Source organism: Candidatus Kuenenia sp. (assembly GCF_039794105.1).
In the GTDB taxonomy this organism is placed as follows: Bacteria; Planctomycetota; Brocadiia; order Brocadiales; family Brocadiaceae; genus Kuenenia.
Window position 1 is genome coordinate 57672 of sequence record NZ_JBDIWA010000008.1, and the last position, 57671, is coordinate 115342.

The following is a 57671-nucleotide window of genomic DNA, read 5'->3' on the forward strand; positions in this document are numbered from 1 at the left end:
ATTCGTTCAACAGTGCGTAGTTGTCGCATTTACAGCATTTTACGCCTTTATGCTTCAATGCAGGCAAATGCGACAACTACCAGAGAAAAGCAAGCCTCCCGAGTGGGAGCATTCCCGATTTTTTGTAACCGTTCATGGGGGGCAGGACGACACAACCCTGACAGGGTTCAGAACCCTGTCAGGGTTAACACAACGGCAACATTTCATTAAAATATGACGGAAGTCACAAAAAATCAGGAATGTACTCCTCCTGAGTATATTATCTTGCCTGGAATTATTTATTTACCTTTACCTTCAAGGTCTTCTTTAAAGTTTCTGAATAAAAACGGACCCTGGCTGTCCCTTTTTTATTCAATGCATTGATGGTAAATATTGCCTCGCCCTGTGAATCCGTCCTTACCTTTTTTGGCGAAACTGTTATCCGTTTTTGACCTGACTTGTTTATTTTAACGCGGATCGATTCTTCATTTACAAGGCAACCATCTTTTCCCGTTACTATTACCGTAACGTCACCGCTCTCATTCTTTTCAAGTTTCAATCTGTGCGGTGATATCTCAATATCTTCTCCTGTGCAAGCGTAAGGAGTCGGAGGAATTGACGGTGTTGCAATAATCGATGGATATGGCGTTGGTGCGGCAACGTCTATCACGGAAACTGTAGCGGTTACCAGCTTTACAGCCCCTGTAGTGTTAATGTCATCAAGGTACAATGCCATTAACGTATCTCCCACACCACCCTGAATGCTGTTAAATTCCAGTGTACCGCCGCTTCTTGCCACCAGAACCGAACCGGTAAATATGCCAGTATCCTTTCCGGTTTCATCCATCCGTACCTTCGTGGTGTTAAACCGGGAGGTTTGAACAAAAACACTGTCATTAAAGGTTTCTGCTTCTACGTGGTTGATATTTTGTTCGGCGTCTGCCAGTATTATACCGATAAATGTGTCAGGGAGGCATTTGTCATTATTAAATGCAAGCTTTGCGTCAAAACTACTGAACGTTAGTTCCTCTGAAACTTCCGTATCCAGCGGCGCCGTGTCAGTATATGTAACGGTTGCCGTGCCACCCTGTACGGTTTTTATAACTCCAATATTAGTCCTCTCGCCCAAACCTGCGCCGACCGTGGTAGTGGTTCCCGTTCTGATTGTCGCAAGGAACGTGCCGCTGTCTGCACCCTCTTCTTTCAAATCAAGCAGCAGGTCGTCCCCTGAGTAATAGTTAACGCCAAATATCTTAATAGCGGTAGTAAGGACGTCTTCTGATGCTGCGTCGGCATTTCTGTCGGAATCAGCTACAGTAACAACTACAGTATCACCCGAAAGATACGCCCTCTCTTTGCTCAGGGATAAACTGCCGGTAGAGCCTTGTATTGGAGTGGGGGAAGGTAAAGGAGATGGTGTCGGAGACGGAAAAGGCTTTGGCGTTGCCGAAGTTACCGAAGGACTAGGTACAGGAGTAGGCGTTGGGGTAATTGTTCCTGTAAAAGTTGGCTTTGGGACTATCGTAGGCAATGGCGAAGGGGAGGGAGTAGGTATTTGCACAGGCGCTGATTCTGTGGTAAAGCTCCAGCTATAGCTTGAACTTAATGTGGTTCCCGCCCAGTTTGCAGCCTGGGCGCCGGTTGTGATTGTTGCCGTATAAGTGGCGTCATAGTCAAGGTTTTCTGATGGGGTGAATGTTGCGGTACTTCCATTCGTAGATACAACCCCGCTGACATTGCCGCCGCCTCCGCTAATGGAAAAGGTATCCGCAGTGAGTGTTGAACCGTTCATTGTGAGGCTAAAAGTGGCAGTGACCGTTGTTGTGACAGTAATACCGCTTGCCCCGTTGGACGGACTTACGGAGGTTACCGAAAGAGTTACTACGGGTAGTGGTTCTTCGCTTGGAGGAGTAACTGGCGGTTCTTCTGATACCACGGCGACCTTGACAATAAAGGCGTTGCTAAAATCATCTACTGACCAGCCGGTGGTTGTTCCTGCTATAGGAAAGGTTGATGAGTAAGTCTCTCCTGTGATATGAGCATCACCGGAAGCGTCCACGGCGATTCCATAGCCATAATCATTATCAACGCCCCCGATGTAAGTGGAATAGGCAAGCGATCCTCCCGAAGGTTCTAACTTAGATATAAAGGCAGAACAACTTTCTGCTGCATGAGGGGCGACGGTAGTCGTTCCCACAACAGGAAATTCGCTGGAGAACGTATAACCTGTTATATAAGCAGAGCCGGAACCGTCTAAGGCGATTGCATGTCCCTGATCTTCACCACTTCCGCCAAGATAGGTTGAGTAGATAAACTCTACAGGCGTTCCTGTGCCGATCTTTATTATAAAAGCGTCATAAGAGCCACCGCCGTAAGGAGTATTAGTGCCCACAATGGGAAAGTTTTCCGACTCGGTATATCCTGTTATATATGCATATCCGTCGCTATCCACGGCGATTCCTCTCGCAAAATCAGCACTAGCTCCTCCAATATAAGTGGAATATTCAAGGGTGTCTCCTGATGCATTTAGCTTTGCGGCAAAGGCATCGCTCGCTTCTCCTTCTATGCCTGCCGTCGTTCCCACAACGGGAAAATCACTGGACAAAGTTTCTCCTGCTATATATGCAGAACCGTAACCATCTACTGCAATTGCATATCCCTGATCGTCACTGCTTCCTCCAAGGTATGTGGAGTAGACAAGCTCTACAGGCGTCTCTGCACTCAATTTTGTAACAAAGGCGTCGTAATTCTCTACGCCATTTTTTTCTGTATCAGTTCCCAGAACTGGAAAATTAGCGGAATCGGTATACCCTGTTATATAAGCATATCCATCGCCGTTCACAGCGATTCCATGTGCAGTATCCCAGTTGCCCGCTCCCCCTATATAGGTGGAGTATTCGAGGGTGTCGCCTGATGCACCAAGCTTTACTACAAATGCATCACGTGTTCCGCGCAGTGTTGACGCTATTAAAGGCCAATCGCCAATGTCTGTTTCCGTTTCCACTACTGGAAAATCACTCGATTCCGTATATCCGGTAATATAAGCAGAGCCGGATCCGTCCACCGCGATTCCATAACTATAATCATCATCATTTCCCCCTATATAGGTGGAGTAGATAAGCCCTAAGCCCAATGGTGAATCTGTGCCGAGTTTTGTGACAAAGGCGTCATAGGTTTCAGCGGGGCCATGGAAGGGTGTATCTGTCCCTACTACGGGAAAATCATCAGAGGCAGTATAGCCTGTTATGTATGCAGCCCCTGAACTATCCACCGCAATTCCTCGTCCCACATCGTCCATATTAGCACCTCCAATGTATGTGGAGTATTCGAGAATAGGATCGATGATGAGAGAATGGGATGTATCGTAGGAGGCAACTTTGATGCTATAACAGTATGTAAGATGTGCAATTTCAGATTTATGATCGCCTGACTGGTTTAAAGTATTTGAGCCGGATTGTTGAGAATCTTTCTGCGCATCGTTGTCTGCAGGATAAACTGCAAGGCAAAATTTGTCCGCGCCGCCTTGCGTCTGCTTTGATGTTTCAACCTCGAAGCGTCCTTCTATTTCCGTCCGTTTCCCATTGATCTCCTGATACACATAAGGCCGTTTTTGAATGATTTTGACTTCCGTATTTAAGACGTTTGAACTGTCTTCTGCCCCTTTTTTTACGATAATCTCCATATCTCCGTTTTCATTTACCCGCAGGTCTTCTATACCCGCATACGCAAATCTTGCCTGCGTGGGGTCTGCGCCTGGTTTTACTATAATGTCGTATTCAAGTTGGCGGTTATTGCCGTAAAATTTTATGTCGATGCCGTCATATATCTCCTTGTAAACAACAGCGCTGTAAGTGGGGACATTGGTTATCCAGTTCGTCTTCTTATTGCCGGTTAAATAGTTTACCTTTCCCATCGACAAACCATCAGCGAAGATTTCCGGATGTTTATTAGCGCCGATAGGTATGAGGCTGATGAATGCGGATCGGGTGGTGCTGGTAAACGCTGTTTGCCCGTGTTCCCCTGTGGCATAAGAATTGGAGATTTCTGACTTGTCCTGGGTTTTTCGTTGAGAGGCTGAGGATTCTTTGTTTAAACCATTTGATCCTGTGAGCGATAGATACACGCCCTCTTCCGAAAAGAGCATGGTATGCCCGATGCCCTTTTCATAGAATTTTACCCGTTTATCCATTTGTCCGTTGTTTTGTACGAAGTAGAGGGGCAATTTCCCATAAGACATCCGAACAGGGCTATGCGTTTCCGCATCAAGCGGCGGTGTATTTAATCCTTTATATTCTGCAAAGTCTCCATGCTGCAAATCCGCCGCATATTTGGAGAATTTCATTGTTTGCTTGCTTTTCGGCCTTGATGAATCCTTTCCTGCCGTATGCAAGGCTTTTCCGTTAATAGTAAATATCGGACTGCTATATTCCTCATTCCCAAAACCACAACCCCGGCATAACTGAGAAGTTTCCTCCAGGCAAAAGCCGGTTACTGTATATCCCAATACTATCGTAAGGAAAGTAATCAATGCGCAAAATAAACGTAACATGCTCACGAATAATCTCCTTTTCACAAACATGCATTAAAAAAATGAAAATTCCTATACTATTAAATTAATTCTTCTATTATGTGACATGTCCTAAAGTGTTACATACCTGTATGTTGTATGTTTGAAAATTGGACAGCATTTTTGGGAAAAATCATTTGCATTGTTGTCTCGGCCATCCGGAAGGCGGCAATGTGCCAGTGTATTTTTTAAAATACTGTGTAATTTTTTCATGAGATTCATAACCAGGTTCTTTTATATCTTCTGTCCGTGTCATTACAAGATAGTTATTTTTAAATTCTATTGATGTTGACCATGTAGTAGTGTTGCCGTCTTCCGCATCTGTTCCCTCCCAAAAAGAACCGATAAGTCTGCTGCCGGAGATTTTATAAGCAATGGTATCGTCCACTTCGTAGCATGTTTTATCATGGGTGTACCATTTTACGGTATTACCATTAAACTGGAAAATTTCTTCATCAATTACATTGGTTTCTTTCCACTCTTCCCGTTCTCCATCATCGATGTCATACCCTTCGACAATTTCTTTTTCCAACAACCATGTCCCGGACAACCCTGCTAATTCAGAAGAAGATGATTTGTTTTTTTCTTTACATCCGAATCCAAATAACAGGGTAAAAATAAATACTACAGCAATTCCCCGATACTTTTTCATATTAGCCCCTTTCCCTGAATAGTACTTGTTAAGATTTATAAAAAACATATTACTTGGTTTAGTGTTAGTATGATTTCGCCAGGTATCTGATCAAATCTGTGCTGGTAATTATACCGATAAGGCTACGGTCGTCATCAATTACGGGGAGTGAATGAAATAGCCCATTACTCAGAATATGCGCAGCTTTTCTCATCGAGTCCCTGATATTAATAGTAACTAAGTTTTTCTGCATAACCTGCTCTATGGTATATTGTTGGTCAATTAATTCATCAATTGATTTAGTACTCGTTTCTGCGGATGCGATGTTGAGTTTTAACATATCGGTAGCGCTGATAAGACCCACAAGTTTTCGATCATTTACCACAGGGATATGATGAATTGGGTTTTCTGCCATCATTTTACGTACAGTACTCAGTTTTTGATCTATGGATACGGTGAGTACATTTGCCGTCATGACATGAGAAATCGGGTCAAGATTTTTCATCGTAATTATTTATAAAGATTCACAAATTAATAACTGAGGTCGAAATGATTTGTAGGGGAAAAATGCCTTTTTCTGATAACTAACCAGTACTCGCCAGAACCAAACAAAGATTACAGCAAAGCACACAGATTAAAAAATTCATTATAAGTTTATGATTATCAATTGACAATTAACCATTGTAAGAAGGCAATTGCTATGTATCTATCTTATATAAAAAATCCGGTAAGGCAAACAAATCATTTCGTGAAAATGATTGAAACCGGCATCATTGAGCCATTTGGCTCCTAAATGTAGATATAAGGTGTTTATTTTTTAAACAATCGAAGTTAAAATACTTTCCATCCACTTCCCAACACCTGTTCCATCGATACAGGACGTTGCGATTATATTTAATTCCGGGTTAATTGCCAATGCGTTTCGCTTTGCCTTTTCCATATTGAAATTGGTATACGCAAGAAGGTCTACCTTGTTTATCAGAAGGTGCCGGGCTACTCTGAAGAGTGCCGGATATTTAAGCGGTTTATCGTCGCCCTCCGTTACACTCATTACCACCTTTGAGAAGTTCTGCGATTTTTTCAACAATAGAGGTCTTTCCGGAACCGGGCGAACTCATCAGATTGATGGTAAATATGCCCCTCTCTTTTAATACCTTTCGGTTACTATTTGCAATGGCGCCATTTTTTGTAAGTATTTTTTTATTGATAAGGACGTCGTGCATCTAATCAACCTCCATGCTGACTACATCAAGTTCCATGCCTGACAGGTAATCTACGGCTTCTCCTCCGCACACAGCGCACCTGGAGCCGAGATACATATTTAGCTTGAACTCTTTTTTACAGTTAATACATTGCCCCATAACGGGAACTTCTTCAATTTCAAGGATTACGCCCTCCATATCTGTTCCTTCAGTGCAAACCTCAAAACAGAATCTAAGGGCTTCTGGCTCAACGGCGGCCATTTCTCCAACCCGTATCTTTATACCTTTCAAACGCCTTGCCCCGCTTCGCGCCATTTCTTCCCTGACGATTCTGATTATGCTTGTGACTATCGACATCTCATGCATTTGTTTTGATCTCTGCTAAAAAAACAGATCTCTCTCCCCGTTTCTTATCCTTGCAAGCTTATCCTCTGTCTGTTTTTTTATAGAAGCGTTCTCTATTGCTTCCAGTGTCTTATTTATTATCTCCAGCCCTAAAAGTCTGCTTTCCGGAGAGGCGTTATCTTCCATATATTCCATCAGTGTAAGTATGCTATTAGGCCCGCAGAATTCCTGGATATCTCCCGGCCTTGCAAGTTCCATAAACACCGCGCCTGTCCTGCCCCTGCGGTAACAGGCGGTGCAAAAACTGGGCATGAAGCCCTGCTTCATGACGTTCACGGTTATTTCTTCCAGACTCCTCTTGTCCGACAGCTCAAACTGTCCAGCCCCTTTTGGCCTTCCCTTCCCCAATCCGCCCGGGGTAGTGCTTGAGGCGGCGCTGGCCTGTGTAATCCCGATGCGGAATGCCGCCTCCCTGATCGCAGGGCTTTCCCTTGTGGTTATTATCATGCCTGTGTAAGGTACGGCGATCCGAAGGATTGCTATGAGCCTCAGAAAGTCGCTGTCACTTACAGGGGAAGGGGGTCTCAAATTAACCGAATGGGCGGGCCTGAGCCTTGGAATGGATATGGTGTGAGGGCCAGTTCCGAACGTTTCAAAAAGGTAAGCGGCATGGGATATCAGCCCCAGCACCTCATACCGCCAGTCATAGAGACCAAAGAGTACGCCCATCCCTACGTCATCTATACCGCCCTCAAAGGCTTTGTCCAGGGCATACAACTGTCTCCGGTAATCACTTTTGGGACCATTGTGGATTTTTTCGTAGGTAAGCCTGTGGTAACTCTCCTGGAATAGCTGGTATGTTCCAATGCCTTTGTCCTTGAGCCTTCTGTAGTTTTCAGCCGTTGTTGCGGCGATGTTTACATTGACCCTTCTTATTTCGCCCTTTTCATTCCTTACAGAATAGATGGCGTCTATTGCCTCAAGGATATAATCGATCGGATTATTTCCGATATCCTCTCCTGCCTCAAGAAGGACTCTCTTATGTCCCATTTCTATGAGGCAGCCCGTCTGTTCTCTGACCTCATCCATGGTAAGTTTTTTTCTCGGCGCAGGGTTAGCTGCATGAAAGCCGCAGTATAGGCAATCATTTACACAGTAATTGCTGATATAGAGGGGGGCGAAGAACACTAGCCTGCTGCCGTATACGGCATTTTTTATGTAACGGGCCGTGTCAAATATCTCATTGGACAATTCCTGATCGATGACGTTTATCAACATCGCCGCCTCTTCAGGCGTAAGCCCTTTCAGCTCCCTGCCCTTTTTGAGAAGGTCTGCCAGCATCGCCGGCGACGGTGAGGGGGTATTAGTGAGCAAGGATTGAAATCTATCTTCGTCTATAAATGTTTTTTGCATGATTCATAATCTCAAAACAATAACCAATTTTTCAAGTCTCTTTCTTCATTTATCAATTAATTCCTACTGGTTTTAACTTTTATTTTCCACCTAAATTATTGGTATTTATTCCTTAAGCAACAAGTTTTTCTATATATCCCTCTCTTTTACTCCATACCATTGGTTCGATTCCATAAGCCTTGAGGGCGTTTGCCAATCATCTGTGACAAATCAGCTCTGTCATTTTGCCTATTTAACTTTTTAGATGACACAGCTAAGATGTTATTTATCAATGATTTTCGTTCTTATCTGTAACAAATAGCTTTATAATTACAATCCTTGTTTTAATCTCCAAAAAGCCTTTTTATAACCTTTTACTATTCCTGGATTACCTATCAATTCTATCTTTCCTCCTTCTTTTAATTCCCTCAGGTACCTGTTGATTGTAGATCTTGGAATATCTCTCAGTGCCTCTACAAAATCTTCGATGTAACCTTTTTTGTAATTCTTTAAGTGTTCTATAATCAATAATTTATTTGCCTCTTTATCCAGCCCTTTTTTGCGGGTATATTCGCCTTTTTTGCCAACGTACTCATAGTATCGTTTAGATAAAATAAACTTTGTTCCACGCCCTCTTCCAACACTTCCGCAATAATCACCTCAATGCGCCTTTCCGCCTCTTGGTACTTGCCCGACATCCTTTTCGGCTGCCCTTCCTCACAAATCCAGTATTCCCTCGGCTCCTCAAAAGGATTGTTCAGTATCGGATTGTCAACAGCTAATGACATGTTTTATCTGCCTCCGCGTTCATTCCCCCGCCTCCCTCCTCTTCTCCTCAATAAACTTTTGCATTTCCTCTTTCTTCGGCAGTTCGAGCTGATACTTGGACACGAAAAGGCCGTTATCCATACCTGCGAGGGCGTATTCCACAAGTGCGTGGTCTTTTTGAGTGCAAAGCAAAATGCCGACCGGCGGGTTGTCCCCGGCAGTCATCATGTTCTTCTTATACCAGCTCACATAGGTATTGAGTTGGCCGATGTTTTCGTGGCTGAATTCTTCCAGCTTAAGTTCCACAAGGACATGACATTTCAGAATTCTATGGTAAAAAACCATATCAACAAAATTATGGGTATCACCGATCAGAATGCGCTTTTGTCGGGACTCAAAACAGAAACCATGCCCTAGTTCCAGCAGGAACTCCTGAATCTTGTCCAGCAGTTGATCTTCCATTGCGGATTCGCTCATAACCTCTTTAGACTTCAGACCAAGGAACTCAAAAATATAGGGATCGCGGATATTCAGCTTAGGTTCTGACATTTCGGCTGCGGAATGCGCAAGTTCGGTAAGTCTTGCTTTATCCTTGGACAGCCCGGAGCGCTCATAGTAAAGGCTGTTGATCTGACGCTTGAGTTCCCGCACCGACCAGTTGCCTCGGATGCACTCAATTTCATAGAAAGCACGTTTTGTGTCATTGTCTATAGCAACCAGATTCTCGATATGCGTATAGGAAAGCCGTTGCAGAAGCATCTGTGGTTCAATACCGGAAAGTGCGGTCGCAGACCGCACTTTCCTCTCAATATCGGTTATTGCATCCGGGACAAGGTCGTGTAATTGTGCGGTCACTGACCGCACAATCTGAGGATAAATTTGATAGAAACGCAGATATTGATAAAGTTGTCGTTTGCCGCAAGCGCTTATATTGAGTTTTTCCTGTTCATCCGCCAGGCTTGCTAAAAGCTTATCGCCATATCCGGCCCTGTCTGCACCATGCATCTCAAATTCGGCAATGTATAGACCGATTATCCAGTTTCTTATTGTCAGACCTGATATTGACTGCTTTACAGGCTTGTGCCGACAGATAATCATGCACCTGCTGTATGGATGAGACAAGCCGGTCAAAGGTCATTTTATCTTTTCTATTCCTCATATCTTAACGCCGTATTTTTTATTGTCATTCATTTTCTACCCCAATTGCCTTGCCCTTATCATCAACGCCGATTATCAATCTTCCGCCGTCGGCGTTTGCAAATGCGAAGATTACCGTGAGATATTCATCCCGTTGGTTGGATTTGAACTCTATATTTTGCGATTCAACCGATTTTAAAGCCATAGTTCCTTTTACATTCCTTGCCTCATAATTTTGCCTTAATGTCAGAGCCGTGAGTTCAGATTTTACCCCTCTCCCCACACCTCTGCAATAATCCTCTCAATCACTTTTCGCCTCTTGCCTTAAAAGCCTCACGCCCTTTAATGCCATTTCTCTTTGTCAAGATTGGCAATGATTTTTTTATTAGAAACTTTTCTATCAATGCTTGACAATATAATTTCTGCAATTAAATCACTTAACGCGGAACCAACAGGTATACCATTCGTCCTCCCATCATTGGCATATTGAATTAAGCGGTCTATTTTGTTTCCTGTCAATAAACATTCATTATCTTTAAATGCCTCTTCCCGTCCATGAATTGCCCAACCTATACTGTGTGTATATACTGAATTATAAAAGTTTGTTATGTCGGCGCGAATAATCAAGCCTCTGCTACCATGTCTTTTTCTGCCATTTCTACCCATTCGTAAATCATTCTTCCAGAACGTAACCGGCTTAGTTTCCCACTCTCTTTGGCATTTACTGGAATTGGAAAGCTATATGAAAATATTTTTAAATCTGTATGAAAAAGATGGTCAATGATAGTATCCCAATCACTAATTATGCAATAAACAATATCGTGATAATTAAATGGGTGTTGAATACCGAATACTCTCGAAGTCAATAGCGTTTTGGGATATGAAATGTTAACTAAATTTCGTCTGGCTGGATCTCTTAAACATCTAATATAAGGCTTGTTTTTTAATTTAAAATTTGACACGCTAAATGAAGGGGGAAGCACATATTGCTCTGGATAATAACCGTCGTTCAACAACCAATGGGCAACATCGTCCTTTTCTAATGCCCTGGCAAGTTTTGCTGTAGCTTTGAAATGTTTTTCTGGTAAAGTCATTTTTTTCTTACTCTCCCCACACCTCCTCAATAATCTTTTCAACCCGCCTTTCCGCCTCCAGACAAAAGAGGCACATACCTCTCTGTAGGAGCAAGACGCCCAAAATATTAATAATACTCCTTAATATACTCATACGCCTTATTGAAAAGTTCTTCATCTTTAATCTTATATTTCACCCAAAGAATTTTTCTCAATTCTCTTTTCACTTCTTTTTCTCCGGTGGTTGAATTTTGCCAACCGTCAAAGCGGACTATTCGGACTATTTCATCAATGTCTGTAACAATTCGCTCCACAATAGCAGGCGTTTTGTCGGTTTTCATTTCAAGGAATAATTCTGTCAAAGCGGCTTTTGCATTTTTTTGCTCATCTTTGGCTTCGGTGTCTTTTTCTGCCTGCAAAGTTTCTTTTGCTATCTGGCAAAGTTCCTTGATGAACTCAATGGAGTTGATTAAACCTTTCTCCGCTTTATCCCTGATTTCTTCCAATCGTTCACTTAGTTCTTTGAATTTTAGAATGCCTTTGTGTTTTGCAAGCCGGCTTATTAAAATCTTGACCAGTTTCTGTGCCTGCTTCGGGTCTTTCTTATTTATCAAGTCGTCAATCACATCTGCATTCAGAATCATTTCTTCCATGTCGGTGGTGATTCCTGAAACTATAATGTGGTCGTGAATAAGTTTTGTTGTTTGTGCTCCTAATGCATGCCACAATAATCTTCCGTTGTCGCTTGAAGTTGGTTTCACCGACGTATAAACCTGCGAAAGCCATTTGTAATCATTCTGAAACTGATTCAACACTTCATCGGGTGAAAGCGCTTCCCAAAGTTTTGACAAGCTGCTGAAATCCACTGCAAAAGCATCTCTTTTTTCATTCGTGTTGATACAATCCTGTGCCGCTTGTAATCCTTCAAAACCGGAAACGCTTCTGTCAATGTTGAAGAAGTGAGACAAACATTTCTGAACTACTTCAGGAAGTTTATCTCTTAACTCCTGCAAGTTGGTGATGACTGCTTTTATTGTTTCCTCATCAAATGCCAGTGCTTTTGCCGTGTCGTCAAACACTCCGAAATAGTCAACTATTCTTCCAAAAGTTTTATTCGGAAACAAACGGTTGGTCCTGCAAATCGCCTGCAATAGTGTGTGGTCTTTTAGCGACTTGTCCAGATACATCGTTTGCAATATCGCAGAATCAAAACCTGTAAGAAGTTTTGCAGTGACGATTAAAAATTTCAACGGCGAATCCGGGTCGTTGAATTTCTCAACCACTTTTTCCTGTTTGTCTTTGTCCATTCCCCAACGTTGCCTGAATTCAAAATCGTCACTGGCAGAAGTGCTTATAACCACTTCACTGGCTTCTACCGGAAACCATTTATCCAATTCCTCTTTGTATTGAATGCAGGCAAAACGGTCGGGGGTAACAATCATGGCTTTTAACCCCTCCGGCTCAACATGCCGTGTGAAATGTTCGGCAATGTCTTTCACAATTGCTTTCACTCTTTCAGGAGATTTTAAAAACACATTCATGTTGGTTGCCTTTTGGCTCAATGTGTTTCTGTCTTCTTCGCTTAAATCGCTTGTGAGTTCTTTGAAAGCAATGTCTAAGTCCTCTTTGCGGATGTGATAATTAGGCAATCGTGGTTCAAAATGCAAAGGCAGCGTTGCATTATCTCTGATGCTTTCCTGAAAAGTGTAGCGGCTCATGTAACCTGCTGAGTCCTGGTCTGCGCCGAACGCCCAGAAAGTATTTTTATCGGCTTTATTGATGGGTGTTCCGGTCAGTCCGAAAAGAAAGGCGTTTGGCAATGCTACTCTCATTTTTCTGCCCAGATCACCTTCCTGTGTCCGGTGTGCTTCATCGACCATCACAATGATGTTGTCCCTCTTGTTCATGTCCGGGTAAGCATCCTGGAATTTGTGAATCATGGTAATAATGATTTTCCGTGAATCTTTTTCCAGCAAGTCGTGAAGTTCCTTAATGCTGTCGGTGGTAATCATGTTCGGAACTTCAGTAGAATTGAAAGTGGCTGTTATTTGAGTGTCCAAATCAATTCTGTCCACAACAATCAATACGGTGGGGTTTCCCAAATCCTGCTGCTTGCGTAGCTTTTGTGCTGCAAACAACATTAATAAAGATTTTCCCGAACCCTGAAAATGCCAGATCAAGCCTTTCTTTATTTTTCCTTCCTTTACACGCTGCACGATGACATTTGAACCTTCATATTGCTGATAACGGGAAACCACCTTTACTTTTTTCTTTTGATTGTTGGTTGCGTAAACGGTGTAATACTGCAAAATATCAAGGAGGGTAGAGGGTTTCAGAAGGTGCATTAATTGCATTGACACATCCTTTAATCCTGCGAACTGTTCCGGTCCATCTTTTGTATCTTCCAACCGCCAGGGTGTCCAGCATTCCAGAGGAGTGCGGACTGCCCCGATAAACAGTTCTTTTCCTTCAGTTGCAAACGAAAACACATTCGGCACAAAAAATTGTGGAATAGAGTTTTCGTAAGTTATATGAATATCATAAGCACCGTCTAACCAGCTCACGGCAGGACGAACAGGTGTTTTTGCTTCTCCTACAACTAAAGGAATACCATTTACAAAGCATACGATGTCAGGAATTTTTGTTTCTCTTGCACGAACAGGTAATTGATTGGTGAGAATGTATGTGTTGTTCTTTAAATTTTCAAAGTCAATGAGGCGAATGGGGGTGTGGTGATCGCCTTTTCCGAATGGCAAAGTAATTTCGCCTCTCAGCCATTTGCCAAATTCTTCGTTGGCGCGAACCAAACCAACATTGTTCACCGCAATGAGAATTGCACGGAGTTTATGAATCACTTCTTCGGCTCTTTCCGGTTGTGCAGCAATTTCGGGATTCAAACGGCACAATGCTTCGGTTAATTCTTTTTCCAGTAAAATATCATCACAGCTTCTTTGAAGCAATTCGCTTTGAACATATTTCCATTTTACCGTGTCGTACTCAACAGGGTTCTCTGCAACAATGCCGGATTGAACAGCGTTCAGGTTAACACCTGTGAGGCGGTGTATAATGAAATATTCAACGCTGTTTAGTTCGTTAAAGGACATAGTCACCCTTTTTTCTTTTTAACGTCTTTCAACAGTTTCTTTTCATCACCTTCCAGTTTACGCTGTAACTTTTTAACATCATCGGCAGGTGGCAAGGTTTCCGGTTTTACGCCGCGTTCAATCAACATTTTACGGACGGCTCTGTTGTTTTCGACATGTTCGCCTGATATCCGAATTTCGCCGGTTAAATCTTTTTCGATTACGTTATGGCTCGTGAGTTCGGTTGCAAAATCTTTGGCTTTTATTGTCAGTGTTGGCAAAAAATCCGCCAAAGGCCTGCTGTTTGGCACATTAAGTTTTAGCTTCATTTCATTGGTAGAATATCCGCCAAATAAAGCTTTGTCACCTTTGGAGCGGATGACGGCAAAGCCTTTGTCATCCACACCACGCTCATAGATAATGCCGGATAATTTCTTTTCTGATTTGGATAATTTATCGCGTGCCGTAATGCGATCCACATCCAGCAGCCGTTGTTCGATAACTTCCTGTTTACGGGTTTGAACAGCAAAATATGTCTGTGCAAAAGATATTTCATTCTTGGATGAGTCGCCATTTTGTGCAATCAGGTAACACGCATATCGCGTGAGAGCCATATCATCAACTTCTCTTTGCCCTCCCTTGCCAATCTCTATCATTTTGTTAACGTCAACAAAATGATCCGTTACAACAATACCAGTGTTTTCACATGCAGTCTTTGCTTTATCCACTACCTTTAAAAAATTCCGCCATTCGGTATAACCTAGAATCTCCTGCAACTCGCGCGCACTCCAGCATTCAATTCCTTCGTAAAGATAGCAAGTTTTCTCAAACTTTTGAAACAACGCACCAATGAGTTCTTTTTTCATATCAACCTACCAGTATTTCGTTCAGCAATTTCTTTTTTAAATTCTTCAGTGTCAGTTTTTGGGCTTTGATTTGATCTAATGTTATTTGGAGTTGTTGAAACACTTCCACAATTTTTTCCTGTGTTTTTAAATTGGGAATAGCAACTTCAAATGTTGATACATCTTTCCATTTTGTTCTTGGAGAGAGAGAACCAGCCGAAGTGCTGACCGCATGTTGAATAAATGCTTCTGCTGATGCGTAAAATGGAAGCAATTCAGAGAGCATCACTTTTTCTTTTGCCCTCAATACCAGAATATCACCCGAACAGATTCCGTCAAAGTCTGCAATAGCAACTTTTTTCAAATATGCCCTGCGTTTGCCGAACAATACATCGCCTTTTGTAAATCTCTTGGTGAAAGTTGTTCCGTCTGCAATATTGCCCCAAGTTGAAATTTTGAGATTTTCCTGCCCAATATTTTCCAAGCCGACAAAACGACTAACATAATTTTTATGTTTATCATGTTGCTCAATGCAGTCAGCAATTTGTCCAAAAGTTGTTGCATTACAATTTTTATTGTTCAACAAATTTCCGAACGATGGTTGATTGCTTGCCAAACCATTGCTCAAAGTTTTTTGCAAAGCTTTTAAATTCTTCTCCTGCTGTTCGGCTTGTTCAATGGCGGTTTCTATACTTCGAAATAATTCGGCAATTTGAGCTTGTTCTGAAAGAGGGGGAAGGGGGAATTTGTAAGCAGAAACATATTGCCATTTAGTTCTTGGCATTGTAGTTCCGATTGAAGTATCAATTGCATTTTGGAAAAAACTGCTTGTTGATAAAACAAATGGCAATAATTCTTGCCTCAATTTTTCTTCGTCCTTTGTTCTTAAAACTAAAATATCGCCTGAACACAAACCATCAAATGGAGCAATTGAAACTTTCTTAAGATATGCTCTGATTTTTCCAAAGAGTACATCCCCTTTTCTAAAAATTTTATTGAAAGTTACTCCATCATCTATATTCCCGTAATTATTTACTTTTAAGTTTTCTGATTCAATGTGTTCAAAACCAATATAATTTTCTAAACCTTTTTCATGAGGGTTCTGCGTTGTAATTTTAAGTTCATTTACAACTTCACCGAGGGAAACCAGCTTCCAATTATTATTTCTCATTTTATTCCTAATGTTTGTAACTTCTCGAAAAGATTTTCAATTGTTTGATTCAAAAGCTTTTGATTCTCCTTCACTGATGAAACCAAAATTTCAATATCATGTTCGTGGTTATTCAAATTATATGATTTCACATAAAGAGGAATGGTAAGGTTTCCACTGTTGCTTAACACATCTTCCTTGCACATTACCTTCGCAAAGCCGTTAACGTCTTTTAACTTTTTATAAACATCGTGAATTTTTTTTATATTCTGCGATTCAAGCCAAGCATTGCTTCTTTCTATTCTCACTTCATTCACGGCATTGATAAAAACTATTTTTCCTTTCCTCTCTTTCGGTTTCTTCATCCGGCAAACCAGCAGACAGCTTTCCATGCTGCTGTTGTAAAACAGATTTTTGCCTAAGCCTATTACGGCGTCTACCAAATCGGCTTCAATCATTTTTTTACGCAACTCACTTTCTGCATCACGAAATAAAACTCCGTGTGGCCAAAGCACCACGCATCTGCCTGTGTCGGGTTTCAAACTTTTAATTATGTGCTGCTGAAAGGCGTAATCTGCGCAACCCTGGGGTGGTGTTCCCCAAATGTTTCTGCCCCATTGGTCATTCATCCACTTTTGTTGGTTCCAGCGCTTTACGCTGTAAGGCGGATTTGCCATAATTACATCAAATTTACGCAATTCATCATTTTCTAATAGCTGTGGATTGTCTAGGGTATCGCCCTGCACGATCTGAAACTCGTCAACATTGTGCATGAACATATTCATCCGTGCAATGGCAGAGGTAATCAGGTTCAGCTCCTGTCCGTAAAGTTTCAGTGTCCGGTATTCTTTCTTCTGCTCTTTGAGATGCAAAGCGCTGTTGAGCAGGATGCCCCCGCTTCCGCAGGTCGGGTCATACACGCTTTCGCCAGGTTGCGGGTAGGTAATCATGGTCATGAGTTTTACAACGGTGCGGTTGGTGTAAAACTCGGCCGCGGTGTGTCCACTGTCGTCAGCAAATTTTTTAATGAGATATTCGTATCCCTCGCCCATAATGTCGTGGGGCACATTTTTCACGCTTAAATCCATTTTTGAAAAATGCTCAATCAGGTCTAAGAGTTTCTCATCGCTCAGGCGTTTTTTGTTTGTCCATTGCGCGTCGCCAAAAATGTCGTGCAGTTGTTCAAAATTTGTTTTTTCAATTTTTCGTAAAGCATTCTGCAAATGCTTACCTATATCAACTGTCTTGCTTCTAATGTCTTTCCAGTGACACCCATCCGGAATGTCAAACCAGTGTTGCTCACGGAATTTGGCATAATCCATATCACCGCCACTTTCTTCCATAGCATTTCTAAATTCCTCATCCCAAACATCAGAGATGCGTTTGAAAAACAGTAATGGAAAAATGTATTGCTTAAAATCAGCCGCATCAATCATTCCTCTCAGAATGTTGGCTGCCCCCCAGAGATAGTCTTCAAGTTGTTTTTTAGTCATGTTATAAAATCGTATCAACAGTCAAGTCTGATCGTTTGTTGTCTCTATTCTTTTGTCAATCTTTTCAGAACCTTTCAATCTGTATCAGCCGCTTCGTTGGTCCGAGCATGGTTGCTTATCGAATAACCTTGTGCTGATTTTTGCCATTCAATTAGCGCGTCAATAAACTTCTTTGCTGATTTTGACCTTCTTGCATGTTTATCTGAATGCATCAAATCCTTTCAGATAATCGTCATAATCTATGGGGGATTCAACTCCGAATTCTGACAATACATCTATTGTCTCGCTTACCGAAAGTTCAAGCTTTTCTGCCAGACTGCTTAATGACAGCTTGCCCCCCCTGTAAAGCTTTATCATCAGGAATTCCCATCCGTAATCTATCAATTCCCTCGCAACTGTGGATTTATCCTTATGTTCCATTTCAGACAATTCGTTGATTCGCTTTATTTCCCCTGTCTTTCAGTCTTAAGCTTATTACCGACATTATTTGACTCCTTTCAGCCTTTTCGTAGCATCATCTATTATTCTTTTACTGTATCGTCCGAATACAGATAGTTTCTCAAGTTTCACGATTGCCATTTCTTTATCAATTTTCTTTTTTTCTGCAATATTTACTAAAAAGTGTATTGCTGTTGTATATTGAATGTTCAGTATCTTACACGCTTTTATAGTCAGCAAGTCATCCACTGCGAGCGATAATTGTCTCTTTAATGCAACCGCAAGAGATTCAGCCTCGCCGACGTGGATTCTGAAATCTCTGCACAACGTGCCAACGGCTTCCTTTTCTCCATCTCCATTCATTTGTCAATCTCTCAATAATCTTCAATCCGTTTATGTAGGCTGGTGGTTCTCGACACGATATTGTTATTTAAACGCCTCCGCCATCTTTTTCTCAAGCATCTTGTAGCTCAGTGCTTCTTTATAGAGTCCGTATTTTTCCCAAATCTCTTCTTTCCCGTGATACTTATTTGGATATATCCTGTAGTCGCCCCTGTATTTTTCAGGCGTTAGATTGAACATTAAGGAATTTGCGCCGGAAGAAAGGCCGAGCTTCCTCCCCTCTTCGCTTTCAATTGTTTCAAGGGCGGTAGTTACAGGTATCTTTGCCTTTGGCATCAGCAATCTTGAAACGGCGGTTACCTTGAGTGTCATCGTTGCGCTGCCGGGAGGATGCAAAGCCATAGGAGTGGCGTCTGAAGGTATGAACGGACCTGCGGTCACCATGTTTGCGCCAATGGATTTAATAGTTATTATATCATCCGCTATATGCTCAACCGTCTGTCCCGGCAGTCCGATGAGAAACCCTGTGGCAATAAAGTAACCCATCTTCTTCATTTCCATGAGTAGCGCAATCCTTTTTTCGTATGACTGCCCGGGATGGATTGAGTTATAGAGCGCCTTGTTGGAGGTTTCAAAACGGAAGAGAACGCCGTTTGCCCCGGCATCTTTCATTTTTCTGTAACCTTCTGGCGTTCGTTCCCCAACGCTCATAAAGATAAAAACCTTACACTTCTCCTTTATTTTTCTGATGATTCCGGACAGTATATCGTCGGTATAGGATAAGTCGTCGCCTGACTGGAGAACTATAAGTTTATATCCGCGGCGGTTTACGGCGTCATACACGGAGCTTATTATCTCATCCGGCGTCATCCTGTAACGCCGGACGTCTTTTGAGTCCCTTCTGAGTCCGCAGTAAAGGCAGTTCCTGACACAATAATTTGAAAACTCTACTATGCCGTGTATGCAGAAAAAATCCCTCAGCCTTGCCTGTCTTATGGTATTTGCCTCTGAAAACAGGGCGGTCATCTCCGCATCCTCGCTGGCGCTGAGAAGCCTTATTATTTCTTCGCGCTTGAGTTCTCTGGTGTGGCATGCCTTGAGTATTTCCAGAAATGCACCATCGAGCATGGCAATATCAATATGACTCTTTGGTTCAAGGAGTTCCAGTATTTCCCTTGCATCGTCTTCGCTTATTTTTTCCACTGCCGTATCAGAGGCGTAAAGAACCCAGTCACCGGCATGGACGTCAGTAAGCAATGCGATTATCGATCTTTCGCCTTTTGAATCACGAATAGTAATTCTTCTTGCAGGCAAATTATCTGGTGAATCTTCAACGAATAGTACTTTTGCAGGAATGGTAAGGCACATAACAATACCTCTTTTTTTGCAACATTTTAGATTTTTGAAAAAGTAGGGGCGAAGCATTTGCCCGTTTGGGTATGGACGCATTCATAACAATTTATAGCAAATGCTTCGCCCCTACACGCTACACTATGCGGAAAACATCGCTATTATTGGACTTTTTCAAAAAACTAAAATGTTGCAAGAGTTCTCTTTTTTAACTCTCTTTCCAATCTATCAATTTACCAGACGGCGGAAGGTGTTTTTTTTGAATAAGCATCTGTAAAAGTTCATCAGGGTTGTCCGACCGCAGAATTAACTGTCCATGTTCCGGTCTTGCGAAGCGTTCATTGATAACATGGTCTATAAATTGCAATAACAGGTCAAAATATCCTTCCACGTTGAGTATGCCGATCGGTTTTGCGTGCAATTCCAACTGAGACCATGTGACGATCTCAAAAAATTCGTCCATCGTGCCACATCCGCCCGGCATAGCGATAAAGGCGTCGGATAACTGCACCATCAGCGCCTTTCGCTCGTGCATGCTGGCGACTTCGTGAAATTCCGTAAGGTCACGGCGAACAATTTCCCTGGAGAAGAGCGCCTTCGGTATTACCCCGATAACCTCTCCCTTTTCGCGCATAACTGTTTCCGCAATAACTCCCATAAGCCCGACACTGCCTCCCCCGTATACAAGCCCAATGCCGCGGGCGGTTAGTGCCTTTCCCAATTTTTTTGCCGCATCCTTATATGCGGGACGTTGTCCGCTGTTTGACCCGCAAAATACGCAAATACGTTTTACGGGAATATTGTTTTCCCTGGCCATTGAATTTCTGTTCATTGTGAAAAGAGTTTTTCTAGCAATTTAGTATTTTGAAAAATTCCAACAAGTGTAAGGGCGAAGCATTTGCTATAAGTTGTTCAACTTCTACTTCTTATCCTGTCTTTTACAATTTCTTTTTTCAGGCTTGTGATAGAACCGGTAGGATTCAGGTCTTTCGGACATACTTCCTGGCAATTGAACACCGAATGGCAGCGCCATACGCCGTTTTCACTGTTTACAATAGCCAGCCGCTCCTGCCGTGCTCCGTCCCGGCTGTCGGAAACAAATCTGTCTATATTGAGAAAGGACATCGGCCCCAGATAATCTTCATGCATCGCTGTTATTGGACAGGAAGAGTGGCAGCATGCACATAATATGCAGTCTATTAACCCATTTAGTTTCACTCTTTCATCCGTACTCTGTATTTGTTCCCCCTCAGAGGGCAACGGCCTTCCGGGCATGAGGTATGGTTTTATCTGCTCGTACTTTTCCCAAAAGGGTTTCATATCGACAAAGAGGTCTTTTTGTATTGCCATGTGGGCGAGGGGGCGAATGGTAACCGTCTTTGTATTCAGTTTGGAAATCAGGGTATTACAGGCAAGCCGGTATTTCCCGTTGATATGCATGGCGCATGAACCGCAAACGGCAGCGCGGCAGGACGACCGAAAGGCGAGAGAATGATCCATATGCTGCTGAATGTAAACAAGCCCTTCCAGCACCGTGAGATCTTTTCTCGTAAACGGTATTTCATATTTTTGGAAATATGCTTCCTTATCGCTGGCCGGATTAAACCGGAAGATATTAAAGGAAATGGTATCGTTTGTCATTGTTCTAATAAGGTTTCTACAAACAAGTCCGGGTTGAATCTTTCAATATCGTCCGCCTGTTCTCCAAGCCCGACAAATTTAACAGGGATTTCTGTTTCATTACACATGCCAAGCACTATGCCGCCTTTTGCCGTACCGTCCAGTTTTGCCAGAAATATTCCGGTGACGTCCACGGCCTCCCTGAACATCCTGGCCTGTGAAATAGCATTTTGCCCGGTAGTTGCGTCAAGCACCAGTAATACCTCGTGTGGTGCGCCGGGCATTTTTTTTGTAATAACCCGCTTTATTTTTATAAGTTCTTTCATCAGATTATCGTGGGTATGGAGACGTCCTGCGGTGTCAACGATTAAAACATCAACGCCGCGGGCGATGCTTGCTTCCATGGCGTCGTAAGCGACAGCGGCGGGGTCAGAACCCGTTTGATGCTTTACAATATCTGCCCCGATGCGTTTGCACCAGATATCCAGTTGGTCTACTGCCGCTGCCCGGAAAGTATCGCCTGCGGCAAGCATTACCTTTTTGCCTTCCTTCATAAAAAAACTCGCGAGCTTCGCGATGGAGGTAGTTTTGCCCACCCCGTTAACGCCAACTACCATAATGACGGTAGGCCTCTTATCTGCATATTGAATATCCGTCTGCCACGAACGCAAACCGTCCTTCAGGCGTTCTTTGATAAAATCATTTATTTGTGAAGTTTCGGTAATTGTTTTCTCTTTCCATGCCTCGTGTATTTCTTCGATAAGTTTTTGTACCGGACGCACCCCTATATCCGCTCCAATGAGAATATCTTCCAATTCTTCAAGAGCTGATTCGTCGATGCCTTTTCTGAATGATAAAAAATCTTTTAAACGCAGCCAAAACCGGCCCCGCGTCTTTTCGAGCCCTTTTTTTAACTTGCTCGGCACAGCAACGGGTTCTTTTTTTACAACGGGTTTCTCTTTTATTTCCTCAATAACCGGTATCTCTTTTGGAACAACAAGTTCTTCCGGTGGTGCTTTCTCCAGAACGGACGGTTCAAACGGGACGAAAACCGGCTTCCGCGGGGGCGCTTCTTCCACAACGGCTGTTTCAACATGAACTTGCATTTCCACCGCCACTTGTTCCACAAGAACATGCGCCTGATCAAAAGGCACCAGCCGTATATTGCCGTCTTCTTCAACAACAACCTTTTTTCTAGGTTCAACGGTGTAGTTTACAATGCGGTACCAAAGGCTCTTTTTGATCTTTTGAATGCCGTTTTTTACTTCAGTCTTTTGTGTTTTTCCCATGTATTCCTATCCTGTTTTATTTTTTTGTATTTTCAAATGTTAAAAAAATTTCAATTATTGCTGCATCGCTGTTTCAACAGTTTCACAAGGTTGCCCGGTATAGAAATTTTTGCTATCGGAGTGTCAACCTTTCTTTTTCCGTGAAAGTCGGAACCGCCGGTTGCCACAAGGTCATATTTTTTTGCGAGTTTGAGGTATTTCTCCACGGTAGCTTTTGTATATGCAGGGTAGTATACTTCTATTCCCTGCAAACCATACCTTACAAGGTCTTCAATGAAATTGTCCCGTTGTGTAAGTCCCGGATGGGCAAGCACCGGAGCCCCTTTCGCTTCTCTTATCAGCTCTATTGCCTCTTGTGGAGTTAAGGTTTTTTTAGGAACATATGCGGGCGCTTTATCACCAATGTATTTATAAAATGCATCCACTAATGTACCGGTATATCCGTTGCGCCAGATTACTTCTGCTAAATGCATACGTCCGGGGGAGCCTTCCCCTGCAAGATCAAACACTTCACCCGGATTGATCTCTACCTGAAGCCCGTGCAGTTTTTCCACCATTTTGTAAATACGTTCAATTCTGTCTTCACGCGCCTTTTTCATTAATTCATTTAATGCATCATTATGAATATCAATAAAATAACCTAAAATATGTATTTCTGAAGGGTCCAGAAATGCGGAAATTTCTATGGCGGGAATAATGTGCAATTTTTTCCCGTTATTGTATTTGTCCGCCCTCAAAAATCCCTGAATAGTATCATGATCGGTAATGGCAATTGCAGATAAACCCAGTCGTATGGCTTCATCAACAACCTCTTCCGGCGTTGCAGTGCCATCGGAGAAATTTGTGTGTATATGTAAGTCGGAAATGCCAAAATCAGGGCATTTTTCCTCTTTTATCGTGTCTTTCTGTTTTCCGTTTTTCAGCCAATTGTATACTTTATCTAAAATACCATTAACAAACATCCCGGAATCTTTGGCGCCGAATTTTTTGGCAAGTTCTATTGCTTCATTAATAGAAACCTTTGGGGGGATATCATCTCTATAGACCAACTCATACACGCCAAGTCTCAGGATGTTCTTGTCAATGACGGCCATCCGGTGCAAATCCCAGTTTTCCGCGGAAAGCGAAATTTTTTCATCGATCTCTTTTATATGAGATCTGCAGCCCGTGACAAGCAACAAGGCAAACTTATATATATCAGGCTTTTCCGCATTCTGCCGGCAGAATTCATCTATTTCCGGTTCCGCTTCGTCTCCGCGTAAATCGAGCTGATACAATGCTTTAATTGCAAGCTCTCGGGCAATTGTTCTGTTGCGCATATAATACTTTCAGACTTAAAAAAAATTAACATATTTAATGAAGAATAATGATGTGCCTCTGTATGATAAACCACGGAAGAATCGATAGTTGTACAAATGGTAGCATGTGGGATTATTATCAATAATCGCCCTGTGGCAGTATGAAAATACGGTACTTTTTTACATCGAGTCGTCTGGTGGGAGAAGTGTTGAAAAAGGGATAACGCGTAATGTTTGTTACCGGTTTTACACCGGTTTATATTTGACCAAAGAGATTCACCATTTCTATTGCCGATAAAGCGGCCTCTGTGCCTTTATTTCCTGTTTTTGCACCAGCACGGTCGATTGCCTGCTCTAACGTTTCTGTTGTAATAATGCCATAGATGACCGGCACTCCGGAGGACAAACCAATCTGCGTAATGCCTTTTGCTGATTCACTGGCAACAAAATCAAAGTGGGGCGTTTCGCCGCGAATAATTGCTCCAAGGCAAATAACGGCATCGTATTTCCCTTTTTGTATAACCTTTTGTGCGGTAATTGGAATCTCGTAAGCGCCTGGTACCCAAAAAACACCAATATCCTCTTCTTTTACCCCATGTCTTACAAGACCATCTATCGCGCCTTCCAGTAAACGTTTTGTAATGAAACTGTTGTATCGGCTAACGATAATCCCAAAAGTCCTGCCCGTACCGATTAGTTTTCCCTGATATTCAACTCCCATAAATGATTCCTTTGGAATTCACTAAAAATATGAATAAGGTTGAGATAAAAGTAAAGACCAAAAACGCTATTTTAAAGGTAGGATGTTAACATATACAAAAAAATCTTTCAAGGCTTTTCCTTTTTAATAAAGCAACCTATTGCACTTATTGAGGTGTTAATTGTTCCTTGTAATTTCTGAAATATCGATGTATTATGAAACTCTTTATTTTATTAGAAAACGAGTAGCCTCGCAGAGAAATAGTTATAAGGTTTTGTGTGGATATAAAAGAGGAAGAGCACAAGAAAATTGAAGACGCCAGGATGCCGTTAGGCTCGCATTTGGAAGAATTGCGGCGTAGAGTCTTTTATTCTATTATCGCAATTATTTTCTGTTTTATATTATGCTGGGTCTTTAAGCTGCACATTTTGGATATAGTAAAACGGCCTCATGGCATTGCTATGCATAAACTGGGGCTTTCCACCGAATTGCAAGTGCTGAGCTATCAGGAAGGTTTTTACGCATACATGAAGCTGTGTTTTATCAGCGCCATTTTTTTAATGTATCCCCTTATAATTTATCAGGCATGGAGATTTGTCAGCGCGGGGCTGTATATGAAGGAAAAAAGGTACATTCTCGTTTTTTTCCCTGTTTCATACATTGCCTTCGTTATGGGTGGGCTTTTCGGATATTATTTATTAATCCCCTTTGGTTTGCAATTTTTAATAAGCATCCTTGGTCCCGGCATTCAACCCATCATTACGATGCAACAATATGTGTCGTTTGTTTTCCTGCTGACGGTCGCGCTTGGGCTGGTATTTCAACTCCCTCTCATAATGCTGCTTTTGTCAAAAATAGGATTCGTATCTGCGGATAACTTTATCAAGTGGAGAAAATATTCAATCCTTGTTATTTTTATTATTGCCGCCATAGTAACGCCGCCAGACCCTTTTACCCAGACAATGACAGCCGCCCCAATGATCCTGTTGTATGAATTGGGGATACTTGTGGCAAAACCAACAAAAAAGGGGTTTATTTTACTTGGTATGGTTGTAGGGCTTGGCATTGTCGCCATCGCGGCAGCATATTTTTATTTTACCCATACACGAGGAATGATAGACCTTTCCCGCGTCTATGGAAATATGCAATTACAAAAGGCCGAAGACCAGAACTGGAAAAAGGTATCCTCTGTTGACCGCTTGCATAGCGGCGTTGCTCTCAAAACCGGAGACGGAGAGAAGTCTTCATTTTCGACGAAAAATGGGATTGGCGTAAACATGGATTCGAATACTGAAATGTGCTTTATTGATCCATGGAAAATTAATCTCCAAAAAGGGCAGATGTTTCTCTCCCTTACAAACCTGAAAAAAAATCTGGAAATTCTTACCCCAAATGGAAAGATTGTGACAAATAACGGCATTTTTAATGTCCGGATAACGGATTATGCCACTATTGTTACTGCGGTAAAGGGAGAAGCCACATTAATGCTGGAAGGTGAAACAAAAAAATTGCTTGAAGGCAGACAACGCAAAATGGCTGCCGGGGGAGAACCCGTGGATATTCATTCCGTAATTGATTGGTCTGAAGGCGTCATAACGGATGTACAGGGTAAAGAATAAAACAGCGTAACTCATCAACTTATTGAGAAGTTACAAAACAGAATTCTTATGCCGTTTTTGTATAGATAAACATTGAAGTTAGTTGAAAGGGATTGAAATGTATAAATCAGTAAAACTGCAAAAATGCCTGGCAGCATATATTGCTGTACTATTTTCTTCCATACTACTTTTTCAAAACCTTGGCGTAGCCGCATGGTCGGCCAATCCTCTTGAGAATACGGCGATTTGTACTGCGAAGGGACAGCAAAGCGCAATTCAGGCGATAAGCGACGGTGCAGGCGGCGCCATTATCGTATGGGAAGATACCCGTAATGTTCATTTTGATATTTTTGCCCAGCGAATTGACGTGAAGGGAAATGTGCTGTGGCAGAAAAATGGCGTGCCTGTGTGTTTGGCAGAAGAAAACCAGAGGCAGCCGAAAATTATCAGCGACGGTGCAGGCGGTGTTATTATTACATGGCACGATTTGCGTAGCGGGATCAGTAACAGTGATATTTATGCGCAAAGAATTGATGCAAACGGAAATCCCCTGTGGAAACCGGATGGAATCACGATATGTAATGAAATTAACGAGCAAGACAGCCCGTGCATCGTTACGGACGGAGCAGGCGGCGCCATTATCATATGGCAGGATACCAGGACAAATTATGATGATTTGTATGCACAGAGAATCAATCACAATGGTGAGATATTGTGGAAAGAGAATGGCGTTCCTGTTTGTCTGGTATATGGGTCTCAAAGCGCGCCCGTTGCCATAGATGACGGACACGGCGGCGCTATTATCGTGTGGCAGGATTTCAGGAAAACCTTTGCCGATCTCTATGCCCAGCGAATCGACGGCAGCGGCAGTATTTTGTGGGACAGAGCAGGCGTTAGTGTATGCGGCGCAAGGGGACACGAGAGCTATCCCGTTATCACTGGTAACGGCGCGGAAGGCGCAATCATTGCCTGGATGGATATGCGAAATGATAATACCGATATTTTTGCGCAACAATTGGATGGAAATGGCGACGTCGTATGGGAGACAGACGGCATTCCCATTTCAATAGCAGAGGGAAAGCAGGATTATCCGGTGATTGTAACGGATGGCACAGGCGGCGCTATTATTGCATGGTGGGATTTGCGCAGCGGAAAGTATGATGTTTATGCACAACGCGTTGACCTTGAAGGAAATACCTTGTGGAAGGACGACGGATTGCCTGTATGTATTGAAGCCGGCATTCAGAATTGTGTCGCAATCACCGGTGATGGCGCAGGCGGCGCTATTTTATCATGGAACGATAATCGATCTTCATCATTTGATATTTATGCACAAAAAATTGATTCCGGCGGCAATTCCCTTTGGAACAACAACGGTGCGCTGGTGAGCGCTGCAGAGGATACACAATGTTATTCAGCTATTGTTGGTGACGGAAATAGTGGCGCAATCATTGTATGGCAAGATGAACGTAACACGGATAAGAGTTATTGGGATATCTATTCCCAGAAAATTAATGCGGCAGGATTATTGGGGGCGCAATAATTTTTTGGTAAGTTGTGGCGGTTGTGGATGAGAAACTACCAGCCAACAGCTTTTTGCTCATTATATCTGCTAAACATATCCTGCAATTTGTAAAAAACATCTTTAATGGCAGCAGTATTATTCATGGCATACAGGTTCCATGAATATTGGAATTGTTCTATCGGCCGTAAGAAATCTTCGGCGTCTTCTTCCGCTACCTTGCTTACTGTCGTGTGCTCCAGCCTTAAAGTAGGAACACGCTCCTCATTCTTACTAATAAATTCAAAGGGGATAATACCGTTCCATTCTCTGGAAAAGCCTTCGACGATATAGGCTTCCCCGTATTTATCAAACAATTGATACCATACATGCGCAAAGGCGGTCAGATTATTCTTATCAACTACCCATCCCCATACGATTTCCCCGTCAATATCCAATGTTTCCAATAGGGAAAAGAAGAGAAATACAGAGTCCTCGCAATCGCCTTGTTTACATTGTGCTGTTTCTATAGGTGTTTGCCAGTAATCGGTTTTGGGGGGGTCGGCATGATATTCTAAAGCAAATGCTATTTCTTTGTATGCTTCGTATATCTGTTCTCCATTAACAAATGTATTCGCACACCATTCCCGGTAAAGCAAACTTTCCGGCAGGATGCAATCTTTGTTTTCGCCATTCAAGGGAAATGTATTTATCTGCCACGTATCATTTACCGGTTTATACCCCTTTCCCTCTAAAAACAAATCCGCATAAGAAATATCAGCAAATACCTCTGCGCAAAAAGAAACCGCTATTACCATGGAAGCAATCATTGAACCTATGAAATACTTCATACTATTCACCTCCTAAGATACAATTTTGGAGAATGCACACAGCCCTTTAATATCTATTTTAATGAAAGTGGTAAAAAAATTATTCCTTTAGCCATCGTGCGGCATCTTTTGCCCAGTAAGTAAGAATGATATCCGCACCAGCCCGTTTGATTGAGGTGAGTATTTCAAGCGCAACACGTTTTTCGTCAATCCATCCTTTTTCCGCTGCAGCCTTAACAACGGAAAATTCTCCGCTGACGTTATATGCTGCGATAGGATAATTAAAGTTTTCTTTCAGATCACGGATAATATCCAAATAGGCCAGCGCTGGTTTTACCATAACGATGTCCGCTCCTTCCTCAATGTCCAAAGAAACCTCCCGCAATGCTTCCACCGCATTGTGAGAGTCCATCTGGTATGATGAACGGTCTCCCATTCCCGGAGTAGATTCTGCCGCTTCCCGGAAAGGGCCGTAAAATCCTGAAGCATATTTTGCGGAGTATGCCATAATCGGTATCTGGCGGAACCCTTCCCGGTCAAGCGCTTCTCTTATCGCGCCGATGCGGCCATCCATCATATCGCTCGGCGCTATGATGTCCGCCCCCGCCTTTGCGTGTGAAACCGCCTCTTTTGTCAGTAGTTCCAGTGTCTTATCATTGTCGATCTCAAAGTGCCCTGTATGTTCATCCGCTTTGAGGAATCCACAGTGTCCGTGATTGGTGTACTCGCACATGCAAACATCCGTAATTACCAGTATATCTTTTACCTCTTTTTTTATTGACGCAATTGCTTTTTGTATGATGCCGGCATCGGAATATGCGTCGGAACCCAGTTCATCTTTCACTTCAGGGATGCCAAAGAGAATTATGCCAGGAATCCCCATTGCTTCCAGTTCCTTTACCTCTTCCGTAAGGATATCGACAGACATTTGGTAGTTACCGGGCATAGAGGGTATCGGTTGTTTAATACCATTGCCCGGCCTTACAAAAAGCGGCATAATCAAATCATCCACAGAGAGATGCGTTTCTCTCACCAGCCTTCTTATGTTTTCATTCTGACGTAATCTTCGCAATCTTTGTTTCGGGAAGCTCATTTTTTCATTCCTTATAAATTTTCTGTAAAAGTATAAAAATATTATAGTAAATACCATCATAAAAAAAAATTAAAAAGTTACTCATTCACCGCACGTTAGTTTACAGGAATTTTAGATTAAGGAGTTCTGAACGTACAATAGTGTTGACCTTGCCGGGGTTGTTTTGCCATGACCCCATGAACGATTACAAAAAATTGGGTGCGTGGGAGAGCGGCGAATTTCTTACAAAAGCAATCCCTGTGACCAGGGATTTACTGAGATTCTGAATAGAAATGTTATCTGCTAAGTTCTGAAGCCGCATTTTCATCTAAGAACCAGTGTAATTCGCCATGCACGGGTTTTACCATTTGTGCCGGCAAGGGTGCTGGCGCCGATTCGGCCTGAATAATCTTTTTTACTGCAGCGGCCTTGTTTTTCCCTGTTATCAGAAAAATAATGCAATGGGCGTTATTAATTACCGGCAAGGTAAGGGTAATTCGTTCCGGAGGCGGTTTGGGGGCGTCAAATACCGGGGCTACCCAGCGTTTTTTTTCTTTCAGAAGGGGATGGTTTGGGAAGAGCGAAGCGGTATGTCCGTCCTCTCCCATGCCAAGCAATAAAAGGTCAAAACGGGGTAACTCTTCGCCTTTTATATGAAAAACTTCCTGCAGTTTTAATTGATACAGGGCTGCCATTTCTGCCGGTGCCACAGAGGTATTGGGCGTATAGATCCGGGAAGACGGAATATCAACATGGTTGAAAAGATGTTTACATGCTAAATAATAGTTGCTTTCCGGATTACCCGGCGGCACACAGCGTTCATCCGCCCAGAAAACATGCCAGGCCTTCCAGTCGATTTCAGAACATACCGGTTCTGAGGTCAATGCGGGAAACAGCAATTCAGGCATGGAGCCTCCGGACAAAGCCACAAGAAAGCGGTTTCGTTCAGAGATTGCTTTTTTTGAACATTGGACGATATACCCGGCCATTATTTTTATAAGACCTGCGATAGGTAAGATATGGTAATTCATGCTCTGTTGGTAAATGGTTATCGTTTCGGGTTAAATACAGGGATTCCACTTGCGGTCATCAGCCTTTATAAATTCATCTGCCTTGCTGGGACCGTACGTCCCCAATTCATAAAATGCCAAAGGAGGGGCATATTCACCATCCCATCCTTGCAAGATAGGGTCTATTATTTTCCATGCCAATTCAATTTCATCGCTCCTTGTAAAAAGGGATGCGTCCCCCTGTAAGGCGTCGAGAATAAGCCTTTCGTATGCATCAGGCAAGATGTTTTCGCCAAAATCCTGCTCGTACAGGAAGTCCATGCTCACCGTGCGGGTCTTCATCCCGGCGCCAGGCAACTTCGTTTCAAAGCCCAAACGCATTCCTTCATTTGGCTGCAGGCACAATACTAATTTATTTGGAGGCAATTGTTCGTCGGGCGGTAAAGGAAACATTAAATGGGGCACATGCCGGAATTGAATTGAAATTTCAGTGACTTTGCTGTTCAGCGCCTTGCCGGAACGCAGATAAAAAGGCACGTTTCGCCAGCGCCAATTATCAATAAACAGTTTTAAAACAGCAAAGGTTGCCGTTTCCGTTCCCCGTGCGACGCCCTTTTCATCCCGATATGTCCGGTATTGTGCGCGAACGGTATATTTAGCGACTTCTTCCGGTTTAATGGGGCGAACCGCTTTAAGTACTTTCACCTTTTCGTCACGCAGCGAGGTGGCGTTAAACTCAGCCGGCGGCTCCATTGCGGTTAGTGTAAGCAACTGCAGCAGATGATTCTGAAACATGTCGCGCAAGATGCCTGCGGTATCGTAATATCCCGCCCTGTTCCCCAGCCCCACCTCCTCCGATACAGTAATTTGAACATGGTCAATATAGCTTCGGTTCCAGAGCGGTTCGAAGATTGCGTTGCCAAAACGAAACACTAATAAATTTTGCACGGTTTCCTTGCCAAGATAATGGTCAATGCGATATACCTGGCTTTCATTAAAGACCTGATGTACATGGTTGTTCAAATCAATGGCGGAAGCAAGATCTCTCCCGAATGGTTTTTCGATAATGATACGGCGCCAATATTCACCCGATTGCTGCGCCATTCCCGCCTCGCCAAGCTTGCTCACTATGACAGGATAAAGAATTGGCGGCGTAGAAAGATAAAAAAGACAATTGGCGCCTATGCCCTGTTTTTTGTCTAACTCAACCAAAAGCTTGTTTAAGGTCTTGTAATCTTCCAGATTGTCGTAATCCGCCCTGTGGTAAATTAATTTTTTCTCAAATTCAGACCACTTGCAAATTCGGTCTTTACTGTGGCGGGAGTAAACGTCAATGCTTTCGGCCAGCTTTTTGCGAAAACCTTCGCTATCCATTTCAGTGCGGGCGACGCCAACAACCACAAGCTTCTCAGGCAACAGCCCGTCGCAATCCAGCCGAAAGAGGGAAGGGATTAATTTCCGCTCGGTTAAATCGCCTGAAGCGCCAAAAATTACAATTGTTGCGGGATTGGGGACTTTTCTTAAAATATCTTTATTTAATTTGCAGGCGTCAACAGACGCAATAGGTGTTTTTTCCATTTGTTATTTTTCCTTCCAGTTTGCATGAAACACGCCGGATGTATCAATGCGCTCAAATGTGTGGGCGCCAAAATAGTCGCGTTGCGCCTGTATAAGATTTGCAGGTAAAAACTCGGAACGGTACGCATCGAAGTAGGCAAGTGAAGCGCTCAGTGCCGCTGCCGGTATGCCCAGTTCAAATGCGGTTTTTACGGCGAAACGCCATGAAGCCTGCCTGCTTTGCACGGCATGTTTAAATTCGGCGTCCAATAATAAATTCGGCAAATCGGGGAGTCTCCGGTATGCGCGTGTTATATCATCAAGCAGCTTTGCGCGAATAATGCATCCGGCGCGCCAAATACGGGCAATTTCACCGAAATCCATATTGTACCCATATTCCTCCGAAGCCCTTTTCAGAAGATTCATCCCTTGTGCATAGGAACAAATTTTAGATGCATAAAGGGCGTCCCGAACCGCATCGATGATTTTTTTCCTCTCATCGGTATAGTTATTTTTTGGGCCGGAAAGGATTTTAGACGCCCCCTGGCGTTCCTTTTTCATGGAAGAAAGAATACGTGCATCCACTGCCGCTGTAATTGTGGGAACGGGCGCCCCTATATCAATTGCATTCTGGCTTGTCCATTTTCCGGTGCCCTTCTGTCCGGCTTTATCCATGATCATTTCCACCAGAGGGCGCCCGGTTTTGTCGTCCAATTTAGTAAAAATATCCGCCGTAATTTCAATAAGGAACGAAGAAAGCTCTCCTTTATTCCATTCAGTGAAAATTTCATGAAACTCTTCCGGGGCAGGGTTTATGGTTGATTTCAGCAAGGCATAGCTTTCCGCTATAAGCTGCATATCGGCGTATTCTATGCCATTGTGCACCATTTTAACGTAATGGCCAGCCCCGCCATGCCCAATATACGCAACGCAGGGCAGTCCGTCTTCCGGAGCCTTTGCCGCAATTGCGGACATCAAAGGCTCAATCAGGGCATATGCCTCTTTTGTACCTCCGGGCATAAGGCTGGGACCGTAACGCGCCCCTTCTTCACCGCCGGAAACACCCATGCCGATATATCGAAGTTTATTAGACTCCAGCTCCTTTGTCCTTCTTTCCGTATCTGTGAAATACGAATTCCCCCCATCGATAATGATATCCCCTTCATCCAGCCATGGTTTTAATTCGGCAATAACGGCGTCAACCGCTCCGCCTGCCTTCACCATAATTTGGATGATGCGTGGGCGCTCAAGACTTGCAACGAATTCTTTTATTGAATATGTCGCGGCAATCTTCTTGTTTTTTGCCTCGCCCAACATAAATTCATTAGTCCTCTCCGCAGTACGGTTGTACACTGAAACGCTAAAACCGTGGTCAGCAACGTTGAGAACGAGATTTTGCCCCATTACTGCAAGGCCAATAAGTCCAAAGGTGTTTTTCTGCATAATAACCCCCAATCATTGCTACAAACAGGTTGCTCCCTACGGAGCTATTGGTAAATACAATGTGTGGAAAACATCGGTAATACCGGAATTATTTATAGTTTATAAATTATAAGGCTTTTTGGTATGTTTTTGTATATTTTTATAATGTTTAGCTTTCCTTGATAACACAAGGCTTTCAGGGTGGTTTAATTCTTTTCTGTTTTATTTCAGTTTGGTATATTTTAGCCATCAGGTACGGCAAAAGTTCGGCAGTAACGGTAGTACGTACCATCAACGAAACAGCGGTGACAGACGCTTAATGATATTGCCAGAGCAATCGGGCAAACAAAAAGACAAACGACCGTGGGGCGCTGTCACACCCCCGGCTTGTTGCCTTTTTTGTTTAAGGAAAGGTGATTTTTCGGTGGGTAATGAGAGGGAAAGTCTTTTATATGACGGCAAAGTAACACGCCAAAAGTTTCAATTGACGTAAGATTTGGAATTGCTATTATACCTTTGGTATCCTTTTCAAAATTATATGAAATACTCCTGAAAGGAGGGATTAATGAGAGAAAACGAACGTATAGATATGACGGCAAGAGAGGCTTATAAACCACTACCAGGTGACCTAAAAAAGGTAGGGGAGTGGCGGCAGAACGCAAGGAAAGAAGGGGCAATTGCGACATGGGCAAGAATTTTACGTCTTAGTTATTTCGCCTTGGCCATCGCGATATTCATTGGCAATGCCTATGCCGGGTCAGGTAAGAATATGGCCGCAATAGATACATGCAAACAGGCCGTAATAGCTAAACCCGATGATCCGGAAGCTCATTTTAATCTTGGCATTTCCTATGCCAAGTCAGGCATGTATACAGAGGCAATAGAGGCTTATAAGCAGGCGATAAGGATTAAACCTGATTATGCAAACGCTCATCTTGGTCTTGGTCTTGCCTATGCCAAGTCAGGCATGTATCAGGAGGCAATAGAGGCTTTTAAACAGGCGATAAGGATTAAACCTGATTATGCAGACGCGCATTATTATCTTGGTTTTGCCTATTTCGGGTCAGGCATGTATCAGGAGGCAATAGAGGCTTACAAACAGGCGATAAGGATTGAACCTGATTATGTAGACGCTCATTTTGGTCTTGGTCTTGCCTATGACTTGTCAGGCATGTATCAGGAGGCAATAGAGGCTTATAAGCAGGCGATAAGGATTAAACCTGATTATGCAAACGCGCATTATTATCTTGGTCTTGCCTATGCCAAGTCAGGCATGTATACAGAGGCAATAGAGGCTTACAAACAGGCGATAAGGATTGAACCTGATTATGTAGACGCTCATTTTGGTCTTGGCTTTGCCTATTTGATATTAAACGAGAGAGGCTCTGCCCTAGAACAATATAAGATACTCAAAGACCTTGACGCTGAAGCGGCCAATAAGTTGTTCGATCTGATTTATAAATAGAAAAAACCCCATAGGTGAGAAGGAGAGGGTCAGGCATGGTTAGAACAATCAGGGCCAGATTTTCGTATGGCGTAATTGAACCTTTGGAAAAAGTAGAAATGCCGGAGCGTTCGGGTTTTTTTGCGTAAAGGAGGAGTCGTTGTGTTACATACTTATACCGTTAAATATACAAAGATTGATTCTGGTTATATGGGGCAAGCATTAGAATGGACAGAAGTCATAACGGAAGGGAAAACCATGGAGGAATGCAGGGAAATGCTTCTGGATGCACTGCGCGAGATGGTAATAGCTTATCGCCAACAAAATAAAGAAATTCCTATTGAGGAAGAACCGATGGGGTCTATGAAAAAGTGTTAAGGAATGTCAAGCCTGACAAAACAGAGCCATCAAAATCTTAAATGTATGATCGTTTTGGTGGAAAACACTTTATTGTCAATAGGTTAGGTTTGACCCCACGACTTCCTTAATTAAAAGAAATATCTTCTAAAAACCAAGAATCTGCATCCCCGTCATATCTTACCTCTGCATAATAATAAGTACGTAATGTTGCACCAAAGGAGTTTTGTGAATCAACATACGCACGAATTGCATAAGTATAATTACCTATATGCCCAACATATACACCTTCATGCCATTTTCCAGGAAAGACAGCAGTCGAAGGAGACTTCAAGGTTTTTTTTATAAAATCTTGGGCTATTAAATATGCTAAAGTGCTATCTTTCCCATGTCGTTCATTATTCTCAGCAATTCGTTTATTATTCTCAGCAATTCGTTTGTCAACAATTCGTTTATCAATTATATTTTTATTATCAGGTCTTTTTAAAAGTTCTTTTGCCTGAAATAAAAGCGTTGCTGATATGTTCAATGACTGATAGTCCAATAACGCAATAGCTTTTTCTGTTGAGTCTACAGATGCCGAAAAATTATTTTTAGAGTAATTATCCATTGCACTAACAAGCAAATCTTTAGCTTTTTCATATTTTGCTTCGCAAAGACGTTTAGAAGTATCTTTATATTCTCTGATAACATCTTCACTTTTATTTTCAATTTCACTAAATAATTGAATCGCTTTATCCCAATCTTCGGATTTTAGAGCAATCATCGCTTGCTCATATTTATTAGACAAATCTTTTGTTTGAAATACAGTTGCCAACAAAAAAATAGCAGTTAAAAGTAAAGTTATAAATCCGGCTTTGATAAAAAATGAGATTTTAGCAGTCTCTTTTTCTTTTTCAATCGTTTCTGAATACAGCTTTTTTCCTATTGTGACGCGCATTTTTAAACCCTCCTATTTGAAAAATTTAGTGTGAACCGATGGGGTCAAACCTTATCTATTGACAAAAGAGTCGATAGCATAATCGCTCCGGATATCTCTGTGAGGGAAGATAGAAGGCTATTCTTGTTGAAAAGGATTCCTGTCTTTTAGGGCTTTCGCGTTATATCCACTTAAACCCTGTTAAGATTACTATGAAAAAGTGTTAAGGAATGTCAAGCCTGACAAAACAGAGCCATCAAAATCTTAAATGTATGATCGTTTTGGTGGAAAACACTTTATTGTCAATAGGTTAGGTTTGACCCCACGACTCTTTTTACCTTTATTTATTTACGGCTCCTAACGCAGAGCTAAACCGCGAGCGAAGGCGGCGCGAAGCGCCGACGTAGCGAGTCGGCTTGAGCGACGTGTTATACGCGGACTATAATAGATGACCATGTGTTTCTAGGGCCGCCATGATTGCATTGTTTGCGTTTGTGAAGTTGCCGAGCTGGTCGCGAATGCCATATGCCCACTTCACACCATGAAATAGATTGTTCCGTAGGCGGTAGACAATGATGAGAAGTGCCGCCACGCAATCGGCATCGTTTGTGTTCTCTCCTCGAAGCACGGCCTTTACTAGTTCGGGACTGTCACTAGTGCGAAGGTTCAACCCTCGAAAGAGCTCCGCGAACTCACCGCCATTGAAATACCTATTCCTGAAATAACCGAGACTTTGAGAAAAAGGAGCAACATTCAATCGATTTTGCGCGGCCCACTCATGGACGAGCGCTAGGATGCGCTTTGAAGATGCGTTTGTGTGTAAAGCCTTTGCTTCGAAAAAGCTCCAAAGCAAAGAAAAATACATGATTGCGGACCTCTCTTGCTCTGAGAGGTCACCGAATCCCGGTGCTCTTATGTTTAGCCATTCATGTGGATTCATAGCGTATAACCATTGATTATCACAATCAATTGCCCTGATAACCTGATAAAAGTACTATTATCAGGTTAAATTATTATGTAAAAAATTACCTTATAATTTTACTTCATAGATAATATAGCTTAGGAGAAAAAGAAATCAATCAAAAAAGAGAAAAAGGGTCAAGATGGGGTCAAACCTTATCTATTGACAAAAGAGTCGATAGCATAATTGCTCCGGATATCTCTGTGAGGGACGATAGAAGGCAATTCTTGTTGAAAAGGATTCCTGTCTTTTAGGGCTTTCGCGTTATATCTTGACCCCACGACTCCATGTTTCAACTCCTTCAGGTATTAGATTTCGTCATGGCGAACGTATTTCTCACTTGCAGGTGTGGAGCGACAGCGGAACACCTGTCAAGTGCAGAAAATGGTTATGTAAAAGAATGTCGATCTCTTGTAATTGGCTTCAGGCGCTTAATCTGTTTTGCTTCAGGGCTGTTCATTGCATGCCAAAGATCCCAATCCTGCTGCAAGCCCAGCCAGAAATCGGCAGACATTCCTAAAATATGCGACAGCCGCAATGCCGTATCCGGAGTTACCGAACGTCTGCCCTTGATAATTTCGTTAAGACGAGGGTAAGAAACCCCCAGGCGTCGAGCGAGTTCTGCTTGTGTAAGGTCAAGCGGTTTGACGAATTCCTCGAAAAGCATCTCCCCGGGATGTGTCGGGGGACGATTCCGAGGAAGCCGTCTCCCAACATCAGTGGTAATCTGTGATTTCGATCTCGTAGGCATGGCCTTCCTCCCATATAAAACAAATTCTGTATTGTTGATTAATGCGGATACTGTATTGATGCTCCCGGTCACCTTTCAGACGTTCCAAGCGATTACCCGGAGGCGCTTTAAGTTCATTGATCTCGCGGATTCGGTTGATTTGATCCAATTTCCGGCGAGCAACCGGCCAAATTGATTGAGGGCAGCATCTTCGAGCTGCTCGAGAGACGATACCATCAAAAATATCCTCAGTTCCAGTAGACTTGAAGGTTTTTATCATGGGTCATTATATAATGGGGTCCATTATAGTTGTCAAGTCGTTTGCAAATTACACATAACGACCAAGCTGTGCGGCGCAAACGAAGCGCAGCGTAGTTTGCGTCCGAACGAGCGCCATGTTAGCCACTTTTCCCTGACTCGCCATGTTCAAATCTGGATTGCTTTGCCTTTAAAAGGCTTTCCTTGAAAGATACCTCATCCGGCGGGCAACGATGCTTATAAGACAAGGTTAATGAATTATTGATTGGGTTTCGATTGAATTCGACATGCGAAAAATCTACGGCGTTACCAATATATTCCGCTACAATTTCTTCATCAGATAACCCATATTCGTTTTCATCAATATATTCATCAAGTGGCGCAACACTACATCTATTGATCAGAACCATTTCTTCATTTGTTGGTGTGCCCATCACAAGCAAAAGATGCTTGTCCCCGCCAAGCGCAAAAGAATCAATTTTCTTTAACTCTTTCAAGGAAAAGTTTCTATTGGGTTTTATTTCTACATAGATGCCTAGTGATGGAATGTAAAAATCTGGCAAATACCGCAGACCATTACCAAGCTCAAAACCCTCAAGCTCATATTCGTAGTCAATGCCGTATGTATCGAAGAATACGGCCCAGCGCGCCTCCAGTCGGGAACGAAACCTATATCCGTTGTATTGTGTTTCTATCGCTTTCAATGTACTCATGGTTATTTGTGACTAACGCCCAGCATCAGCGGCGGCGCACAGCGCCGTCCGTTGCATGCTGGGCGTTAGGCGCTCGTCCGTTACCTATCTGTCCGGCCGCTCACATCGGCCTATTCACAAGCACCTGCTTGCTGTGCTCCGTAGGTTGCTTGGCTCACGGTGTATTTGCCTCCGGCACTCGATGAAAGTTGTTGAATCAGGCCCTCGCACGAGAATCCCCGCATGCTTAGGTACTGCTTCGCAGACCGAACCGCTTGCTTATTCCAATCAATGTTCAGGCTATCCACTGCTACGGTTGCATCAGCAACCTTATAACCGTCCCCATAATCTGATGAAAGTTGCTGAATAAGTCCATCCCGTGAAAAGCCCTGCATGCTGAGGTACTGTTTCGCAGATCTAACCGCATTTTTTTGCGGCCCCGTCAGACTTTCCGCTTGCAAGACTTGTTCAGTCTTTGCTTCTACAGGAACACTATTTGACGTTGATGTGACTCTATTTTCAACACCAACTGGAGCGCTAATTATAGCAATGGACAGAACCAACCAAGAAAATGACAAGACCCTTGCAAAAACAGAATGCCCTTTACGTAAAGTAAACCAGGAGAATATTAGTGGTATAAGAACTATACCCACCCCAAGTAAGACACCGACGGACCTCTTTTCTGTTGGAACGTTTGCATTAGGCCTCCCACAATTTGGGCAGGCTGGAGCGGAATCGCTCATCTCTTTGTTACAGTCTGGGCAGTTAATCATTGGCATAGTTCTCTCCTTTGATGAGTTTTAGGCTCGTATTCTGCGGGCCTCATCTGTGGCGCCTAACTATATTATTAACAAGTTTTCTTTAGTTTGACAAACAGTACAGCATAAGTCAAAGAATAATTGACACAAATATTGACATATAAAATTCTCACTACTATAATTCTAACTGGTTAACATTACAAATTGATTGATATCAGGAAACAGGATAAGTATTCATGCTCAATATCCCTGCCGCTTTATTTACTAAATATAGTCTCTTGCTGGATGAAAAATCGGTTCCAAATTCCCTTCACAATAATTATAAGAAGCGCAATCAAGATGGGGTCAAACCTTATCTATTGACAAAAGAGTCGATAGTATAATTGCTCCGGATATCTCTGTGAGGGACGATAGAAGGCAATTCTTGTTGAAAAGGATTCCTGTCTTTTAGGGCTTTCGCGTTATATCCAATTAAACCCTGTTAAGATTACTATGAAAAAGTGTTAAGGAATGTCAAGCCTGACAAAACAGAGCCATCAAAATCTTAAATGTATGATCGTTTTGGTGAAAAACACTTTATTGTCAATAGGTTAGGTTTGACCCCACGACTTCCCCTGTAGTGCGACGAGGTTCGTCGCATTGTTTTGAGTAGACCCTATTCCTTATCGCACAATTTTCTTTGGTGCGACGAACCTCGTCGCACTACATGAATTTCGTGGGCTTAGAATCCCGATTGCTGGGATTTTTCAAAAAACTAAAGTGTTACGTGAAATCTGTGGTTCCTTTTTTTTATTAATCCATGATTTTAATTCGTAAATCATTTTCAGGAGGATTTGACATGTTTGTATCCCGTTTTTGTGCCGCAGTTATTATGTTGATAACACTTGCGCCTGTCATGGCCTACTCCGGGTCGCTCGACTCTCCGGCATCTCCCAGCGGAACAACCACCGTAAGCGCCGGCTACTATGAGGCAACGACCCTGAGTGCAGGGGACGCCGACCTTGTAACGGGCAACATAAAGAGTGGAGTGACCATATTTGGAGTATCGGGTTCATCAACGGTGGTGGAGACCGGCGGCGGGAATGCAGTTTCCAGCGATATATTGAGCGGGAAAATAGCGTATGTTAGCGGGGGTACGGTGACAGGGAACATAGCGACGCAGACATTATCTAATGGAACCACAACGGTAAGCGCCGGTTACTACAATGCCACAGACCTTGCCACGGTGGACGCCGACCTTGTTGCGGCTAACATCAAAAGCGGTGTGAATGTATTCGGCATTGATGGATCAGCCTCATCTGGTTCCTCTGTCGGCGTACCGAAGACCGGGCAGACCACTTCTTATTCAGCGACAGGCGGGGAGGACGGGGATTTGCAGAAAGGCGTCGCATGGCCAAACCCGCGTTTCACAGATAATGGCAACGGCACCGTAACGGACAACCTTACCGGATTGATTTGGTTGAAAAATGCCAACGCCGCCGGTCAAAAAACCTGGGAAAATGCCTTATTATACTGTAATACCCTTGCCAATGGCTCAGCAGGCCTTACGGACGGTTCTGCTGCGGGGGATTGGCGTCTGCCAAATGTGAAGGAGCTGCAAAGCCTCATACATTACGGGGTCTATAACCCTGCATTGCCAAATACGGTGGGAACAGGCAAATGGACCGAGGGTGATCCCTTTAGCGGCGTGCAGTCGTTCTATTACTGGTCGGGTACTACTTTCTCGTTCTATACGGCGGACGCGTGGTACGTGAACCTGAGCGTTGGCAACGTGCGCTACGGCAATAAGACCTATGCGTTCTATGTGTGGCCGGTTCGCGCAGGACAATAGATACTTTGGTACTTTGGTTCTTTGACGGGGGGATGCAAGAGAACCGATGGAGAGAACCGATGGGGTCAAACCTTATCTATTGACAAAAGAGTCGATAGTATAATTGCTCCGGATATCTCTGTGAGGGACGATAGAAGGCAATTCTTGTTGAAAAGGATTCCTGTCTTTTAGGGCTTTCGCGCTATATCCACTTAAACCCTGTTAAGATTACTATGAAAAAGTGTTAAGGAATGTCAAGCCTGACAAAACAGAGCCATCAAAATCTTAAATGTATGATCGTTTTGGTGAAAAACACTTTATTGTCAATAGGTTAGGTTTGACCCCACGACTTCCCCACGACTTCCCTTCTCTCCCCATCGTGGGGGAACGGGCAAAACCACAATCCTCAAAGAAGCCGGTATAAGTCACCCGGGACGGTTTTAATGGCTGTGTTTCTTTTTACGTTCATGGTAATACGCAATGCCGAAGCCGATAAGAACAACCACTATTGCAAGCATAAGAAACAGGCTGAGGGAGTCCATTTTGTTTAATCCTTATTAGAAAACCAAAAACCCACAGAAAAGAAAATAACAGATAAAATGATACCTAAAATTACATGAAAGGTATTAATACCTTTTGGGGAGATTACACCGCCGATAATGAAACTTACATACGTAAGTTTAACTATATCGTATAACAGTTTTTTTATATCTTCCCTTTGGTTGCTTTTCATACACAACACTCTATCAAATACACTAATAAAATGGCGGGTGTCTTTAGTGGGAGCGTTTTCGTTTACGAAGGGTAAGGAAAATACCGATTAAGCCTATTACGGAAATGATTATGAAGAAAATTACAAGATTATCCATTGTTTTCACCTTGTTTTTAGTGGGTATGTTTAGAATGCTTTTCTTTTCTGGCAATGAAAAAATATAACACCCATAAGGCGACTATCCCGACACCAAAGATTACTAAGAGGTTTGTTTCGTTCATTGGTTTATATCCTTTCTGTTTTCAATTTTAAAGGCTATAAAAAAAGCTGAACCTGTAAGCAGGATACCAAAAACCGTAACAAGCAGGCCGAACTTATGCGATACAAATTGACCTAAAATTAATGTAGCAAAAGAAAGCTTGCCGATATCGTAAATCGTTTTTGCTAAATTCTCATACTTTTTCATACGCAGCATTCTACTAAATACACCAATAAAAATAAATACTAAATAAAGCAGATAAGAACACATAAGAAATAGAATTGACAATAATTTGAAAGTACGGTAGTACGTACGCAAATACTGGCGTTGACGGACGCCATAGAGAATATGCCTGACCTGCCTGTGCGTTGCACCTGTCTGCGTGCTGTCGCACAGCACAGGCAGGCGCAGACAGGTAAAACAGGCAATCAGGGGCAACGGCATTCTTGAACCGTCATTCAAGGGTGTTTGTTGCCTTTTTTATTTCAGGGGTGATTATGGGTGTAAGGTTTAGAAAGTATTTCCCACAATGCAAGGGTAAGCGGGCTGAGGGCGACAGTTGCGGCAAGGTCGTTACGGCGGGTATTGACTGTGAGGGAAAGAGGGGCAAGCATTGTCCCTGATGGTGTATCAGGTACATGCGGGCGGTGGATGGTAGAATTTTTTGACGACAGCAAGAAATGGTAACACTTTAGTCTTTTGAAACTGGAAATAATCATTTGTAGTGCGACGAGGTTCGTCGCACCAAAAAAACAGTGCGATATAGTCAAAAAAATAAGGTTTTTGGAAGATGAATAATAAAATTTATTGCAAGGGTGGTACAGGCATCCTGCCTGTATTCCGCACAGGCAAGATGCCTGTGCCACCCATCTATTGATACCTGGATTGTATATTAAATTTTAGAAAAACAGATACTTCTGGCTATATACGATAAGGAATAGGGTCTACTCAAAACAATGCGACGAACCTCGTCGCGCTACATTGTTGGAATTTTTCAAAAAACTAAAGTGTTACAAGAAATGGGTATCGCTTAGCTTTAAGGATGTCAGGAGCAAGAAGGATGCTGAGAGACGTTTGGCAATGTTCATAAGCGATAGAGAGCGGGGCAAGCTTTCCCTGCCAAAGAAGAAGGCTATACCAACACTGGCAGCATACAGCAAGACTTATCTGGACTTCTGCAAGAATGATAAGAAAAATACTTATGCCTTAAAATGTCAGATCGTGAAAGCTTTAACACGGTATCTTGGGGAATACAGCATGGATAAGTTGACGCCATTTATCATAGAGAAATATCGGATTGAACGCAGAGAAAAGAGGACAAGGTCAAGGATAGCAGTATAAATATTGATATTGCTATCCTGTCTCATATTTACACGGTAGCTATTAAAGCGGGGATCGTAAGCGAGAATCCCTGCAAAGATGTCAGGCGCCTGAAGGTAACAGAGACCAGAGACCGTGTATTGTCTCAGCCTGAAATAACCCTATTGCTTGAAAAACTGCAAGGTAAAGACCGTCTCATGGTATTAGTAGGACTCTTTACCGGGTTACGTTTAGGCGGTATTTTAGGTCTTTCATGGGCTGATATAGACCTCACCAGTAGAATTATATCGTCCAGCCATAAGACCGGTAAGCTGGTATCAATCCCAATTTCTGATTACCTTGCCGGGGAGTTGTTGCGGTATAAAGAAACTAATCCGCAAAGCATATCCGGCGACAGGTTGTTTGAGACAAGAGACATAACAGCGTCGGTAGTAACTAATTGGAGCGCACATTTCAGCAGCCTGTTCAGGAGCTTAGGTATTCAGGATTTTACCTTCCATAATCTGAGACATACCTTTTCCAGCATTCTACAAGGCGAGCTTGGTATTGGTGCAGTAACGGTGCAAGGCATGACAGGTCATTCAAGCCTGAGCATGCTACAGAAATATTCACATAGCAATTTAAGCAATATGCAGAAGGCAATTGAAGCATTAACGGACCATGTCCTGCGTAAGACACCTGATGCCGATTTAGCAATGGCACAATAAAAGGTACGGCAGTAAGCTACAAACAGGAAACACTAACTGCCTTGAATACCAATATCTACAAGGCTTTCAAGGTAATTCACATCAGCTTTCATTATTTATAGTTTATAAACTGCATTGCAAAGTCATTGTCCATGTCTTTAAGTTCCTTCATAACCAACTGGAGATCGTCAATCTTTTGTCCTGAAACACGTACCTGGTCTTCTTGTATTTTTGCCTGAACCTTGAGTTTTAAATTTTTTATAGCTTTAACGATCTCCTTTGCCTTGTCGGTGGGTATTCCCGTTTGCAATGTAACCGTCTGCCGTTTCGTTCCGCCAACGGCGTCTTCCGTTTTGCCGAAGGTGATGGCCTTTAGCGGGATATTCCTTTTCGCCATTTTTTCTTTTAAAATTTCCGTTAAGGCAGACAATTTATAATCATCCTCGGCAAACAGTGTAATGGTGTCATCTTTATTTAATGTAATCGAGGACTTGCTTCCTTTGAAATCATACCTTACGGCTATTTGTTTTTGCGCCTGGTCGATAGCATTTTTTATCTCATGCATTTCGACCTTGCACACAATGTCAAATGAATGCGTTTCCGCCATAATTATCTCTCCTTACATTAACATGATATAATAATTATAAATTGTAACACTTTGGTTTTTGGGGAAAATCCGTCCATGCGTTAACCCATGCTTCAGTATGGGGTTAACGCATGGACGATTAATATCCCAATTGCCTTATTTCCTCTTCTGAAAATCCGACGTAATGGGCGACTTCGTGGCGAACTACTTTTTTAATTCTTTGTTTAATCTCCTCTTCCGAATGGCAGACGGATTCAATATTTTTCTGGAAAAGAGTAATCTTTTCCGGCAATGTGCCCGAATGCCAGACACTTTTTTTGTTCAGGGGAATACCCTGAAAAACTCCGAGAAGCATCCTGTTTGGCTTTAACTTCAGTTTTTCAAGTATAGAGGCATTGGGTCTGTCTTCCACAACGATAGAAACATTTTCCAGGCGGGTTTTTATGTTTTGCGGCAATTCCTTTATTGCATCCAGCGCCAGTTGTTCGAAATGTGTTAAGCCCTTGTCGTGCGGTTCTTCATTTACTACCTTGCCAAAAAAATATTCTTCCGCATCGACTATTTTATATTTGATAATGAACACCTTGCCAACAAAAAAGAGCAGTCCGCCCACCATAGATAATACCACCCATATATTCCAGCCATGCATCACCATAACACTGCCCAATGCCCCCAAAAGCGAAGCAATGGCAAAGAACCCAAGCAATGCAGAGAACCCCCTGGTATCCGTCTCACATACTTCATCAAATACCAACGGAGATATCTGCTTACCGCAGCGGGAGCATTGTAGTGTGCTGTCTTTACAAAATTCTTCCATATGGTGCGTTTTACCACAATGAAAACATTTAAGTGGGATATCGTCTTTTACCATAGATATAATATAAAACAAACAAAGAGTTTAACCACGAAACAGCCCTTCGGAGTGAAAGATAAAGCCAGAGTGAAAATCTCACTTTCACTTTATCTCTCACTCCGAAGGGCTGTTATGCATTTTGAAAAATGAGCATTAAAAACAAGAAGTTGATGAATAGTAGTAGTAGTACGAAGAAAAACTTACAAAAAAAGAAGTTTTTTCCAGGGTAATACTATATTGCCCTCCAAAATCTTACAGAGACTACCCCACAAAAACCACTTAAATTATGCTTAAAAGCATTTATTTCCCAAAAACGCAATTTGCTGTATAGGCATTTCAATATTTTTGCTTAAACAATAAACAAACCCACCCCTGCCCCTCAAGAGGGGAATTTGATAATTCCCCTCTTGAGGGGCAGGGGTGGGGGAAAATGAATGCCGTTGGGTTTTCGTCTTTAAAAAAACCAAACCTAATTTAATTGACTATAAAAGAAAAAGCATCCAGAATAGTGTATCATTTTCTCCTGCCTGTAATATATATTGTGGCACGCAGAATATTTATATGAACGTGTATTTTGATATGATTTGAGCAAATCGATTTAACAATCCGCCTGTTTTCACAAAAAATGAGTTATTTTAAATCAAATCCCTATCGTGTTATACTTTTTGGCTTTGTTTTTATTATCATAATCGGCGCCTTTCTTTTAGCCCACCCTGCCGCTTCGACTTCAGGGGAACCGCAATCAGCGGCAGACGCTTTTTTTGTCGCTACCTCAGCAATTTCCACCACCGGTTTGAGCGTTGTAGATATAGGGAAATTTTATACTCTTTTTGGCCAGACGGTAATCCTTGTGCTTTTTCAAATTGGCGGGCTGGGATATATGATCTTTATTGTTCTGGTAATGTACGGGCTTGGCATTCGATTATCTTTAGGCGGCAGAATAGTTTTAGAAGAATCCTTTAGTTCGCATCCTTATGAAGATGTTTTAAGGTTTAGTAAAATTATTTGCCTCATTACCTTTGTATTTGAATTTTCCGGTGCGGTATTTCTGACCCTCTTTTGGATGAAGGAATTCCCTTTAAAAGAGGCGGTGTATCTGGGCATATTTCATTCTGTTTCCGCCTTTTGCACTGCCGGCTTTTGTTTATTTCCGGATAATTTTTGTACATACGGCAACAGCATTTATTTTAACTGCGTCATCAATGGCCTGTGTATTGCCGGCAGTATTGGGTTTCCGGTGATCTATGATATTTATCATACATTTTTTGTGAAAGCGCCGGAAGGTGAGATGCTGCGAAAGATTTCGGTCCATACGAGGCTGGTAATGGTTATGATGCCGATTCTCATATTTTCCGGGTGGATTTTGATTTTTCTTTTTGAATGGCATTCCCCGTTTCCTACGTTTAAAGACAGGGTGTTGGCGACATTGTTTCAGGCAATTTCTACTTCAACAACAACGGGCTTCAACACGGTAAATACCGGCATGATGAAAATCTCGTCATTGACTACGATGCTTATGCTGATGTACATAGGCGCACCCGCCGGAGGCACCGGGGGAGGCGTTAAATCTACTACTTTTGGCGTCCTGATTGCGTCCATTTTTTCGGTTGTTTCAATGAAAGAAGAACCCATATTGTTTAATAAACGTATATCAGCAAAAATCAGGGCAAAGGCATTTGCTATCTGTACCCTGGCAATGCTCGTGATCATTACGGATATATTAATTCTTTCTGCAACTGAAAAGTCTTCTTATATTGATATTGTGTATGAAACCTTTTCTGCCTTTGGCACTGTAGGGCTTTCCACAGGAATTACTCCTTCGCTGAGCGTCGCCGGCAAATTCATTATTTGCGCCACAATGCTTATTGGGAGGATAGGCCCGCTCGTCATAGGATATTCCGTTTGGGGCAGGAAAAAAACAGTTTCCATTAAATACCCGCAAGGGACTTTTATGGTTGGCTAATAAATGATAATTTTAAAGGAGTAATAAAGGCATGAGACAATTTGCGATAATTGGACTGGGAAGGTTTGGCTTCAAGGTGGCAGAAGTATTGGCTAAAAAAGGAGCATCGGTGATTGCGATTGACCGGCGGCAGGATTTAGTGGAAAAAATAAGCGATTTTGTTACCAAGGCAATTCAGATAGATAGTGCCAATGAGGAGGCGCTTATAGCCAGCGGCATTAAGGATGCAGATGTGGCGATAATCAGCATTGGCGAAAACATTGAATCGAGCATCCTTACCACGGCACTGGTCAAAAATATAGGCATAAATGAGATCATTTCCCGCGCGTGTACATCGCTTCACGCACAGATATTAAAAATGGTGGGCGCCACACGCGTAATATTCCCCGAAGAAGATATGGGCGTTCGCGTAGCAAACAGTGTTTTATCTCCAGGCACATTGGAATACCTGGAACTGGGCGCAGATTATACACTTGCAGAAATTGAGGCGAAAAAAGAATGGATTGGCAGCACGATAAACGTATGGGATGTAAAGAATAAATTTGGGGTTAACGTTGTGATTATAAAGAGGAAGATTGTTGAAACTATGGAAAAGGCAGAAGAGGCAAAAGAAAAAGAAATAAAAGTGCTGCCCACCACAAATTATAAAATTGAAGAAGGCGATGTTTTTATTATTTTGGGCGATAAGAAAGATATCGAGATATTTGAGAGAAAATGGAAATAATGACAGGTTTTTCCCCTCAGACCATACGCTTTCCTGTCCTTTTACAGTGGTATTCCACTTTAAAAAAACCTTTTTTTACACGCATTTCGTATCATCCCGAAGTTTCATGGTAAAGATAGTCAAAGAATCCCTGATTTCAATAAAAGTAACAAAAAATTAAGTTGAGAAATGAACGGTAACATGATATTTTCTTACCATATTTAGTGCCTTACCTTGCACTCCATCCCTTAATCCGGACAAGCCGAAACCAAACAAGCATGATAACAATAAAGCAAAATTTCTATAGGAACGATTGGATTTCAATCTCGATACCGTAAAGCAATAACCGTGAACTTTTTAATAAATAATAAATATACCCCAAAACGCCTGCAGGAGAAAATATATTCCTATCTTCGCGGGCTGGTTAAATTACGCAGTTCGTCAAGGGCGATCGCCCTTGGCGTTGCCATCGGGATATTTGTTGCTGTGACGCCGACTATCGGACTACAAATTTTTATCGCCGCCTTTCTCTCGTCGATCTGCAATGCCAACCGGCCTGCGGCTATTATCTTTGTGTGGACAACAAATCCCATAACCTTTCCATTTGTCTATGGGTTTACTTACTGGGTGGGCAACCTTTTCTGGAGCGGCCCTCCGCTCTTTAAAGTCAAAGAAATTTTAATGAAAACTGACCATGCATTGGATAAAGGGGAAGTATGGCATTTCTATGACCGGTTGAAAACAATCATGACTCTCTGGAGAAATATTTTCATTCCCCTCACGATCGGCGGAATAATTGTAGGCGCTGTTGCAGGGGGTATTGCCTACATAATTACATTGCGGGTGATTCTGTATTGTAAAAAGCATCTCAGGCACACCCAACACGAAAATACATGAATTTCTGCCGGTTCAACCTGGAGGCAGGCACATCGTTCCAGCGACCAGAAGCCATCTTGTAACATTTTCCCAAAAAGTTTAACTGCTGCCTTAATTTTGAATTTTCAAACCAGATGAGAAAGGGAATAAAAAAATGAGGATAACCTTTATCGGCGCGGCAAGAATGGTTACCGGCTCTTGCTTTTACCTCCAAACGAAAGGGGCAAATCTGCTCATTGACTGCGGTTTTTTTCAGGGGTCAAAAGAAAATGAAGAACGGAACGCCGACTCTTTTCCCTTCGACCCATCCGGGATACACTATCTTTTGTTAACTCATGCCCACCTTGATCATTCCGGACTCATTCCAAAACTGGTGAGAGATGGTTTTAAAGGGAAAATACTTGCCACAAACGCAACGGTTGAATTGTGCCGTATCATGCTTATGGACTCAGCTTATATACAAGAACGTGATACAGAATGGGACAATAAGAAACGGGTCAGGGCAGGAAAGCCTTTATTAACACCCTTATACACTGCCGATGAAGCGGCCGACAGTCTTGATTATTTTCAAGGAATAGAGTATGGCACAATAGAGGAAATCGGGGACGGGATAAAGGTGCGATTTCAGAATGCAGGGCATATTTTAGGGTCTGCGATTGTTGAGTTGTGGGTAAACGAAGATGCCTCCGGAGAAAAAAAGCTTGTTTTCTCAGGCGATCTCGGGCAAAAAAACATACCTGTTGTAAGTGACCCTACTCCCATAGAGGAAGGGGATTATGTATTTATAGAATCCACTTACGCCAACCGAAGGCACAAAGGAATACGCGAGACAACCGAAGAATTCAGACAAGCGGTAACAGAGTCATTGGAAAGGGATGGGAATATAATTATCCCTGCATTTGCCGTTGGGCGAACGCAAAACATCCTTTATCTTTTGAAAAAATTATCGATAGAGGGAAGATTAGACCATCTCCGGGTCTTTGTTGACAGCCCAATGGCAATACGCGCCACCAGGATTACATTAAATCATCCGGAATGCCTTGATGATGAAACCCTTGAACTTATCAGGGAAGGGAAATTTTCCGGGAGCAATCTCTCGTTAAAATTTACGGAGGCCGTGGAAGAATCCATGGAATTAAACAAGATAAAAAGCGGTGCGATTATCATTTCCGCCAGCGGGATGTGTAATGCAGGCAGAATTCGCCACCATTTAAAACACAATTTGTGGCGCCCGGAATGCAGCGTTATCTTTGTGGGATTCCAGGCATATGGCACGCTGGGAAGAAGGATAGTAGAAGGCGCCACTATGGTAAAACTCTTTGGTGAAGAAATTGCCGTAAAAGCGAAGATTTATACGATTGGAGGTCTTTCTGCGCACGCTGACCAGGAAGGTCTTATGGACTGGCTCAATAAATTCAAAAGAAAGCCCAGACGTATTTTCGTGATACACGGCGAGGAAGAAACGGCGCTCGGCTTTGTTGATGCCATTAAGAAACAGATGAACACCGACACTTGTGCACCGCTTCGCATGGAAGTTATTACCATCTGAAACTATGCCATCACAGTTATAAACACTTCCATGGTTTTTCCAGGTTGAGACAGGTTTTAAACCCGCCCCTGCCGGACTACCACGTTTTATCCGTAAAGGAGGATAGTTTCATGCCCAGATTATTTAAAAGCAGATCGAAAAAAACAGGTTTGCCCCCGGGATCTCTTATTCATATTGGCGAGAAGAAATTAGCGAAGGTAAAAATATCTGCCATAGAATACAGCGGGACAAGCTACCTCGAAAGGGAAATACCGGACATTATAGAATGCTTTCCGCTGAAAAACGACCAAATGACAACGTGGATCAATATCTGCGGTATTCATAGTATTGAAAATATTGAGAATATTGGAAAACTTGCAAATATACACCCGTTATTGTTGGAAGACATAATGAACACAGACCATCGTCCAAAAATGGAAGATTTTGAAGACTATATCTTCATCGTTCTGAAAACGCTTGTTTTAAACGAAGACAATAAACGGATTGAGGCTGAGCAAATAAGTTTAATCCTGGGCCAAAATTATGTTATTTCTTTTCAGGAAAACGAAAGCAATGTTTTCACTCCTATCAGAGACCGGATTAAAAATGGCAAGGGACGCATAAAGAAAATGGGCGCAGATTATCTGGTGTATATGCTCCTTGATGCTATTGTAGACGGTTATTTCGTTGTGTTAGAAAAGCTGGGGGAATACATCGAGTCCGTAGAAGAAGAATTAATTACAAGGCCTTCCATGGAAACCCTTCGAAAGATTCACACCGTTAAGAGCGAGATATTGTTTCTGCGGAAATCTATCTGGCCGCTGAGGGAGGTTATTAATACTATAGACAAGGGGGAACTGCCTCTTATACAAAGTGCTACCTACGTTTATCTGGGAGATGTGTACGATCATACCATACATATTATTGATACCATTGAAACATTTCGCGACATGGCGACAGGAATGCTTGATATTTATCTTTCAAGCGTGAGCAACAAGGTGAACGAAGTGGTGAAGGTATTAACCATTATCGCTACAATATTCATGCCTCTCACTTTCATTGCAGGCATTTACGGAATGAATTTTAAATATCTTCCAGAAGTAGAATGGCGTTGGGGGTATTTTGCCGTTTTAACGGCAATGGGTATTATCGGGACAACGATGGTTGTGTATTTCCGGAAAAAACGATGGATGTAAATTATCTGCCGCTGCTTGTTCCCACACAAACCATGTGCAAGGCGATCGAAGCATCTGTTTGGAAACACAATTTTGCCGGGAAACGGAGTTTATCATCCAGTTTGATAATTTTATTTTCATTTTAATAACAATTTGTTCAGGATTTTCTCTTGCTCTTCAAGAGAAAAATCCTGTCCGTAAAAACGGAGAAATATTCCTCTCTTAATATCATTTATACGAGCATTCGGATTATCCCTCTTTATTGATGCCACGACCTGGCTGCGAGCCATGGCAAACATTGAAAAACCCATTCGTAATCTCTCCTCCCCACTCTTTTTCATCATCATTTCTAAAAAATGGGATTCTATAAAAGGGCATGTATCAATCATTTCTTCACCTCATTATATACCTCATCTAGTTCCAATTCGTGTACCCATTTTTCAATATAACCCCTATCCAGGTTATGGATAGTTTTAAAGAGATTGTTTACGTCTCTGATCTGCATTTCTGATAAACTTTCCCTTGCCCAAAAAAGTTTTGAAAGTATAAGGTCTTCCGGTGATACAATAAAAATCTTCTGTCCTTCAAAAACTATGCTTCGTCTATTTTTAAATTCAAGGTTTCGATAGTTTGTATCTTTCCTAATTATAAAGTCAACTTTGACGATTCCTTCACTGTGAATAATATTGAATATTTGTTTATTATGGATAGCATTTCTTATAGAATTTTTATCTACATAAAAGTCACTTGAAAATAAGGAAAATAGTGTCTCGGCATCTTTTTCTTCAACTTCTATAACAATATCAATGTCCCTGGTCATCCTCGGAGTTGTATAAAAATTGGCTGCTATCGAACCGGTAATCATGTAAGGTATACGAGCAGACTCTAATCTTTTTACAACTATTTTCAAAACTCTAATCTCGTCAATCAAGAAAAGTCCTTTTAACAATTAAATTCTTAATTTGTAAACCAACATCTGCAATAATAATTGTGTACAGATTGGGTTGTGTCTTTGATATCTGCGCTTCATCTGATTTAACGGAATCTACCAGATTTGATGCTGATAGTCTAATCTTTTGTAACACTTTAGTATAATGCCAAAGATTCTGCTATAATAATGGTATGATAATAAAGTATTTGCATTGAGCAAAGTTTTTCTCAGGGATTGTGTTCAGGTTTATAAAGAGAAGGTCTTTCGTTGTTGAAAAACAGAATAACAATCCGTATAAAAAATTCTCTTATCAATGAGGTCCTCTATGAAAAAAATACATTTAGTATGGTCTTTTTTCTGTGTTATGTATGTTAGCCTTGCCATAGCAGCACATGCTGAAGAAAAAATAATCCCGGGAAAAGAAGAAGTTGAAAAGGGCATTCTTGAATTAAATATAAAAGGGCAGATAGAAAAAGAATTTCATCTTTATGTTACAGACGGCTATCAGGAAATGGCAGATGGAGAAATGATATATTTCTGGGGATTCACGCATGCAAAAGACTTTGCCGATGTGGGTGAAATAAAAACGAAGGATGAAAGATATGCAAAATTATTGCCACTCAAAGTTCCGGGTGATGAGATACGTTTAACGTCAGGCAGGAATTATGTTGTTGTTTTGCATAATGCCGGATGGTATGAAACGGAAGAACACTCAGGCATTAATCATGTAGCTCACACGATACATTTTCACGGCCTGGATTTAATTCCCGCCCTTGATGGTGTACCGAATTTACCGTATCCTTCCGTTTTTCCCGGAGAAATATACCGGTACTTGTTAACCATTCCGGAAGATATCGAAGGTACGTATATGGGGCATTGTCATGTGGATTCCACAAACCATATTTTGGGTGGAATGTATTTTCCCCTCATAGTAGAAAAAAAACCGAATGAAATTTATGGATATACATTTGACAGGGAATATACCCTTTTTATGAGTGAAGTGGATAGCGAATATATGGAGACGCTCAGGGAAGTAGGTGATATCAGAAGGGGCCTGGATTGGAATTCGAACTATTTTATGCTCAACGGAAGAATTTTCATGGATAACCTGGCGCATCCGCTGTCGACCATAAATGACCCCAAAACAAGAATCGTTGCATATGATGGGGAAACTGTTTTGATCAGATTATTGGCCTTAGGGTATGAACATATTTTTGCCTGGCATCCGCACGGTTTTCACGGTTTGGTAATAGGTACTGACGGCAGGAAGTTTCCTTTTGCCTACGAAAAAGATACCTTGCTTATTGGATCTGGTGAAAGATATGATATTCTTTACAAAATCCCTGATTTTTCTTCAAAAAGAAAATGTCTGTCGTGTAATCAAGGACCAGGTATCAGCATTGCTCACGACCACAATATGAAAGGCATGGTAAGCGGGGGGATTTATCCTCATGGGCCCATGACCATTTTTGATATTCGACCAAAAAAGATGACACTGGAAAATAAGTAACATTTTAGCTTTTTGAAAAATTCATGGGATAGAAAAAATACCATGTAGCCCCGTTAGGGGCGGTCTGTTTGTAGCGCAATAAAATTTAATAGGGTAAATAGCTCCGTAGGAACGGCCTGTCCGTATTCAGGCAGACCTGTTTAATATGGATTTACAAGAGACAGGCCGTTCCTATGGAGCTTATAGGTAATCCCGGCGGGTTCAGGTTGCTTAACTTAATGACATTGGTTTGCAAACCTGAACCCGCGAATGTAGTTTCCAGTGCCATTACGTTCCCAAACATGAATTTGGAAACGAGTTGTGCTTCGGTAGTTTAATAGATTACACTGAATAGTTGCAAAATATTAGAGATTCCCGGATGAGACAAGAGGAGCAAAGACAATTACGACTACTCCGAAAACTACAATTAATTTCCGGATATCATGCAAAATCAGTGTACTTAAAAAAACATTTCGTACGAAAGGAATTGTATGTCAATATCTATTAAGGTAAAAGAAGGAATAGCCGCTTCGTCCTGGATTGTGAATATCTTTGAGGATCGTTCTCAGGTTGTTTCTAAAGAGAAAGAAGTGTATGACTTTAGACTGGGAAATCCGAAGATAGAACCCCCTTTAGAGTTTGTTGAGGAATTGAAGAGGGCTGCAAATAATCCCTTTCCGGAAATGCATGGCTATTCGGCTTTGGCAGGACACGTTCATGCGCGGGAGGCAATCGCTAAAACGCTGTCAAAAGAGAGAGGACTTCCTTTCACTGCGCAGCATGTAATTATGACCGCTGGCGGCGCCGGTGCATTAAATATTATTTTGAAAGCGATTTTGAATCCTGGTGATGAAGTCATTGTTTTGTCACCGCTATATTTGGAATATCCCTATTATATAGATAACCACGGTGGAGTTTGTTGCGTGGTAGAAACAAATGCGGATTTTACCTTAAACATTGATGCTATAGCAGCAAAGACAACACCCCGTACGAAGGCAATTATCATAAACTCGCCGAATAACCCGTCCGGGATGATTTACTCTGATGAAAGTTTGAAATCCGCCGCAAGGCTTCTGAACGAGAAAAACCGGCAGTTTGGAAACGATATTTTTTTGATTTATGATGCGGCGTATCAGGACATCGTTTACGATGGCAATAAGATTCCTGACATTTTTAACATCTATTCAAATACCATTTTTGCGGCCTCATATTCCAAACCGCTTTCGATTCCTGGGGAAAGGATAGGGTATGCCGCCGTCCATCCTGCTATTAAAAATTCCGGAGAACTTATGGAGGCATTGACCTTTGCAAACCGCGTTCTTGGGTATCTGAGCGCCCCGGTCCTTATGCAACATGTCGTTACAAATCTTCAGGGTGTTTGTGTTGACAGGGCGGAATATCAGGAAAGAAGAGATATGTTTTGTAATGCCCTGCAGGATTTTGGTTATTCATTTACACGGCCAATGGGGGCTTATTATATATTTGCCGAAACTCCCGGAGATGACCTTGTATTTACGCAGGAACTGGCGAAAGAAGGCGTCCTGGTGCTTCCAGGAAAAAGTTTCGGAAGAAGTGGGTATATCAGAATCGCCTTCTGTGTTAAGAAGGAAACCATTAAAAAATCGCTCCCGGGGTTTAAAAAGGTTAAAGACTTTTTCCGTCCTTAGTACGGAAAAATTACAGGAGATAAAACAATGATTGTTAAGGTCTGGTGGATATGGATGGTCATTGCGGCCATCTTTGCTATTGGGGAGATGTTTACCGCAGGATTTTTTCTTTTGTGGTTTAGCATTGGCGCTGCAATTGCTGGCATATTGGCAATGTTAGGCGCCGGGGATGGTTGGCAATGGGGGGCTTTTTTAGTTATCTCTGGTGTACTTTTTACTATTTCAAGGAAATTTGCAGAACGTGTTACCAAAAAGCAACCGCCCGGAATTGGTGCTGATCGTTTTATTGGCAAAAAGGGGGTGGTACTGGAAGAAATTAATAACATAAAGAATACAGGGCGTGTCAGAATAGACAATGAAGAATGGTTGGCCAATAGCGATACGAACGCTTTCATATCAACGGGAGAAAAGGTTGAGGTCATAAGAGTAGTAGGAACGCATCTGGTTGTCAAACGTTTAACGGAGGGAGAATAAAATGGAACCATATCAATTATTTATTGTTTTAGCGGTTGTGATATTAATCGTTGCTGCGAGAGGCATAAAAACGGTAAGGCCATGGCAAAAAGGATTAATAGAGCGTTTGGGAAAGTACCAGCGTACGGCAGACAGTGGACTCACTGTTATCATACCCTTTCTGGAAAGGATGTTAAAGGTAGATATGCGTGAGCAGGTGGTAGACGTTCCCCCACAGGGTGTTATTACCAAAGATAATGTTGTCGTAGAAGTGGATGCTGTAATCTATTATATGGTTACTGATCCAGTACAGGTTACCTATAATGTTGCTAATTATTACATGGCAATTACCAAACTGGCGCAAACGAACCTGAGAAATTTGATCGGCGATCTGGCACTGGATGAATCACTTACTTCTAGAGAGTTAATCAACACGAAATTACGCGAGATACTTGATACCGCTACCGATAAATGGGGAACAAAGGTAACCAGGGTTGAACTCCAGAGAATAGATCCACCCAAAGATGTTACAGAGGCAATGCACCGTCAGATGAAGGCAGAACGGGAAAGACGTGCGATGATCCTTGAGGCTGAAGGGCACAAGCAGTCCGCAATCCTTAAGGCTGAAGGAGATGCGGAAGCAATACGGAAGGTTGCTGAAGCCGACAAATACAAAAAGTTAACTGTCGCAAAGGGTGAAGCCGAGGCAATCCAAACGGTATTCGGGGCGATACATGATGGAAGGCCAACCAACGACTTAATTGCAATAAAATACCTGGAATCCCTCGAAAAGATTGCAGATGGAAAGGCTACAAAGGTGTTTTTACCTTACGAAGCCACCGGGATACT

58 protein-coding genes and 1 pseudogene (1 of these 59 only partly in view) are annotated in these 57671 nt (G+C 42.3%); 18 read left to right on the forward strand and 41 right to left on the reverse strand.

Going from position 1 to position 57671, the window contains the following annotated elements; translation table 11 throughout:
• Window positions 1–274 precede the first annotated feature (274 nt).
• The 25 genes from ABJL82_RS06295 to ribE form a co-directional block, all read right to left on the reverse strand.
• The gene (locus ABJL82_RS06295; RefSeq protein ID WP_347273880.1) at window positions 275–4528 is read right to left on the reverse strand and encodes an SBBP repeat-containing protein; all 4254 of its coding nucleotides are present in this window, start codon (window positions 4526–4528) and stop codon (window positions 275–277) included.
• A gap of 151 nt (window positions 4529–4679) precedes the next feature.
• On the reverse strand, window positions 4680–5198 hold the full coding sequence (locus ABJL82_RS06300) for a lipocalin family protein (RefSeq protein ID WP_347273881.1): 519 nt from the start codon (window positions 5196–5198) through the stop codon (window positions 4680–4682).
• Window positions 5199–5262: 64 nt separating this feature from the next.
• Window positions 5263–5682 (reverse strand): CBS domain-containing protein, encoded by a 420-nt coding sequence (locus tag ABJL82_RS06305; protein ID WP_347273882.1) that lies wholly within the window; start codon window positions 5680–5682, stop codon window positions 5263–5265.
• Between the two features lie 312 nt (window positions 5683–5994).
• Window positions 5995–6228: a hypothetical protein gene (locus tag ABJL82_RS06310; protein WP_347273883.1), complete on the reverse strand. Its 234-nt coding sequence runs from the start codon at window positions 6226–6228 to the stop codon at window positions 5995–5997.
• Complete coding sequence (locus ABJL82_RS06315; RefSeq protein ID WP_347273884.1) at window positions 6203–6400, reverse strand: hypothetical protein; 198 nt, start codon at window positions 6398–6400, stop codon at window positions 6203–6205. The genes ABJL82_RS06310 and ABJL82_RS06315 overlap by 26 nt, the downstream gene beginning before the upstream one ends.
• Complete coding sequence (gene hypA / locus ABJL82_RS06320) at window positions 6401–6745, reverse strand: hydrogenase maturation nickel metallochaperone HypA (protein WP_347273885.1); 345 nt, start codon at window positions 6743–6745, stop codon at window positions 6401–6403.
• Window positions 6746–6760: 15 nt separating this feature from the next.
• A complete protein-coding gene (gene hydG / locus ABJL82_RS06325; protein WP_347273886.1) occupies window positions 6761–8137 on the reverse strand; it encodes a [FeFe] hydrogenase H-cluster radical SAM maturase HydG in 1377 nt (458 codons plus the stop codon).
• A gap of 309 nt (window positions 8138–8446) precedes the next feature.
• Window positions 8447–8644, reverse strand: a complete 198-nt coding sequence (locus tag ABJL82_RS06330; protein WP_347273887.1) for a hypothetical protein — start codon at window positions 8642–8644, stop codon at window positions 8447–8449.
• Window positions 8641–8904 carry a hypothetical protein gene (locus ABJL82_RS06335; RefSeq protein ID WP_347273888.1) on the reverse strand — a complete coding sequence of 88 codons (264 nt, stop codon included), beginning with the start codon at window positions 8902–8904 and terminating at the stop codon, window positions 8641–8643. The genes ABJL82_RS06330 and ABJL82_RS06335 overlap by 4 nt, the downstream gene beginning before the upstream one ends.
• Before the next feature lie 19 nt (window positions 8905–8923).
• Complete coding sequence (locus ABJL82_RS06340; RefSeq protein WP_347273889.1) at window positions 8924–9982, reverse strand: PDDEXK nuclease domain-containing protein; 1059 nt, start codon at window positions 9980–9982, stop codon at window positions 8924–8926.
• A gap of 85 nt (window positions 9983–10067) precedes the next feature.
• Window positions 10068–10304, reverse strand: a complete 237-nt coding sequence (locus ABJL82_RS06345) for an ATP-binding protein (protein WP_347273890.1) — start codon at window positions 10302–10304, stop codon at window positions 10068–10070.
• Window positions 10305–10363: 59 nt separating this feature from the next.
• A complete protein-coding gene (locus ABJL82_RS06350) occupies window positions 10364–10687 on the reverse strand; it encodes an RNA-directed DNA polymerase (protein ID WP_347273891.1) in 324 nt (107 codons plus the stop codon).
• On the reverse strand, window positions 10645–11115 hold the full coding sequence (locus ABJL82_RS06355) for a hypothetical protein (RefSeq protein ID WP_347273892.1): 471 nt from the start codon (window positions 11113–11115) through the stop codon (window positions 10645–10647). The genes ABJL82_RS06350 and ABJL82_RS06355 overlap by 43 nt, the downstream gene beginning before the upstream one ends.
• Window positions 11116–11222: 107 nt before the next feature.
• Window positions 11223–14198 carry a type I restriction endonuclease subunit R gene (locus ABJL82_RS06360; protein ID WP_347273893.1) on the reverse strand — a complete coding sequence of 992 codons (2976 nt, stop codon included), beginning with the start codon at window positions 14196–14198 and terminating at the stop codon, window positions 11223–11225.
• Between the two features lie 2 nt (window positions 14199–14200).
• Window positions 14201–15043, reverse strand: coding sequence for a DNA damage-inducible protein D (gene dinD / locus ABJL82_RS06365; protein WP_347273894.1), 843 nt, complete (start codon window positions 15041–15043; stop codon window positions 14201–14203).
• Window position 15044: 1 nt separating this feature from the next.
• Window positions 15045–16193 (reverse strand): restriction endonuclease subunit S, encoded by a 1149-nt coding sequence (locus tag ABJL82_RS06370; protein ID WP_347273895.1) that lies wholly within the window; start codon window positions 16191–16193, stop codon window positions 15045–15047.
• On the reverse strand, window positions 16190–17665 hold the full coding sequence (locus ABJL82_RS06375; protein WP_347273896.1) for a class I SAM-dependent DNA methyltransferase: 1476 nt from the start codon (window positions 17663–17665) through the stop codon (window positions 16190–16192). The genes ABJL82_RS06370 and ABJL82_RS06375 overlap by 4 nt, the downstream gene beginning before the upstream one ends.
• Before the next feature lie 198 nt (window positions 17666–17863).
• Window positions 17864–18085 carry a hypothetical protein gene (locus ABJL82_RS06380; protein WP_347273897.1) on the reverse strand — a complete coding sequence of 74 codons (222 nt, stop codon included), beginning with the start codon at window positions 18083–18085 and terminating at the stop codon, window positions 17864–17866.
• 63 nt (window positions 18086–18148) lie between these two features.
• Window positions 18149–18466, reverse strand: a complete 318-nt coding sequence (locus ABJL82_RS06385; protein ID WP_347273898.1) for a hypothetical protein — start codon at window positions 18464–18466, stop codon at window positions 18149–18151.
• A gap of 63 nt (window positions 18467–18529) precedes the next feature.
• On the reverse strand, window positions 18530–19813 hold the full coding sequence (gene hydE / locus ABJL82_RS06390) for a [FeFe] hydrogenase H-cluster radical SAM maturase HydE (RefSeq protein WP_347273899.1): 1284 nt from the start codon (window positions 19811–19813) through the stop codon (window positions 18530–18532).
• A 190-nt stretch (window positions 19814–20003) separates the two neighbouring features.
• Window positions 20004–20627, reverse strand: a complete 624-nt coding sequence (locus tag ABJL82_RS06395; RefSeq protein ID WP_347273900.1) for a TIGR00730 family Rossman fold protein — start codon at window positions 20625–20627, stop codon at window positions 20004–20006.
• A gap of 80 nt (window positions 20628–20707) precedes the next feature.
• Complete coding sequence (locus ABJL82_RS06400; RefSeq protein ID WP_347273901.1) at window positions 20708–21436, reverse strand: succinate dehydrogenase iron-sulfur subunit; 729 nt, start codon at window positions 21434–21436, stop codon at window positions 20708–20710.
• Window positions 21433–22398 carry a signal recognition particle-docking protein FtsY gene (gene ftsY / locus ABJL82_RS06405; RefSeq protein WP_347273944.1) on the reverse strand — a complete coding sequence of 322 codons (966 nt, stop codon included), beginning with the start codon at window positions 22396–22398 and terminating at the stop codon, window positions 21433–21435. The genes ABJL82_RS06400 and ftsY overlap by 4 nt, the downstream gene beginning before the upstream one ends.
• A 356-nt stretch (window positions 22399–22754) precedes the next feature.
• Window positions 22755–24023 carry a transcription antitermination factor NusB gene (gene nusB / locus ABJL82_RS06410; RefSeq protein ID WP_347273902.1) on the reverse strand — a complete coding sequence of 423 codons (1269 nt, stop codon included), beginning with the start codon at window positions 24021–24023 and terminating at the stop codon, window positions 22755–22757.
• Window positions 24024–24258: 235 nt separating this feature from the next.
• The gene (ribE, locus tag ABJL82_RS06415; protein WP_347273903.1) at window positions 24259–24723 is read right to left on the reverse strand and encodes a 6,7-dimethyl-8-ribityllumazine synthase; all 465 of its coding nucleotides are present in this window, start codon (window positions 24721–24723) and stop codon (window positions 24259–24261) included.
• A gap of 257 nt (window positions 24724–24980) precedes the next feature.
• Between ribE and tatC the strand changes: the two genes are divergently transcribed.
• Window positions 24981–26321, forward strand: coding sequence for a twin-arginine translocase subunit TatC (gene tatC / locus ABJL82_RS06420; protein WP_347273904.1), 1341 nt, complete (start codon window positions 24981–24983; stop codon window positions 26319–26321).
• Between the two features lie 97 nt (window positions 26322–26418).
• On the forward strand, window positions 26419–27843 hold the full coding sequence (locus tag ABJL82_RS06425; RefSeq protein WP_347273905.1) for a hypothetical protein: 1425 nt from the start codon (window positions 26419–26421) through the stop codon (window positions 27841–27843).
• Window positions 27844–27878: 35 nt separating this feature from the next.
• Here the strand turns inward: ABJL82_RS06425 and ABJL82_RS06430 are convergent, their stop codons facing one another.
• The 5 genes from ABJL82_RS06430 to gndA all read right to left on the reverse strand — a co-directional run bounded on the left by ABJL82_RS06430 (window position 27879) and on the right by gndA (window position 33713).
• Complete coding sequence (locus ABJL82_RS06430) at window positions 27879–28652, reverse strand: transglutaminase domain-containing protein (RefSeq protein WP_347273906.1); 774 nt, start codon at window positions 28650–28652, stop codon at window positions 27879–27881.
• Between the two features lie 79 nt (window positions 28653–28731).
• Window positions 28732–29724 (reverse strand): porphobilinogen synthase, encoded by a 993-nt coding sequence (gene hemB / locus ABJL82_RS06435; RefSeq protein WP_347273907.1) that lies wholly within the window; start codon window positions 29722–29724, stop codon window positions 28732–28734.
• Between the two features lie 275 nt (window positions 29725–29999).
• On the reverse strand, window positions 30000–30734 hold the full coding sequence (pgl, locus tag ABJL82_RS06440) for a 6-phosphogluconolactonase (RefSeq protein WP_347273908.1): 735 nt from the start codon (window positions 30732–30734) through the stop codon (window positions 30000–30002).
• Window positions 30735–30764: 30 nt separating this feature from the next.
• Window positions 30765–32291, reverse strand: coding sequence for a glucose-6-phosphate dehydrogenase (zwf, locus tag ABJL82_RS06445; protein ID WP_347273909.1), 1527 nt, complete (start codon window positions 32289–32291; stop codon window positions 30765–30767).
• Between the two features lie 3 nt (window positions 32292–32294).
• Complete coding sequence (gene gndA / locus ABJL82_RS06450) at window positions 32295–33713, reverse strand: NADP-dependent phosphogluconate dehydrogenase (protein ID WP_347273910.1); 1419 nt, start codon at window positions 33711–33713, stop codon at window positions 32295–32297.
• A gap of 544 nt (window positions 33714–34257) precedes the next feature.
• Here gndA and ABJL82_RS06455 point away from each other — a divergent pair.
• From ABJL82_RS06455 to ABJL82_RS06465, 3 genes are read left to right on the forward strand one after another with little or no spacing between them, the layout of a single operon-like run.
• Window positions 34258–35157 (forward strand): tetratricopeptide repeat protein, encoded by a 900-nt coding sequence (locus ABJL82_RS06455; RefSeq protein WP_347273911.1) that lies wholly within the window; start codon window positions 34258–34260, stop codon window positions 35155–35157.
• 35 nt (window positions 35158–35192) lie between these two features.
• Window positions 35193–35285, forward strand: coding sequence for an antitoxin AF2212-like protein (locus ABJL82_RS06460; protein ID WP_347273912.1), 93 nt, complete (start codon window positions 35193–35195; stop codon window positions 35283–35285).
• Window positions 35286–35298: 13 nt separating this feature from the next.
• Complete coding sequence (locus tag ABJL82_RS06465) at window positions 35299–35514, forward strand: type II toxin-antitoxin system HicB family antitoxin (RefSeq protein ID WP_347273913.1); 216 nt, start codon at window positions 35299–35301, stop codon at window positions 35512–35514.
• A 106-nt stretch (window positions 35515–35620) separates the two neighbouring features.
• Here ABJL82_RS06465 and ABJL82_RS06470 read toward each other — a convergent pair whose 3' ends face one another.
• The 5 genes from ABJL82_RS06470 to ABJL82_RS06490 all read right to left on the reverse strand — a co-directional run bounded on the left by ABJL82_RS06470 (window position 35621) and on the right by ABJL82_RS06490 (window position 39514).
• A complete protein-coding gene (locus ABJL82_RS06470; RefSeq protein WP_347273914.1) occupies window positions 35621–36433 on the reverse strand; it encodes a hypothetical protein in 813 nt (270 codons plus the stop codon).
• 1328 nt (window positions 36434–37761) lie between these two features.
• On the reverse strand, window positions 37762–38124 hold the full coding sequence (locus ABJL82_RS06475; RefSeq protein WP_347273915.1) for a HigA family addiction module antitoxin: 363 nt from the start codon (window positions 38122–38124) through the stop codon (window positions 37762–37764).
• A complete protein-coding gene (locus tag ABJL82_RS06480) occupies window positions 38090–38383 on the reverse strand; it encodes a type II toxin-antitoxin system RelE/ParE family toxin (RefSeq protein ID WP_347273916.1) in 294 nt (97 codons plus the stop codon). The genes ABJL82_RS06475 and ABJL82_RS06480 overlap by 35 nt, the downstream gene beginning before the upstream one ends.
• 118 nt (window positions 38384–38501) lie before the next feature.
• Entirely contained in the window at window positions 38502–39074 is a 573-nt protein-coding gene (locus ABJL82_RS06485) for a hypothetical protein (protein WP_347273917.1), read from the reverse strand.
• Between the two features lie 110 nt (window positions 39075–39184).
• A complete protein-coding gene (locus ABJL82_RS06490; protein ID WP_347273945.1) occupies window positions 39185–39514 on the reverse strand; it encodes an Ltp family lipoprotein in 330 nt (109 codons plus the stop codon).
• A gap of 1135 nt (window positions 39515–40649) precedes the next feature.
• On the opposite strand from ABJL82_RS06490, the gene ABJL82_RS06495 reads away from it, so the two are divergent.
• Together ABJL82_RS06495 and ABJL82_RS06500 are read left to right on the forward strand one after the other, a co-directional pair.
• Window positions 40650–41642, forward strand: a complete 993-nt coding sequence (locus tag ABJL82_RS06495; RefSeq protein ID WP_347273918.1) for a DUF1566 domain-containing protein — start codon at window positions 40650–40652, stop codon at window positions 41640–41642.
• A gap of 107 nt (window positions 41643–41749) precedes the next feature.
• Window positions 41750–41848 (forward strand): annotated as a pseudogene (locus tag ABJL82_RS06500) (transposase); the annotation flags it as partial.
• Between the two features lie 762 nt (window positions 41849–42610).
• Here ABJL82_RS06500 and ABJL82_RS06505 read toward each other — a convergent pair.
• Both ABJL82_RS06505 and ABJL82_RS06510 read right to left on the reverse strand, forming a co-directional pair.
• Window positions 42611–43054 (reverse strand): hypothetical protein, encoded by a 444-nt coding sequence (locus tag ABJL82_RS06505; RefSeq protein WP_347273919.1) that lies wholly within the window; start codon window positions 43052–43054, stop codon window positions 42611–42613.
• 23 nt (window positions 43055–43077) lie between these two features.
• Window positions 43078–43311, reverse strand: coding sequence for a hypothetical protein (locus tag ABJL82_RS06510; protein WP_347273920.1), 234 nt, complete (start codon window positions 43309–43311; stop codon window positions 43078–43080).
• 361 nt (window positions 43312–43672) lie between these two features.
• On the opposite strand from ABJL82_RS06510, the gene ABJL82_RS06515 reads away from it, so the two are divergent.
• Window positions 43673–43933, forward strand: coding sequence for a hypothetical protein (locus tag ABJL82_RS06515; protein ID WP_347273921.1), 261 nt, complete (start codon window positions 43673–43675; stop codon window positions 43931–43933).
• 119 nt (window positions 43934–44052) lie between these two features.
• The gene (locus tag ABJL82_RS06520) at window positions 44053–44619 is read left to right on the forward strand and encodes a site-specific integrase (protein WP_347273922.1); all 567 of its coding nucleotides are present in this window, start codon (window positions 44053–44055) and stop codon (window positions 44617–44619) included.
• Window positions 44620–44710: 91 nt separating this feature from the next.
• Here ABJL82_RS06520 and ABJL82_RS06525 read toward each other — a convergent pair whose 3' ends face one another.
• Together ABJL82_RS06525 and ABJL82_RS06530 are read right to left on the reverse strand one after the other, a co-directional pair.
• Window positions 44711–45205: a YajQ family cyclic di-GMP-binding protein gene (locus tag ABJL82_RS06525; protein WP_347273923.1), complete on the reverse strand. Its 495-nt coding sequence runs from the start codon at window positions 45203–45205 to the stop codon at window positions 44711–44713.
• A 118-nt stretch (window positions 45206–45323) separates the two neighbouring features.
• Entirely contained in the window at window positions 45324–46001 is a 678-nt protein-coding gene (locus tag ABJL82_RS06530) for a metallopeptidase family protein (protein WP_347273924.1), read from the reverse strand.
• 661 nt (window positions 46002–46662) lie between these two features.
• Here ABJL82_RS06530 and ABJL82_RS06535 point away from each other — a divergent pair.
• The 5 genes from ABJL82_RS06535 (at window position 46663) to corA (ending at window position 52303) form a co-directional block, all read left to right on the forward strand.
• Window positions 46663–48000, forward strand: a complete 1338-nt coding sequence (locus ABJL82_RS06535; protein ID WP_347273925.1) for a potassium transporter TrkG — start codon at window positions 46663–46665, stop codon at window positions 47998–48000.
• Window positions 48001–48031: 31 nt separating this feature from the next.
• Window positions 48032–48724: a TrkA family potassium uptake protein gene (locus ABJL82_RS06540; RefSeq protein ID WP_347273926.1), complete on the forward strand. Its 693-nt coding sequence runs from the start codon at window positions 48032–48034 to the stop codon at window positions 48722–48724.
• 327 nt (window positions 48725–49051) lie between these two features.
• Window positions 49052–49600 carry a DUF2062 domain-containing protein gene (locus tag ABJL82_RS06545; RefSeq protein WP_347273927.1) on the forward strand — a complete coding sequence of 183 codons (549 nt, stop codon included), beginning with the start codon at window positions 49052–49054 and terminating at the stop codon, window positions 49598–49600.
• Between the two features lie 133 nt (window positions 49601–49733).
• Window positions 49734–51128 (forward strand): MBL fold metallo-hydrolase, encoded by a 1395-nt coding sequence (locus ABJL82_RS06550; RefSeq protein WP_347273928.1) that lies wholly within the window; start codon window positions 49734–49736, stop codon window positions 51126–51128.
• A gap of 110 nt (window positions 51129–51238) precedes the next feature.
• Complete coding sequence (gene corA, locus ABJL82_RS06555) at window positions 51239–52303, forward strand: magnesium/cobalt transporter CorA (RefSeq protein WP_347273929.1); 1065 nt, start codon at window positions 51239–51241, stop codon at window positions 52301–52303.
• 116 nt (window positions 52304–52419) lie between these two features.
• Here corA and ABJL82_RS06560 read toward each other — a convergent pair whose 3' ends face one another.
• Both ABJL82_RS06560 and ABJL82_RS06565 read right to left on the reverse strand, forming a co-directional pair.
• Window positions 52420–52671: a hypothetical protein gene (locus tag ABJL82_RS06560; RefSeq protein ID WP_347273930.1), complete on the reverse strand. Its 252-nt coding sequence runs from the start codon at window positions 52669–52671 to the stop codon at window positions 52420–52422.
• On the reverse strand, window positions 52668–53213 hold the full coding sequence (locus tag ABJL82_RS06565) for a hypothetical protein (RefSeq protein WP_347273931.1): 546 nt from the start codon (window positions 53211–53213) through the stop codon (window positions 52668–52670). The genes ABJL82_RS06560 and ABJL82_RS06565 overlap by 4 nt, the downstream gene beginning before the upstream one ends.
• A 325-nt stretch (window positions 53214–53538) precedes the next feature.
• Here ABJL82_RS06565 and ABJL82_RS06570 point away from each other — a divergent pair, with 325 nt between their 5' ends.
• The 4 genes from ABJL82_RS06570 to ABJL82_RS06585 all read left to right on the forward strand — a co-directional run.
• Window positions 53539–54723: a multicopper oxidase domain-containing protein gene (locus tag ABJL82_RS06570; RefSeq protein WP_347273932.1), complete on the forward strand. Its 1185-nt coding sequence runs from the start codon at window positions 53539–53541 to the stop codon at window positions 54721–54723.
• 470 nt (window positions 54724–55193) lie between these two features.
• Window positions 55194–56369: a pyridoxal phosphate-dependent aminotransferase gene (locus tag ABJL82_RS06575; protein ID WP_347273933.1), complete on the forward strand. Its 1176-nt coding sequence runs from the start codon at window positions 55194–55196 to the stop codon at window positions 56367–56369.
• Window positions 56370–56396: 27 nt separating this feature from the next.
• Complete coding sequence (locus ABJL82_RS06580; RefSeq protein ID WP_347273934.1) at window positions 56397–56843, forward strand: NfeD family protein; 447 nt, start codon at window positions 56397–56399, stop codon at window positions 56841–56843.
• Window position 56844: 1 nt separating this feature from the next.
• On the forward strand, window positions 56845–57671 hold the 5' portion of the coding sequence (locus ABJL82_RS06585; RefSeq protein ID WP_347273935.1) for an SPFH domain-containing protein. It continues 70 nt past the right edge of the window; the window shows 827 of its 897 coding nt (coding positions 1–827); the start codon lies at window positions 56845–56847; its stop codon lies beyond the right edge, outside the window.

Bases quoted from the DNA above. Each gene is read 5' to 3' on its own strand.
- ABJL82_RS06475 (WP_347273915.1), bottom strand. From the start codon at position 38,124: ATGCCTACGAGATCGAAATCACAGATTACCACTGATGTTGGGAGACGG.
- ABJL82_RS06350 (WP_347273891.1), bottom strand. From the start codon at position 10,687: ATGGGTAGAAATGGCAGAAAAAGACATGGTAGCAGAGGCTTGATTATT.
- ABJL82_RS06315 (WP_347273884.1), bottom strand. From the start codon at position 6,400: ATGCACGACGTCCTTATCAATAAAAAAATACTTACAAAAAATGGCGCC.
- ABJL82_RS06375 (WP_347273896.1), bottom strand. From the start codon at position 17,665: ATGACTAAAAAACAACTTGAAGACTATCTCTGGGGGGCAGCCAACATT.
- ABJL82_RS06570 (WP_347273932.1), top strand. From the start codon at position 53,539: ATGAAAAAAATACATTTAGTATGGTCTTTTTTCTGTGTTATGTATGTT.
- ABJL82_RS06540 (WP_347273926.1), top strand. From the start codon at position 48,032: ATGAGACAATTTGCGATAATTGGACTGGGAAGGTTTGGCTTCAAGGTG.
- hypA (WP_347273885.1), bottom strand. From the start codon at position 6,745: ATGCATGAGATGTCGATAGTCACAAGCATAATCAGAATCGTCAGGGAA.
- ABJL82_RS06560 (WP_347273930.1), bottom strand. From the start codon at position 52,671: ATGATTGATACATGCCCTTTTATAGAATCCCATTTTTTAGAAATGATG.
- ABJL82_RS06305 (WP_347273882.1), bottom strand. From the start codon at position 5,682: ATGAAAAATCTTGACCCGATTTCTCATGTCATGACGGCAAATGTACTC.
- ABJL82_RS06460 (WP_347273912.1), top strand. From the start codon at position 35,193: ATGGTTAGAACAATCAGGGCCAGATTTTCGTATGGCGTAATTGAACCT.
- ABJL82_RS06515 (WP_347273921.1), top strand. From the start codon at position 43,673: ATGTTCATAAGCGATAGAGAGCGGGGCAAGCTTTCCCTGCCAAAGAAG.
- ABJL82_RS06400 (WP_347273901.1), bottom strand. From the start codon at position 21,436: ATGACAAACGATACCATTTCCTTTAATATCTTCCGGTTTAATCCGGCC.
- nusB (WP_347273902.1), bottom strand. From the start codon at position 24,023: ATGCGCAACAGAACAATTGCCCGAGAGCTTGCAATTAAAGCATTGTAT.
- pgl (WP_347273908.1), bottom strand. From the start codon at position 30,734: ATGAATTACCATATCTTACCTATCGCAGGTCTTATAAAAATAATGGCC.
- ABJL82_RS06525 (WP_347273923.1), bottom strand. From the start codon at position 45,205: ATGGCGGAAACGCATTCATTTGACATTGTGTGCAAGGTCGAAATGCAT.
- ABJL82_RS06580 (WP_347273934.1), top strand. From the start codon at position 56,397: ATGATTGTTAAGGTCTGGTGGATATGGATGGTCATTGCGGCCATCTTT.
- ABJL82_RS06480 (WP_347273916.1), bottom strand. From the start codon at position 38,383: ATGATAAAAACCTTCAAGTCTACTGGAACTGAGGATATTTTTGATGGT.
- ABJL82_RS06385 (WP_347273898.1), bottom strand. From the start codon at position 18,466: ATGAATGGAGATGGAGAAAAGGAAGCCGTTGGCACGTTGTGCAGAGAT.
- ABJL82_RS06470 (WP_347273914.1), bottom strand. From the start codon at position 36,433: ATGCGCGTCACAATAGGAAAAAAGCTGTATTCAGAAACGATTGAAAAA.
- ABJL82_RS06380 (WP_347273897.1), bottom strand. From the start codon at position 18,085: ATGGAACATAAGGATAAATCCACAGTTGCGAGGGAATTGATAGATTAC.
- gndA (WP_347273910.1), bottom strand. From the start codon at position 33,713: ATGCAGAAAAACACCTTTGGACTTATTGGCCTTGCAGTAATGGGGCAA.
- ABJL82_RS06510 (WP_347273920.1), bottom strand. From the start codon at position 43,311: ATGATTATTTCCAGTTTCAAAAGACTAAAGTGTTACCATTTCTTGCTG.
- ABJL82_RS06495 (WP_347273918.1), top strand. From the start codon at position 40,650: ATGTTTGTATCCCGTTTTTGTGCCGCAGTTATTATGTTGATAACACTT.
- ribE (WP_347273903.1), bottom strand. From the start codon at position 24,723: ATGGGAGTTGAATATCAGGGAAAACTAATCGGTACGGGCAGGACTTTT.
- ABJL82_RS06395 (WP_347273900.1), bottom strand. From the start codon at position 20,627: ATGAACAGAAATTCAATGGCCAGGGAAAACAATATTCCCGTAAAACGT.
- ABJL82_RS06370 (WP_347273895.1), bottom strand. From the start codon at position 16,193: ATGAGAAATAATAATTGGAAGCTGGTTTCCCTCGGTGAAGTTGTAAAT.
- ABJL82_RS06530 (WP_347273924.1), bottom strand. From the start codon at position 46,001: ATGGAAGAATTTTGTAAAGACAGCACACTACAATGCTCCCGCTGCGGT.
- ABJL82_RS06340 (WP_347273889.1), bottom strand. From the start codon at position 9,982: ATGATTATCTGTCGGCACAAGCCTGTAAAGCAGTCAATATCAGGTCTG.
- ABJL82_RS06355 (WP_347273892.1), bottom strand. From the start codon at position 11,115: ATGACTTTACCAGAAAAACATTTCAAAGCTACAGCAAAACTTGCCAGG.
- zwf (WP_347273909.1), bottom strand. From the start codon at position 32,291: ATGGAAAAAACACCTATTGCGTCTGTTGACGCCTGCAAATTAAATAAA.
- dinD (WP_347273894.1), bottom strand. From the start codon at position 15,043: ATGAAAAAAGAACTCATTGGTGCGTTGTTTCAAAAGTTTGAGAAAACT.
- ABJL82_RS06310 (WP_347273883.1), bottom strand. From the start codon at position 6,228: ATGAGTGTAACGGAGGGCGACGATAAACCGCTTAAATATCCGGCACTC.
- ABJL82_RS06550 (WP_347273928.1), top strand. From the start codon at position 49,734: ATGAGGATAACCTTTATCGGCGCGGCAAGAATGGTTACCGGCTCTTGC.
- ABJL82_RS06300 (WP_347273881.1), bottom strand. From the start codon at position 5,198: ATGAAAAAGTATCGGGGAATTGCTGTAGTATTTATTTTTACCCTGTTA.
- ABJL82_RS06575 (WP_347273933.1), top strand. From the start codon at position 55,194: ATGTCAATATCTATTAAGGTAAAAGAAGGAATAGCCGCTTCGTCCTGG.
- ABJL82_RS06430 (WP_347273906.1), bottom strand. From the start codon at position 28,652: ATGAAGTATTTCATAGGTTCAATGATTGCTTCCATGGTAATAGCGGTT.
- ABJL82_RS06335 (WP_347273888.1), bottom strand. From the start codon at position 8,904: ATGTCATTAGCTGTTGACAATCCGATACTGAACAATCCTTTTGAGGAG.
- hydE (WP_347273899.1), bottom strand. From the start codon at position 19,813: ATGTGCCTTACCATTCCTGCAAAAGTACTATTCGTTGAAGATTCACCA.
- hemB (WP_347273907.1), bottom strand. From the start codon at position 29,724: ATGAGCTTCCCGAAACAAAGATTGCGAAGATTACGTCAGAATGAAAAC.
- ABJL82_RS06295 (WP_347273880.1), bottom strand. From the start codon at position 4,528: ATGTTACGTTTATTTTGCGCATTGATTACTTTCCTTACGATAGTATTG.
- hydG (WP_347273886.1), bottom strand. From the start codon at position 8,137: ATGCAAAAAACATTTATAGACGAAGATAGATTTCAATCCTTGCTCACT.
- ABJL82_RS06485 (WP_347273917.1), bottom strand. From the start codon at position 39,074: ATGAGTACATTGAAAGCGATAGAAACACAATACAACGGATATAGGTTT.
- ABJL82_RS06535 (WP_347273925.1), top strand. From the start codon at position 46,663: ATGAGTTATTTTAAATCAAATCCCTATCGTGTTATACTTTTTGGCTTT.
- corA (WP_347273929.1), top strand. From the start codon at position 51,239: ATGCCCAGATTATTTAAAAGCAGATCGAAAAAAACAGGTTTGCCCCCG.
- ABJL82_RS06455 (WP_347273911.1), top strand. From the start codon at position 34,258: ATGAGAGAAAACGAACGTATAGATATGACGGCAAGAGAGGCTTATAAA.
- ABJL82_RS06360 (WP_347273893.1), bottom strand. From the start codon at position 14,198: ATGTCCTTTAACGAACTAAACAGCGTTGAATATTTCATTATACACCGC.
- ABJL82_RS06425 (WP_347273905.1), top strand. From the start codon at position 26,419: ATGTATAAATCAGTAAAACTGCAAAAATGCCTGGCAGCATATATTGCT.